The sequence below is a fragment of the Streptomyces sp. NPDC037273 genome, from assembly GCF_055603625.1.
In genome coordinates this window covers 523,355-567,023 of sequence record NZ_JBVJVO010000005.1, presented here as the reverse complement: position 1 = coordinate 567,023, position 43,669 = coordinate 523,355, and the positions used below count along the sequence as shown (strand labels likewise).

The window sequence follows — 43,669 nt, the reverse complement described above, 5'->3', positions numbered from 1 at the left end:
ACAACGCTCCGCGTTGCCTCCCTCCTCCGCCTTGCGATGCACGGCACCAGACGCCGCTCCCTGATCCGGCCTGATCGACAAGACACCCCCTAGGCCACGCCCCTGACCTCGCGCCAAGCCGGCGCGGTCAGCGCGGGCGCGGCCCGTGCGTCTGCAGGAACACCACCGGGCCGCCGTCGAGGCGGCCGGCCGCCTCCAGGTCCAGCAGGGCCGCGAACGCCTTGGCGGTGTACGTGCGCTCCAGGGCCAGGCCCGCCTGGGAGGCGGCGCGGGCCAGGGCCGCGTCACCGGCGGGGGTCGGGTGCGCGTACCCCTCGCCCAGCCAGGCCGTCTCGGTGCGAATGGCGTCCGGGGCGAGTACGGCACCGCGCGGATCGGCACCCCGGGCGCGCAGAAGGCCGGCGGAACGGCCCGCCAGACCGAGAAGGGCGGCGGAGTCGAGCCGCAGGGTGTCGTTGACGACGACCCCGAGCACGCGGGTGCGCAGCCCCGCGAGCCGCAGCCCGAGGGCGAGACCCGCGGCGGTGCCGCCGGAGCCCACGGCCGTGACGAGCCAGGCCGGCTCCGGCAGCACCCCGTCCTCGACCTGCGCCGCGAGCTCAAGGGCCGTCTCGACGGCGCCGAGCGTCCCGAGCGGCGAGGAACCCCCCGCCGGAAGGAAGTACGGCAGCCTGCCGCCGTGCGTGTGCCGGGCGAAGAGCCACGGGGCGGCCAGGATCAGCCGCGACTTGGAGCGCAGGAAGTGCAGCGTCGCGCCCGAGGCCCGGAGCCGCTCCAACCGCTCCCGCACCTGCGCGTCGACCGGCTGGTCGATGAGCCCGAGCGCCACGCCGATCCCCAGCTCCCGCGCGTACGTGGCCGCCGCGAGCCCCCAGTTCGTCCCGAGCCCACCGACGGTGAGCAGGGTCCGCGCGCCGCGCCGCCGGGCCTCCGGGAGCAGCCACTCCAGCTTGCGGACCTTGTTGCCGCCCCAGCCGCCGTCTCCGTAACCGCTCTCGTCCTTGATCCACAGCTCGGAGCGCTCGCCGAAGCCGGGCAGCGGCCGCACCGGCGTGGGCGCCTCGCCGAGCCGCAGGAAGGGCAGCGTGCCGGTCAGCTCGGGGCAGCGCCGGTGCAGCAGCGGGGAGGGCATGGGGAGAAAAGTAGGGCATCCACCGCGCGGCGGCGAGGGGCGCGTTGAAGCCGTTGAACGGATTGGGGGCCGGCCGGTCGCGGTGCTTCGGTGGGGCCGAACACCACACGGGGCGCAGCGGGCCCCTGTGAGGACCGCGCCCCCTCCCCGACGCGATCGGTGATGCGATGCCTCCTGCCCTGCGCTCCACCCTCCTCGCCGTCGACGGCGGCACCCCCGTGCGTACGGTGCCATGGCCCACGTACGAGACCGGCGACACGTTCATCTCCACCGATGACGAGGAAGCGGCGGTGGCGGCCCTGCGCGAGCGCCGCTTCTTCCGCTACGACGACCGCCCGTTCGACGACACCCACAACGGCCGCCTCGAACGCCGGATCACCGAGGCGCTCGGCAGCGCGCACGCCCTCGCCTGCACCAGCGGAACGGCCGCGATCGCCCTGGCCCTGCTCGCCCTCGACCTGCCGGCCGGCTCCCCGGTCGCCTGCGCCGCCTTCACGTTCTCGGCCACGCCCAGCGCGGTCCTCCTGGCGGGCCACCGTCCGCTCCTCGTCGGCGTCGACGACGATCTGCACCCCGCCACTTCCCCGACACCCCGCCTCCCGTCAGCGACCGCGAGCACCCGCACTTCGCCTGGCGCATGGACGAGATCAGGGCCGCGCTCGCCCGGTCCATGTTCGACCGCCTCCACGAGCGGCTGAGCCGTCACCGGCACACGTACGACGCCCTCGCCGGGGAGCTCGACTCCCTCGACGGCCTCCGCCTGCGGACCCCCGTGGCCCCCGGCGCCTACACCGGACAGTTCCTCACCGCGCGCGTCGTCGGGGCGAGCGCCGCCGACGCCGAGTGGTACGCCGCGGCCCTCCGCGCCGAAGGCATCAAGGCCACCGCGCTCGGCAGCGCCGACCGGCCCAACGCCCGCGCCTTCTGGAACTGGGCCTACCTCCTCGGCCCCGACCAGGCCGCCGCCCGCGCCACCCTGCCGCTGACCGCCCGCCGCATCGGCGAGACCATCGACATCCCGCTCTCCGCCCACCTCACCTCCGACGACCGCGAGGACCTCCTCCAGGCCCTCCACAAGGTCCACGAGGCGTGGACGAACGACCGCGGGGACAGAACGTCAGGGTCAGGGCGTCACTGGTAGGCGGCGACGCCCCACGTCGCCTTGTAGTGCTTGCTGTTCTCGCTCCAGCGGTACGCGGTGCTGTCGGCGGTCGCGCTGGCGATCTCGATCCAGCTGGTGGTGTAACCGAGGCTGCCGTCGGGATTGACGTTCCCCAGGCCGCAGTCCTTGGAGCAGGTCGTGGCCACGCGCTGGGTCACCGGGTCGTTCCCGACGCTGTTGAGCATGGTCCGGGAGTTGGCGAGGGGGTTGGCGAGGTCGGCGCACCAGTGGTTGACGCCGTTCGGGACCTCCTCGACCTGGGGGAGGGCCGGCCACTTGGCCGGGTCGTCCTTGGTGTGGCAGTTCACGGCGCCGCTCTTCGAGAACTGGGCCACGCCGGCGTTGGCGCCCACCCAGAAGCGGTCCGGGTTGCCGTAGACCGGGGTCAGGTCGTGCCCCCAGGCGTTCTCGCCCTTCGGGTTCTTGGGCAGGGGGAACCGGGTGGGATTCCCGAGCCGCTTCGTGGCGGTGTCGTACGGGAACCTGAGCAGTTCCAGGCCGCCGAGGGCCCAGACGTAGCCGCCACCGCTCGGGACGGGTTCGTACAGGACCTCGTGAGCGGAGGTCAGCGGGATCGACTGCACCGGTGCGCCGCTCCAGCTGCCGGGCTTGCCCTGCTCCCTGCTGTAGAGCTCGATCTTGCCCGAGACGGTCGGTGTCCCGGCGAAGGCGGCGACGACCCCGCCGTCCGGGAGGAGTTCGACGCCGTGCAGGTCGCCGGGTTCGCCGGCGCCCTTGACGTTGACGGCCCAGTGGTAGCCGGACAGGGCCGGGTAGGGGATGACGCCGACGAAGCCGCTGGAGCCGTCACCGGTGACCAGGACCTGTTTTCCGTAGACGCCGCCGGGGCGCAGCTTGTGGGAGGTCCCGCCCTTCCAGTCGGCGCCCTTGAGGGTGGCGTCCTCGACGGAGTGGTAGGCGTCGGGAAGCCAGCGCTGGTACGGCTTGGAGTCGGGCCAGACCGCGGGGTTGGCGGAGTCCAGGAACTCCAGGGCCTCCGTGGCGACGGGGTAGCCGCCGGCGTACGGGGGACCGTACTCGTTGCCCGTGATGAGCGGTGTGGCACCGGAGTTGAACTCGACTTCGAGGGTGGGGGCGAAGTACGACTTCGTGCACGCCCGGTCCTGCGTCGGGCCCGTCGGGTTCATGGAGCAGAAGTCGTGGTAGCCGGTGACGCCGGTCGACGGGTTGGGCGCGCCTTCGCTGCCGCTCAGCCGGATGCCGTAGTTGGGCGTGGTGGTGCCGGGCCGGGTCCACGCGCGGACCATCTCGGTGACGTCGACGCGCAGGATGCCCTTGGAGTCGTCGGGCAGGTACGTGCTCGGCTGGTCCTCGCAGCCCGTCGAGGGGTGCCCCACGCCGAAGTTGACGCCGACGCCCTCGCCGACCGTGGGCTGGTTCGCCCAGGTGATGGTGGACTGGCTCCAGGGTTCGGCCACCCGGTACACGCCGAACCAGGGGTTCTTGCCGCAGTCCGCCGCCGGGACGAAGGAGTTGTACAGCCGTACGTACGCCTTGCCGATGTCGGCGCCTGTCAGCCGGGAGACGTCGAACTGGAGGAAGCCGCGGAACTTCGTCGCGCCGCCGTCCGGGGTGCCGACGTGCAGTAGGTGTCCCTGTGAGTGATCGGCGTTGTCGGTGCTGCTGATGTACGTGTCCTGGAGCCGCTTGATCAGGTTGCGCGGGCCGCTCTGCGCGTACGGGGAGACGGCTCCCGTTCCCGTCGCGGTGGCGGCGACGGGGGCGGCCCGGGGCTCGGTCGCGACCGGCTGCGCCGAAGGGGCCTGGGTGGTTAAGAGGGACACCGCGAGCGCCAGGCCACTGGACGCGATGAGGCTTTTCCTTCGGAAGATCTTCAGGTGACGCAGTGACACTTCTGTGTCCACTCCTCGCTGTTCTCGGTTCGTGGTGCGGTGCGGGCTCAGCCGGCCGTGTGCTCGTGGGCGGAGGCGGCGGCCCGTTCGGCGGCCTCGGTGATCTCGGCGGCGGCGCGGGCCGCGCGGCCGTCCGCGAGCCACTCCTCGACGAGCCGGCCGGTGGGGCCGGGCGTGAGGACGCCGAGCTGCCCGAGCAGGGTGACGTCGTCGCGGACGGCTTCGTGGCGGACGACCTTGCCGTCCTTCAGGTGCAGCAGGTGGACCTGCTCGGAGTCGATCAGGGCCCCGGTGGGCGGGATCGCCTGGTCGAGGACGCCGTCGCGGTAGCGGACGAAGGGGCCGGCGTGACGGCCCGTCATGTGGAGTCGTATCCACACCTGTTCGCCGTCCTGGACCAGGTCGGTCACGGGGAAGCTCAGATCGGCGAAGGCGGAGCGCAGCCACGCGCCCGACGCCAGGGCGCCGGCGGGTCCGGGGAGGGAGCAGGCGGCGGGGGAGACGACGGCCTCCCGGTTGGTGAACTCCTCGTGCACGGCCGCCGCGGCCAGTGTCGCGTCGCCGGTCGCCAGGACCGTGAAGAGCCCGATGGCCGCTTCCTCGGCTGACATCGCCATAAGGGTCGGTTCCTCTCACGCGCAGGGCGGGGCATCGCCCTGACGGAGATTGAGGTTACACAGCACCTATTGAATAGGTCGAGCGCTTTCTCGACTAAGCTGTCCCCATGCCGACCAAGCGCAAGTACGTCTCCCCCCTGCGCGAGCAAGCCGCCGCCCGGACAAGGGAATCGATCCTCCAGTCGGCGACCCGGCTGTTCGCCGAGCGCGGCTACGGGCGCGTCACCGTCGCGGAGATCGCCGCCGAGGCGGGCGTCTCCTCCAAGGCCGTCTTCGCCAGCGCCGGCAGCAAGAGCGACATCCTCAACGAGATCGTCGACACGGCGGTCCGCGCCACGGGCTCGGGGCGGACGATCACCGGCCTCCTCGCCGAACGTGACCCCGAGGCCGTCCTCAACGCCCTCGCCCACGGCACCCGCACCGGCAACGAGGGCATGTTCAGCGTCCACGAGGCCATCCACAAGGCCCTGCCCTCGCACGAGGACGGCGAGGCCTTCTGGCAGCGCGCCACCGCCGACTACCGCGCCGCGCTCCGGACGGCCGCCCGCCACCTGCACACCCTGGCGCCCTACCCTCGCGCGGAGGAGGAGACGGCCGACCTCCTCTGGTTCTGGTTCGGCCCCACCACCTGGCGCACCCTCGTGGTCGAGAACGGCTGGTCCTGGGACCGCGCGGAAGCCTTCCTGTTCCACACGGCGCTCGCCACCCTGCGGGCGGAATGAGCGCGCCGGTCCGGCCGCGACGCCTCGTGCGCGCGGTCCGGACCGGCGGTCGGCTCAGGCGGCGGTCAGGCCCAGAGCCGCGGCCAGGCGGGTGCGGTGCCAGGCGGGGGAGCCGAGGAGCCGGGAGGAGCCGTGGGCGCGTTTGAAGTAGCGGTGGGCGTCGTGCTCCCAGGTGATGCCGATGCCGCCGTGGAGCTGGATCATCTCGCCCGCGAGGGCGGAGAAGGCTTCGGAGCAGGCCGACTTGGCGGCCGAGGTGAGACGGGAGAAGTCGTCGGCGCCGTCGGCGGCCGCGAAGGCGGCGCCCAGGGCGGCCGAGCGGGCCGACTCGACCAGGACGTACGCGTCCGCGAGGCGATGCTTGACCGCCTGGAAGGAACCGATGGGGCGGCCGAACTGGACGCGCTCACCTGCATAGGCCAGCGTGACCTCCAGGCAGCGCGCCGCGCCGCCGACCTGTTCGGCGGCGAGGGCCGTACAGGCCAGGTCGAGGACGTGCGACAGCACACGGTCGCCCTCGCCCTCGACGCCGACGAGCCGGGCCTCCACCCCCGCCAGGGTGACGCGGGCCTGCGCCCGGGTGGAGTCCATCGTCACGTACGCCTCGCGGGCCACGCCCGTACCCTCGGCGGGCACTTCGAAGAGCGAGACCCCGGCGGCGGAACGCGCCGCCACGAGCAGCACGCCCGCCTCCGCGCCGTCGAGGACGTGCTCCTTGGTGCCGGTGATCCGCCAGGTCCCGCCGGGCCCGGGGACGGCCTCGGACCGTACCGCGCCCGGCTCCCACGAGCCGCGCTCGGCCCACGCCAGGGCGCCGACCAGGTCGCCCGAGGCCAGGTCCGGCAGCAGGCGGGCTCGGGCCTCCTCGTCGCCGGAGGCGAGCAGCGCCTGGACCGTGAGGACCGCGGAGCCGAGGTACGGGACGGGGCTGAGCTCGCGCCCCAGCTCCTCCATCACCACGGCGACCTCGACGGGCCCGCAGCCGGCGCCGCCGTACTCCTCGGGGACGGCGAGCCCCGCGACACCGATCTGCCGGGTCAGCGGCCGCCAGGCCGCCTCGCCCGCGTGGCGCCCGAGCACGGCCCGCACGGCGGACCTCAGTTCTTCCTGTTCCTCCGTCAGCCTCACGCTTCCGCTCCTCTCGATGTCGTACGGGTACGGGCCTCGCGTCCCGGCCCGGCCGGGTCCTCCTGCGACAGGTCACGCCCCCGGGTCTCGGCCGTGCGCCAGACGGCCAGCGCGGTCACGAGTCCGCAGACGACGGCGAGCACCGCGAGGGGCGCGCTGCGGGCGTCGTCCGCGGCGGAGAGCAGGGTGCCCGCGAGCAGCGGGGTGAACCCGCCGCCGATCAGCGCGGCGAGCTGGTAGCCGAGCGAGGCGCCCGTGTAGCGGACGCGGGTGCCGAACATCTCGGAGAGCAGCGGCCCGAGCGGCGCGTACATCGCGGCCTGCACCACCTGGCCGAGCATCATGCCGAGCACGAGCAGCACGGGCGAGCGTGCGTCGACCAGGGCGTACACCGGGAAGGCGAGCAGCACCACGCCCGCCGCGCCGCCGAGCACGACGCCCCGGCGGCCGACGCGGTCGGAGAGCGCGGAGAAGAGCGGGATGGCCACCAGGCCCGTGACCGAGGTGAAGAGCAGACCGGTCATCACCTCGGAGGTGGCGTACCCGATCGAGGTGGCGTACGTCAGCATGTACGTGCTGATCAGCGCCGTCAGCGCGAACGGGCCGATGCCCACGGCACACGCGAGGACGAGGTTGCGGGGGCTGCGCAGCACCCGCGCCAGCGGGACGCCGTCCGTCCCGGCGCCCCGGGCCTCCGCCGCCCGCTGGAACAGCGGGCTCTCGCTGAGGGAGATCCGCACGTACAGGCCGACGCACAGCAGCACCGCGCTGAACAGGAAAGGGACGCGCCACCCCCAGGCGAGGAAGGACTCGCGGGGGAGCCGCGAGACGAGGGTGACCGCGACGGTGGAGAGCAGGAAGCCGATCGGCGAACCCATCTGCATCACACCGCTCCACAGACCGCGCCGGCGGGGGTCGGCGTGCTCGACGACCATGAGCGTCGCTCCGGCCCACTCGCCGCCGATCGCGACGCCCTGGACGACGCGGAACAGCACGAGCAGCACGGGCGCGGCCACGCCGATCGTCCCGTACGTGGGCAGGACACCGATGAGGATGCTCGCCACGCCCATCAGGACCATGGTGAGCACGAGCATGGACTTGCGGCCGAGCCGGTCTCCGAAGTGACCGAAGACCGCGCCGCCGAGCGGGCGTGCCACGTAACCGGCGGCGAGCGTGCCGAACGCGGCGATGGTGCCGGTGGCGGAGTCGGACGCGGGGAAGAACAGCTCGCCGAAGACGAGCGCGGCCATCGTGCCGTAGAGCAGGAAGTCGTAGTACTCGATGACGGTGCCGAGCAGGCTCGACAGCGCCACCCTGCGCAGCAGCGCGGGGTCGGAGGATCTCGCGGGGACGTGCGGGGACGGGGCGGGGGACACGGCTGACTGACTCCGGGTGCGGTAGGGGTGCCGGGCCCGCTCCCCCGGGCGGGGGAGCGGGCGCCGTTCAGGAGGCGAGGACGCGGGCGCGGCAGGCCGCGGGGGTGCCCCAGGCGTCGCGGAGGGGGCGGGCCTTGCGGATCCAGAGCGCGAGGTCGAGTTCCTCGGTGTAGCCGACGGCCCCGTGCAGCTGGAGGGCGGTGCGGGCGGCGGCGTACGCGGCCTCGCCGGCCGTGACCTTCGCCGCGGCGACCTCGGCGGAGCCGTGGGGGGCGCCTTCGGCCAGGGCCAGGGCGGCGGAGTGCAGCAGCGGCTGGGCGAACTCCAGGGCGATGAGGGTGTCGGCGAGACGGTGCTTGAGCGCCTGGAAGGAGCCGATGGGGACGCCGAACTGGGAGCGCTGCTTCACGTACGCGACCGTGCGGTCGAGGAGGGCGCGGCCCAGGCCGAGGGACTGCGCGGCGGCGGCCAGGGCGGCGACGTCGGCGGCGTGCGCGGCCGCCGCGGCGACCTCGGGACCCCGCGCCAGGACGGTGCCGCCGAGCGGGCGGGCGAGGCGGCGGGCGGGGTCGGCGGAGGTCTGGACGGGGCCGGTGGTGTCCGCCAGGCGTACGGTGTCGCCCTCGACGACGAGTACGGCGTCGGCGGCGTCCGCGTCCAGGGCGTAGGGGCCGCCGAGCGCCGGCACGCAGAGCGAGACGATCGCCTTGCCGGAGGCGATCCGCGGCAGCCAGGCGGCGGCCGCCTTCCCGGCGGTGCCGGCGTCGCCGAGCCGGTCGAGGAGCGTGGCCGCGGCGACCGTCTCGACCAGCGGCCCCGGCACGGCGTGCCGGCCCGACTCGGTGAGGGCGACGGTCAGTTCGACCGGCAGCGGGCCCATGCCCTCGTGCCGCTCCGGTACGGCGAGGGCGAAGACGCCCGATTCGGCGAGCCGGGTCCAGAGGGCGCGGCCGGGCGCGGTGTCGCTGGCGGCCCAGGAGCGTACGGCCCCGGGGGTGTCGGCCGCCGTGAGCATGGCGTCGAGGGAGCGGGCGAACTCCCGCTGTTCGTCGTCGAGGAGGAACCGCATCACCGGCGTCCCTTCGGGAGGCCGAGCAGCCGCTCGGCGATGATGTCGCGCTGGATCTCGTTGGTGCCGGCGTAGACGGGGCCGGCGAGCGAGAAGGTGTGGCCTTCGGCCCAGGCGCCGTGCGCGGGCGCGTCGGCGGCCTCGTCGGACAGTTCGCCGTACGGGCCGAGGAGGTCGAGGGCGGTCTCGTGGAGCGCGATGTCGAGCTCGGACCAGAAGACCTTGTTGAGGCTGGACTCGGCGCCGATGGACCCTCCGGCGGCGAGTCTCGACGCGTTGGCGTAGGTGAAGAGCCGGTAGGCGCGGGCGCCGATGACCGCGTCGGCGACCCGGTCGCGCAGGGCGGTGTCGGAGGGCTCGGCGCTCTCCCGCCACAGGGCCGTCAGACGGTCGGCGGCGGCCAGGAAGCGGCCGGGGCTGCGCAGGGTCAGGCCCCGCTCGTTGCCCGCCGTGCTCATCGCGACCCGCCAGCCCTCGCCGGGCGCGCCGATGACGTCCTCGTCCGGGACGAAGACGTCGTCGAGGAAGAGTTCGGCGAAGGCGGGCTTGCCGTCGATGCGCCCGATGGGCCGTACGGTCACGCCGTCGGCGTCCAGCGGGAACATCAGGTACGTCAGGCCCTGGTGGGGCCTCGGCGTGTCGGGTTCGCTGCGGAACAGACCGAAGGCGCGGTCGGCGAACGCGGCCCGGGACGACCAGGTCTTCTGGCCGTTCAGGAGCCAGCCGCCGTCGGTGCGGCGGGCGGTGGAGCGCAGCGAGGCGAGGTCCGAGCCGGACTCCGGCTCGGACCAGGCCTGGGCCCAGATCGTCGCGCCGCTCGCCATGGAGGGCAGCACGCGGGCGCGCTGTGCCGCGGTGCCGTGCTCGAAGAGGGTGGGGGCCAGGAGGTTGATGCCGTTCTGGCTGACCCTGCCGGGGGCGCCGGCCGCGTAGTACTCCTCCTCGAAGATCAGCCAGCGGAGGATGGACGCGCCCCGGCCGCCGTACTCCTCGGGCCAGGAGACGACCGACCAGCGGTCCGCGGACAGGGTCCGTTCCCATTCCCGGTGGGCGGCGAAGCCTTCCTCCGTCTCCAGGGAGGGCAGCGGGGTTTCGGGCACGTGGGCGGTGAGCCAGGCGCGGGCCTCGGCCCGGAAGGCGTCCTCCGCCACGGTGAAGTCGAGGTCCATCAGGCTCCCGCCGCCTTCATCGAGCGTATGTCCATGCCGCCCAGGGGGTCCGGGGCGGTCTCGGCGTTGTGCGCGTGCGCGAGGTGGTGCAGGCCGAAGACGGAGTCCATGCCGGTGTGCAGGCCCTGGAGGTCCTCGGCCTGGTTGACGGCGCGCTTGGTCAGGGCCAGGCCCATGCGGGGCATCTCGGCGATCCGGTGGGCGAGCTCCATCGTCCGCTCGGTGAGTTCCCCGGCCGGGACGACCCGGTTGACCATGCCGACCTCGTAGGCGCGCCGGGCGCCCATGCGGTCACCGGTGAAGAGGAACTCCTTGGCGACGCGCGGCGGCATGACCCAGGGGTGGGCGAAGTACTCGACGCCGGGGATGCCCATGCGGACGACCGGGTCGGCGAAGAACGCGTCCTCGGAGGCGACGATGAGGTCGCACACCCAGGCCAGCATGAGACCGCCGGCGACGCAGGCGCCCTGGACGGAGGCGACCATCGGCTTGGGCAGTTCGCGCCAGCGCCGGCACATGCCCAGGTAGACCTCGGACTCGCGGGCGAAGCGGCTCTCCGCGCCCTTCTTGTCCGAGTGGTCCCACCAGAGTCCGGCCTTGCGGTCGTACGGCAGGTGGGCGTCGCGCTCGGGGGTGCCGATGTCGTGGCCGGCGGAGAAGTGCTTCCCCGCTCCGGCGAGCACGACGACCTTGACCTCGTCGTCGTCGGCCGCGCGGTAGAAGGCGCGGTCGAGGGCGTACGTCATCGCGGAGTTCTGGGCGTTGCGGTAATCGGGCCGGTCCATGGTGACCACGGCCACCGGGCCCTGGCGTTCGTAGCGGACCGGCTCCGTGGTTGCGGTGCGGGCAGCGGACATCCGCCCTCCTTCCCTAACAAGTGTTTGGTAGGTTAACGTACGGCCATGAGCAACGTCGAGGAGTTCCGCAGAGAGGTCCGCAGCTGGCTGCGCTCCCACCTCACGGGCGAGTTCGCCGCCCTGCGCGGCCGCGGCGGCCCCGGACGCGAACACGAGGCACACGCCGAACGCCTCGCCTGGGAGCGGCACATGGCCGCCGAAGGATGGACCTGCGTCGGCTGGCCCAAGGAGTACGGCGGACGGGGCGCGAGCCTCGAACAACAGGTCGCCTTCCACGAGGAGTACGCCCTCGCCGACGCCCCCGCCCGCGTCAACCACATCGGCGAACAGCTCCTGGGACCCACCCTCATCGCCTTCGGCACACCCGAACAGCGCGAGCGGTTCCTCCCGCCGATCGTCGCCGCCGAGGAACTGTGGTGCCAGGGCTACTCGGAGCCGGACGCCGGCTCCGACCTCGCCAACGTCCGCACCCGCGCCGAACTCGACGGCGACCGGTGGACGGTCACCGGGCAGAAGGTGTGGACCTCACTCGCCCACGAAGCCGACTGGTGCTTCGTCGTCGCCCGCACCGAACCCGGATCGACCCGCCACCACGGCCTCTCCTACCTCCTGGTCCCGCTCGACCAGCCCGGCGTCGAGATCAGGCCCATCGTCCAGCTCACCGGCACCTCGGAGTTCAACGAGGTCTTCTTCGACGGCGCCCGCACCCACGCCTCCCACATCGTCGGCGCCCCCGGCGACGGCTGGAAGGTCGCCATGGCCACCCTCGGCTTCGAGCGGGGCGTGTCCACCCTCGGCCAGCAGGTCGGCTTCCGCCGCGAACTGGAGGCCGTCATCGAGCTCGCCCGCCGCAACGGCGCCGCCGACGACCCGCTGATCCGCGACCGGATCGCCCGCGCCTGGATCGGCCTGGAGACCATCCGGTTCAACGCCCTGCGCATGCTCGGCGGAGCCGCCGCCGGCGCCCCCGGCCCCGAGGCCTCCATCGGGAAGATCTTCTGGGCCACCTGGCACCGGGAACTCGGCGAACTCGCCATGGACGTCTGCGGCGCGGACGGCATGCACGCCGCCGGCGAACCCTACGACCTCACCGACTGGCAGCGGCTGTTCCTCTTCTCCCGCTCCGACACCATCTACGCCGGCTCCAACGAGATCCAGCGGAACATCATCGCCGAGCGCGTCCTCGGCCTGCCCAAGGAGGTCCGCCCATGACCGCCGCCCCACCCCCCTACGTACCCGGCCACGGCCTGCTCGCCGGCCGCACCGCCGTCGTCACCGCCGCCGCCGGCGCCGGCATCGGCGGCGCGACCGCCCGGCGGCTCCTGGAGGAAGGAGCGAGCGTCGTCCTCTCCGACGCCCACGCCCGCCGGCTCAAGGAGTCCGAGGCCGAGCTCGCCGCGGAGTTCGGCGCCGGCCGGGTCGCCGCCCTGCCCTGCGACGTCACAGACGAGACCCAGGTCGGCGCCCTGTTCGACCTCGCCGAGGAACGCCACGGACGCCTCGACATCGTCGTCAACAACGCGGGCCTCGGCGGCACCGCCGACCTCGTCGACATGACCGACGAACAATGGGACAAGGTCCTCGACGTCACCCTCAACGGCACCTTCCGCTGCACCCGCGCCGCCCTCCGCCGCATGAAGGCCGCGGCCGCCGGCGGCGTCGTCGTCAACAACGCCTCCGTCGTCGGCTGGCGGGCCCAGCGGGGCCAGGCCCACTACGCCGCCGCCAAAGCCGGCGTGATGGCCCTCACCCGCTGCGCCGCCCTCGAAGCCGCCGACTACGGCGTCCGGGTCAACGCCGTCTCCCCGAGCCTCGCCATGCACCCGCACCTGGTGAAGGTCACCACCCCCGAACTCCTCGAAGAACTCACCTCCCGCGAGGCGTTCGGACGGTACGCGGAGCCCTGGGAGGTGGCCAACGTGATCGTCTTCCTCGCCAGCGGCTACTCCTCCTACCTGACGGGCGAAGTCCTCTCCGTCAGCAGCCAGCACCCGTGAGACCGGCGCCCGAGCGGCGCCGCGAGATCCTGGACACGGCCGCCGAGGTGTTCGCCGCCCAGGGGTACGACGCCACCACGGTCCGCCGCATCGCCGACGCGGCCGGCCTGCTCGCCGGCAGCCTCTACTACCACTTCGACTCCAAGGAGTCGATGCTCGACGAGATCCTCCGCGCCTTCCTCGACGAGCTGTGGGAACGGTACGACGCCGTGCTCGCCGCCCTGCTCGGCCCCCGGGAGACGCTCGAAGCCCTCGTCACCGAATCCTTCCGGGAGATCGACCGGCACCGCGCCGCCGTCGCCATCTACCAGAAGGAATCCAGGCACCTGCGGGAACAGCCGCGCTTCGGCTACCTCGCCGGCTCGCAGCGGCGCTTCGAGGAAGCCTGGCTCAGGACCCTGGAACGCGGCGTCGCCGCCGGGGTCTTCCGCACCGACCTCGACGTCCGGCTCACCTACCGCTTCGTGCGCGACACCGTCTGGGTCGCCGCGTCCTGGTACCGGCCGGGCGGACAGCACAGCCCGGAGGAGATCGCCCGCCAGTACCTGTCCATGGTGCTGGAAGGCGTCGCCCTCCGAGACGGACATCGCACGCACGCATCCCGTACGAAGAAGGAGTGACCATGGCCGAGGCCTACATCGTCGAAGCGGTACGGACCCCGGTCGGCCGGCGGAACGGCGGCCTGTCCGCCGTCCACCCGGCCGACCTCGGCGCCCACATCCTCAAGGCGCTCATGGAACGCTCGGGGGCCGACCCGGCCGCCGTCGAGGACGTCGTCTTCGGCTGCCTCGACACCGTCGGCCCGCAGGCCGGCGACATAGCCCGCACCTGCTGGCTCGCCGCCGGACTCCCCGAGGAAGTCCCCGGCACCACCGTCGACCGCCAGTGCGGCTCCTCCCAGCAGGCCCTGCACTTCGCCGCCCAGGGCGTCCTCTCCGGCACCCAGGACCTCGTCGTCGCCGGCGGCGTACAGAACATGTCGATGATCCCCATCGCCTTCGCCAGCCGCCAGGCCGCCGACCCGCTCGGCCTCACCGAAGGCCCGTACGCCGGCTCCGTCGGCTGGCGCGCCCGCTACGGCGACCAGCCCGTCAACCAGTTCCACGGTGCCGAACTCATCGCGACCAAGTGGGACATCACCCGCCGCGACATGGAGGAGTTCGCCCTCCGCTCGCACCAGCGGGCCGCCCGCGCCATCGACGAGGGCCGCTTCGACCGCGAGATCGTCCCCTTCGGCGACGTCACCACCGACGAAGGCCCGCGCCGCGACACCACCCTGGAGAAGATGGCCGGCCTCAAGCCCGTCGTCGAGGGCGGCCGGATCACCGCCGCCGTCTCCTCCCAGGTCTCCGACGGCGCCTCCGCGATGCTGATCGCCTCGGAACGCGCCGTACGGGAACACGGCCTGACCCCGCGCGCCCGCGTCCACCATCTGTCCGTACGCGGCGAAGACCCCATCCGCATGCTCTCCGCGCCCATCCCCGCCACCGCCTACGCCCTCAAGAAGGCCGGGATGACCCTCGACGAGATCGACCTCGTCGAGATCAACGAGGCCTTCGCCCCCGTCGTCCTCGCCTGGCTCAAGGACACCGGCGCCGACCCCGACAAGGTCAACGTCAACGGCGGCGCCATCGCCCTCGGCCACCCCCTCGGCGCCACCGGCACCAGGCTCACCACCACCCTCCTCCACGAACTGGAGCGCACCGGCGGCCGTTACGGCCTCCAGACCATGTGCGAAGGCGGCGGCCAGGCGAACGTGACGATCATCGAGCGTCTGTGAGGGTCACCGGGCGTCTGTGACGTTTCCGGGTGTCGCGCCGAAGAGTCGCTGCCAGACGGTGTGATCGGTGCGGGGGCCTCCGGGGGTCTCCGCACCGTACGTGGCGATCTCGGCGTCGATGTCGAGGGGGCGGGTCGGCGAGGTCATCGTGGACAGCTCCGTGACGACGGCGGCGTCGGGGACGAGCCAGCACACCTCGAACTCGATGCCGTCGGGGTCGCGGGCGTACAGGGCCTTGGTCGAGGCGTGGTTGCTCGCCCCCGTCAGGGCGCCCGCCTCGGCCAGCCGGCTCCGCACCCGGCTCAGCTCGGCCAGGGTGTCCACCTCCCACGCCAGGTGGTACAGGCCGACCCGGCCCGTGCGGTGCGCGGAGCCCTGGTCGGCGGACTGGAACAGGCCGAGGTCGTGGTCGTTGGCCGAGCCCGCCGCCTGGAGGAACACCGCCCCCGGGAACGCCTGCGGCAGCGCCCGGAATTCGAGGACGTCGCAGTAGAAGGCGGTGCTGCGCGCCAGGTCGGAGACGAAGAGCACGGCGTGGTTGAGCCGCTGGATGGGCATGTGACGGGTCCGTTCGTGTGCGGTGCGTGGAGATGGGGGGAGGCAGAGGTCCGCCGGGGCGCGCGCCCCGGCGGACTCGTGTCGTGGGGCCTGGTCAGCGCACCAGTCTCGCGCGGAGCTTCGCCAGGGTACGGGCATCGAGGCCGAGGCCCTCGGTCAGGTAGCGCTGGAAGGAGCCGTACTCCGTCCGTATCCGGTCCAGGGCAGCCCCGAGATAGTCGGCCCGGACCTCCTGCAGCGGGACGAGCAGCTCCGGGTCCTCCATCAGCCCCGCCTGCTTCAGGCCCTCGCGGACCCGGCGGTCCGCCTCGGCGCGGAAGTCGTTGGAGCGCAGATAGTCCCGCTCGGCGGTCGCGGCCGGAACACCCACGGCCCGCAGGATCACATAACTCGTCCACCCCGTGCGGTCCTTCCCCGAGGAGCAGTGGAACAGCAGCGGGTCCCCCTCGGGCCGGGCCAGGTCCCTGATCGTCGCGGCGAACCGGCTCCGGCTCTCCGGGTCGTCCACATAACTGCGGTACATGTCCCGCATCAGCCGCTCCGCCTTGCCGTCCCCGAGCAGCTCGCGCTGCCGCTGAGGATCCCTGGAGCCGATGGCCGCGTTCGTCGTCGCGTACAGACCGAGGTCGTCCACGGAACGCGCCGTCACCGCGAGGCCGCCCGGCAGACGGTCGGCGCCGTCCCGCGCCACCTCCTGCGGGGTACGGAAGTCCACCACGGCGCCCAGGCCGAGCCCGCCCAGCGTCGCCACGTCGGCCTCGCTCAGCCGCCCCAGGGCATCGCCCCGGAACACCTGGCCGTAGCGGACCCGCCGACCCTGCTCGGTGCGATAACCGCCCAGGTCACGGACGTTGACCGCGCCCTGGAGCGAGACCTGGCGGACGGCGCCGCCGGACCCGGTGTGACGCGTGGCCGAGGCCGCCGCGCCCGCCGGGGCGTCATCGGCCACCGCCAGAGCGGGCAGTCCGCTCAGGACGACGGTGGCGGTGACGACGGCGGTGGCACGTCTGAGGGGGAGAGCACGCATGAGTCGACTCCAAAGGGTGTGAAGGGGATTCCCGTGGGGTGGGTGGGTGGGTGGGTGGGTGGAGTGGAGTGGGGTGGGGTGGGGTGGGGTGGGGTGGGTGGCGTGGGCATGGAGCGCACGGCGGAGAGGCACCGGGGACTGGCCCGTGCCCGGATCCGGGCGCGGTCGATCCGCGCCGGGCGGGGCCCGGAGGCCGGCCCGAGCCGGAGGTGAGCTGCGGTCGGTCTGTGCCGGGCGGAGCCCGGAGGGTGGCCACCGGGCCGGGGGTGAGTCGCGGTCAGTGGGGGCCGGGCGGAGCCCGGAGCGTGGCCCGGGCCGGAGGTGAGCCGCGGTCAGGCAGGGCCGGGCGGAGCCCGGAGGCCGCCCCCGGCCATGGGCGAGCCGCGGTCGGCCTGCCCATGGCAAGGCCAGGAGGCCGGCCCTGGCCACCGGCGAGCCGCGTTCGGCCCGCGCCTGGCAGGGCCCGGAGGATGGTCCGGGCCGGGGCCAGGGCCAGGGTGTGGTTAGTCCCTGCCCGGCAGGGCGTCGAGGGTGGCGTGGGCCTCGGTCATGAGGCGATCGATGAGTTCGGCGCAGGACGGGAGGTCCTCGATGACGCCCGCGACCTGGCCGGAGGCCATGACGCCGAGATCGGTGCGGCCGTCCACCATGGAGGCTTTGAGGAGCATGGGGGTGTTGGCGGCCAGGAGGATCTGGCTCCAGGTCAGGTCCTTGCCGTGTTTCATGGCCAGGCCGTCGCGGATCATGTCGGGCCAGCTCATGCCGGAGACGCGCCGGAAGGCGGAGGCGTGCCGGACGGCGCGGAGGAGGGAGGCGGCACGGCCGGAGCGTTCCAGGGCGTCGACGAGGTCGGTGCGCAGCATCCGGTGGGGGAGGCCGTCGACCTTGGTGGTGACGGTGATGTCTTTGACGGCGGCGGCGAGGTAGCGGGCTTTCACCGCGTCGGGGACGGTGCTGTCGGAGGTGAGCAGGAAGCGGGTGCCCATGGCGATGCCGGCCGCGCCGTAGGCGAGCGCGGCGACGAGGCCGCGGCCGTCGTGGAATCCGCCGGCGGCGACGACGGGGATGTCCACGGCGTCGACGACCTGGGGGAGCAGGACGGTGGTGGCGACGCTGCCGGTGTGGCCGCCGCCCTCTCCGCCTTGCACGATCACCGCGTCGGCGCCCCAGGCGGCGACTTTCTCGGCGTGTCGTTTGGCTCCGATGGACGGGATGACGACGACGCCGGCGTCCTTGAGCCGTGCGATGAGTTCACGGGACGGGGCGAGGGCGAAGGAGGCGACCTTGACGCCCTCGTCGATGATGAGGCGGACGCGTTCGGCCGCGTCCCCGGCGTCCGCCCGCAGGTTGACGCCGAAGGGAGCGTCCGTGCGGGACTTGACCTCGCGGACCGCGGAGCGGAGCTGGTCGACGCTCATCGTCGCGGAGGCGAGGATGCCGAGGGCGCCCGCGTCGGCGGTCGCCGAGACCAGGCGGGGACCGGCCACCCATCCCATCCCGGTCTGCACGACCGGGTGCCGCACCCCGACGAGCTCGGTGAGCGGCGTGGCGATCGTGACGTCGCTCATGACGGGACCTCGCGGTCGCGCAGCCCCGTGGGGTCGATCTCCTCGCGGATGAGGCGCAGTTCCTCGGCGGTGGGTTCGCGGGTGTACGGCACGTCGTCGGGCACGGTCAGGGCGAAGCCGGTGGCATCCTTGACCTGTTCGACGGTGACGCCGGGGTGCAGCGAGCGGAGCCGCATCGTGCGGTCGGGGGTCTCGAAGTCGAAGACGCCGAGGTCGCTGACGACTCCGGCGATCCGGTGGTAGCGGGTCGCGGTGGGGCCGGCCGCCGCGGCGCGGTCGTAGCCGACGCCCGAGACCATGTCGACGCGCTCGACGAAGACTCGGGGCGAGTGCTTGGGGACCCAGTAACTCGTGGGGTTGTTGAGGGTGTTGACGGGTGCGCCGCGCACGCCGAGGAGTTGGCGCTTGGGGCGCTGCCAGTCGCCGATGCAGCTGATGTTCTGGTTGCCGTGCCGGTCGATCTGGCTCGCGCCCATCATCACGTGCCGTCGCCCGGTGGTGACGAGGGCCAGGTGCTGGCGGTAGGGCAGCCAGCCCTCCACGACGCGGGGTGCGCCGCCGATGGCGGGCACGTCGGCGATGAGCAGGGCCTCGCCGTCGGTGAGGAGCAGTTCGGGGGAGAAGGTGAGCTTGGCGAGGCGCGCGCCGATCATGGGGACGGTGCCCATCGGGCTGGCCAGGATCTCGCCCGCGCCCCGCCAGGCCTCGGCGCAGGCGATGACGCAGTACTCGGCCCGGGTCGCCGTGGTGGTGCTGTCGGTGCCGCTCATGCTTCCTCCTCGTGGAAGGCCGCGACCGCGGCCTGGTAGGCGTCCTCGTCGCCGGACAGGAACCGGTCGGTGAAGGCCTGCCACGTCTCCGGGTCCTTGGCCGCCTTCGCGTACGCCCGCTGGAAGGCCTCGTCCCGTTCGTAGTCGGGGGCGCAGGAGGTGAAGTGCGCGCCGTTCGGGGTCTCGACGACGCCGTCGACGAACGCGCGCTTGAGCAGCAGCGACTGCGGCCCCGCGTCCTTGAGGAGCTCCGTGGTCTCCACGATCCGCTCGCAGGAGACGTACGCGGTGTCGGCGGCCTCGCAGAACAGGTCGTCGAAGTACGGGTCGGGGCCGAGGTATTGGCCGTTGCCGTGCGCGTCGGCCCGGTTGAGGTGCACGAGCGCGGCGTCCAGGCGCAGTGCGGGCACGGCGACCAGCTCCTCGCGGTCGCCGTACGGGGAGGTCACGGTCCGCAGGGACGGGTTGACGGTCATGACGTCGGAGGCGAGCCCGGCCCTGATCGGCATGAACGGCAGCCGGTGCACGGCCGCGGTCAGGCCCCACATCACCATGGCCTCGTCCAGCTCCACCAGCTCGAAGTCCCCCCGCTGCCGGGCGGCGACGAAGTGCGGCTCCAGGGGCACCGAGTCGAGCGTCGCGAAGGCCGCGATCACCTTGCGGACCTTGCCCGCGGCGGCGAGCAGCCCGACGTCGGCGCCGCCGTACGACACCAGGGTCAGGTCGGTGAGGTCGGACCTCAGCAGCGCCCGTACCAGCGCCATCGGCTTGCGCCGGGAGCCCCAGCCGCCGATGCCGATCGTCATCCCGCTGCGGAGCCGGCCCACGACCTCCTCGGCGGTCATCGTCTTGTCCCTGCTCACGACTGCTCCTCCTGGTCCGTGCCGGTGGCGGCGGTCTTGCCGAACGTGTCGCGGACCCGGTCGGCGACGCCGCTGAGGTTGGCCTCGAAGGTGAAGCCCTGCTCGAAGCGGTAGCTCCGGTGTACGTCCACGGGGTCGATGCCGTTGATCGCGGCCTTGGCGAGCCGGATCAGCTGCCCGTCCTTGGCGGCGATCTCCCGGGCGAGTTCGAGTGCCGCGTCGAGCAGTCCCGCGCGCGGGACGACCCGCCACACCGAGCCGTGCCGGTGCAGCTCCTCGGCCGTGACCGTGCGCGAGGTGTAGTACAGGGCCCGCATCAGCTGCTGGGGGACCAGCCGGGCCAGGTGTGTGGCCGCGCCGAGCGCGCCCCGGTCGAGTTCGGGCAGGCCGAAGGTGGCGTCGTCGGACGCGACGATCGCGTCGGCGTTGCCGACCAGGCCGATGCCGCCGCCGAGGCAGAAGCCGTGGACGGCGGCGACCACCGGCACCTCGCAGTCGTACACGGCGGCGAAGGCCTCGTAGCAGCCGCGGTTGGCGCCGATGAGGGCCTCGTGCCCGGCCGTGCGCTGGATCTCCTTGATGTCGACGCCGGCGTTGAAGCCGCGGCCCGCGGCGGTGAGCACGACGCAGCGCACCTTGGGATCGGCTCCGGCGGCGCGCACGGCGGCGGCGAGGTCGTACCAGCCCTGCACGGGCAGGGCGTTGACGGGTGGGAAGTCGACGGTGACGACGGCGATGCCCTCGTCCGGGGCGGAGGTGGAGACACCCATGAGCAGATCAGCTACCTTTCCACCAAACGTTTGTTAGGCGGAAGATAGCAGCGGTTCGCCCGCTGCGGGAGGTGTGCATTGGCAGTCACCATCGATCTGTCGGGATCCGTCGCCGTCGTCACCGGCGGCACCCGGGGCGTCGGCGCCGGGATCACCCGGTCCCTGCTCGAAGCCGGCGCGTCCGTCGTGACCTGCGCGCGAAGGGCCCCCGACCGGCCCATAGAGGCAGCCGGACGCACCGCCCGCTTCCTCCCCGTCGACCTTCGCGACCCGGCCGCCGTCACCGACTTCTTCCACCGGGTACGCGACGACCACGGCCGCCTCGACGTCCTCGTCAACAACGCCGGGGGGACGCCCTTCCGGATGCTCGGCGACGGAGCGGCCGAGCAACAGGCCCGCGTCGTCGAACTGAACCTCGTCGCCCCCCTGACCGCCTCCCTCGCCGCGTACGAGGTCATGCGCGCCCAACCGGGAGGCGGGGCCATCATCATGATCGGCAGCGTCAGCGGCACCCGACCCTCACCGGGCAGCGCCGCCTACGGAGCGGCCAAGGCCGGTCTCGACAACCTCGCCCGCTCCATGGCCGTCGAATGGGCCCCCCGCGTACGGGTCAACACCCTCGTCCTCGGCATGGTCCGCACCGAACTCTCCCACCTCCACTACGGCGACGAGGACGGCATCGCCGCCGTCGGACGCACCGTCCCCCTCGGCCGCCTCGCCGAGCCCTCCGACGTCGGCGACGCCTGCGTCTTCCTCGCCTCCGACCGCGCCGCCTACATCAGCGGCGCCAGCCTCCCCGTCCACGGCGGCGGCGAACGCCCCGCCTTCCTGGACGCGGCCACGGCCGACCACTGACCTCCCGTACCGAACGAAAGGCACCCACCATGACCGCACTCTGCGACGGACGCGTCGTCATCGTCACCGGCGCCGGCCGCGGACTCGGCCGCGCCCACGCCCTCGCCTTCGCCGCCGAAGGCGCCCGGGTCGTCGTCAACGACCTGGGCGTCGGCCTCGACGGCACCGGCGGTGAAACCGGCCCCGCCCAGCGGGTCGTCGACGAGATCACCGCCGCCGGCGGCCAGGCCGTCGCCCACGGCGGCGACATCGCCACCGCCGACGGCGCCGACTCCCTCATCGCCACCGCCCTCGACACCTTCGGCCGCCTCGACACCCTCGTCAACAACGCCGGCTTCCTCCGCGACCGCATGCTCGTCAACCTCGCCGAGGACGACTGGGACGCCGTCATGCGCGTCCACCTCAAGGGCCACTTCCTGCCCTTCCAGCGCGCCGCCGCCCACTGGCGCGCCGAAGCCAAGGCCGGCCGCACGCCCGACGCCCGCGTCATCAACACCAGCTCGGGCGCCGGCCTGCTCGGCAGCGTCGGACAGGGCAACTACGCCGCCGCCAAGGCCGGCATCATCGGTCTCACCCTCGTCGCCGCCGCCGAGTCCGCGCGGTACGGGGTCCAGGTCAACGCCATCGCCCCCGCCGCCCGCACCCGCATGACCGAGCAGACCTTCGCCGACACCATGGCCGCGCCCGACGGCGCCGCCTTCGACGCCATGGCCCCCGAGAACGTCTCCCCCCTCGTCGTCTGGCTCGGCTCCGCCGCCTCCGCCGGCGTCACCGGCCGCGTCTTCGAAGCCGAAGCCGGACGCATCACCGTCATGGACGGCTGGCGCCCCGGCCCCACCGCCGACAACGGCGCCCGCTGGACCCCCGCCGAAGCCGGCGCCGCCACCCTCAAGCTCCTCGCCGCCTCGGAAACACCCCTCCCGGTCTACGGCGCGCGGTAGCACCGCGCTTCACGGCCTCACCAGGGGATCGGCCCGTCCTCGGCGAAGAAGGCGCCGGTCGGGCCGTCCTCGCCCACCGTCGCCAGCTCGACCGCGATGGCCGCGCCCTCCTCCGCCGTGCGCATCCCGGAGTGGCGGTTGAGGTCGGTCGCGCAGTAGCCGGGGCTCACCGCGTTGACCAGGATGCCGTCGGCGCGCAGCTCGTTCGCGTAGAGCACGGTGATCGCGTTCAGCGCGCTCTTCGAGGTGCAGTACGGCAGGAGGACCGAGTAGTAAGGGGCCCACGGGCTTTCCGGGTCGGCCAGGTGCGTCAGGGAGCCCAGCTCGCTGGACATGTTGACGATCCGTGCGGCGGGGGAGCGGCGGAGCAGGGGGATCACGGCGTGGGTCACCGCGACGACGCCGAACACGTTGGTCTCGTAGGCCTCCCGGACCGTGGCGGCCGGGGTCTCGCTCGGCTTCCGGGGCGCGGGGGCGATCGCCGCGTTGTTGACCAGGACGTCGAGGCGGCCGAACGCGGCGTCGATGTGCTTGGCGGCGGCCTCGACCGAGGCCTCGTCGGTGACGTCCAGCGGAACGCACCGGACGTCGACGCCGCCCGCGCGGAGCTCCTCGGCCGCCGCCTCGCCACGCTCGGCGTCGCGCGAGCCGATCAGCACGGTGATGCCGAGGGCCGCGAGCCCGCGCGCCGTCTCCTTGCCGATTCCCTTGTTGGCACCGGTGATCAGAGCGATCTTCTGTGAAGTGGTCATGGCACACAGCCTCCCCTCGCCAACGGGCCGCGGGGAAAGACCGGATGACTCTGGATCTATAGTCCACGGGTATGAGTGAGCTGGAGGTGCGCGAGCTGAGGTACTTCATCGCGGTCGCCGAGGAACTGAACTTCAGCCGGGCCGCGCAACGCCTGGGCATCGCGCAGCCCCCGCTGTCGAAGGCGATCGCCAAGATGGAGTCCCGGCTCGGGGTACGCCTCCTGGAGCGCACCACCCGGCAGGTGAGGCTGACCGACGCCGGCCGGGTGCTGCTCGACCAGGCCCGGATCGCCGTCGACGCGGTGCACGCGGCCGCCCGGCGAGCGTCCCGGGCCGGCCGGCCCACACCCCAGCTCGTCGTGGCGGTCAAACCGGGCGGCGATGCCGGGCTGCTGCGGGAGATCCTCGCCGCCTACCGGGAATCGGGAGCCCATCTGCCGCCGCCCGAGGTCGTCGTCGGCGGCAGCGGGGAGCCGATCGCCATGCTGAGGGACGGCCGCGCCGACGTGGGGCTGCTGCGCGGCCCGTTCGACGGCCGGGGGCTGGATGCCGAGACACTCGTGGTCGAGCCGCGCCTGGCCGTCCTCCCCGCCGCGCACCGCCTGGCCGGACGCCGCCGACTGCGGCCGGCCGACCTCCAGGGCGAACCGGTCCCGCGCTGGAAGGGGGCCGATCCCTCCCACACCGCCTACTACACCGGACGCGACGGAGCGGAAACGGGCGAAGGCCGCACAGGCCCGGCGCCCGCCGACACTCCCGAGGGGCCGCTCGTGGACAGCGTCGAGCAGCTCCTGGAGGTCGTCGCACTGGGACAGGCCGTGGGGTTCCTGGCCCGCTCCACCACAGAGCGGTACCGGCGCCCGGACATCGTCTGCCGGCCGGTCACCGGCCTCAGCCCCAGCGCGGTCATGGTCGCCTGGCCGGAGACCTCCCGATCCGCGGCCGTCGCCGCCTTCGTCCAGGCCGCCCACGACGTCGCCGGCCGGCACCCCGACCACATGGCGGCACTCGCCTGACCGGTGGGCGGGAGCCCGCGCGCGGCCCGCGGCGGAGGGGCGGGGAGGGTTTCCCGCTGACCGGGAAAGCGGGCTCACGGGGGGTGGAAGGGCGGGCCTAGCCTCGGCGGACAGTCAAAGCCGCGCGTGGGAGGGACATCGTGATGCTCACGGACCGCCAGAGGACCGAGGCGGCCGAGCTGCTGCGCTCCGCCGAGATCGGGGTAACGCCGATCGCTCCGCTGACAGAGGTGTTCGAGGGGATCGGGACGGAGGACGCGTACGAGATCCAGCTCGTGAACATCCGGCGCCGCCAAGCCGAGGGCGCCGAGGTGCGCGGGCACAAGGTCGGCCTCTCGTCCCCGGTGATGCAGCGGATGATGGGCGTCGACGAGCCGGACTACGGCCACCTGCTCCATGACATGGAGCTCAGGGAGGACGTCCCGGTCGAGATCGCCCGCTACTGCCGGCCCCGCGTGGAGGTCGAGGTCGGATTCGTCCTCGGCGACGACCTCCCGGGCGAGGGCTGCACCCCCGCCGACGTCCTCGCCGCGACCGAACGCGTCGTGCCCGCCCTGGAGTTGATCGACAGCCGGATCCGCGACTGGCGGATCACCATCGCCGACACCATCGCCGACAACGCCTCCTCCGCCGGATACGTCATCGGCGAGGGCCGGGACCCCCGCGAGCTCGATCTCAAGGCGATCGAGGCCCGGTTGACCAGCGGCGGCGAGCTCCTCGCCGAGGGGCGGAGCGACGCCGTGCTCGGGGATCCGGCGGTGTCGGTGGCGTGGCTGGCGCGGACCGTCGCGCGCTACGGCGTGGCCCTGAAGAAGGGACACGTCGTGCTGCCTGGCTCGTGCACCCGGGCCGTCGACGTCACGGCCGGCGCGACCTACACCGCCGCGTTCAGCGGCCTCGGCTCCGTCTCCCTCTCGTTCATCTGAGGTGATCATGACCATCAAGACCAAGGCGACCGCCGCCATCGTCGGTTCCGGGAACATCGGGACCGACCTCCTGTACAAGCTGCTGCGCTCCGAGCACGTCGAGCCGCGCTGGATGATCGGCGTCGACCCGGAGAGCGAGGGCCTCGCCCGCGCCGCCCGGGCGGGGATCGAAGCCAGCCACGAGGGCGTGGACTGGCTGCTCGCGCGGGACGAGAAGCCGGACATCGTCTTCGAGGCCACCAGCGCCTACGTCCACCGGGCCAACGCACCCCGCTACGCCGAACTGGGCATCAAAGCCGTCGACTTGACCCCGGCGGCCGTCGGGCCCGCCGTCGTGCCGCCCGCCAACCTGCGCGAACACCTCGACCAGCCCAACGTCAACATGATCACCTGTGGCGGGCAGGCCACCATCCCCATGGTGTACGCGGTCTCGCGCGTCGTCCCGGTGGCGTACGCGGAGATCGTCGCCTCGGTGGCGTCCGTGTCGGCCGGCCCCGGAACCCGCGCGAACATCGACGAGTTCACCCGGACGACCTCGCGCGGGATCGAGACGATCGGCGGCGCCGCGCGCGGCAAGGCCATCATCATCCTGAACCCGGCCGAGCCGCCCGTGATCATGCGCGACACGGTCTTCTGCGCCATCCCCGAGGACGCCGACCGCGAGGCCATCGCGCTCTCCGTCAAGGCGGTCGCGGACCAGGTCGCCGCCTACGTGCCCGGCTACCGGCTGCGCGCCGAGCCGCAGTTCGACGACCCCAGTCCCGAGAACGGCGGGATGGCGCGCGTCGCGATCTTCCTGGAGGTGGAGGGCGCGGGCGACTACCTGCCGCCGTACGCCGGAAACCTCGACATCATGACCGCCGCCGCCACCAAGGTCGGCGAGGAGTTCGCCAAGGCGCTCCTCGCCCCGGGCGCGTAAGGAGAACAGCACATGCCCTACTCGGAACTCCTCGACATCCGGATCACCGACTCCTCGCTGCGCGACGGCTCGCACGCCAAGCGCCACCAGTTCACGGCGGACGACGTACGGTCGGTCGTCGCCGCCCTCGACGACGCCGGGGTGCCGGTGATCGAGGTGACGCACGGCGACGGGCTCGGCGGATCGTCGTTCAACTACGGCTTCTCCAGGACACCCGAACAGGACCTGATCAAGGCCGCGGTGGAGACCGCGCGACGGGCCAGGATCGCCTTCCTCATGCTCCCCGGGCTCGGCGTCAAGGACGACATCCGGGCCGCGCACGGCAACGGCGCGAGCATCTGCCGCATCGCCACCCACTGCACCGAGGCCGACATCGCGGACCAGCACTTCGGCCTCGCCCGGGAGATGGGCCTTGAGACCGTCGGCTTCCTGATGATGGCCCACTCCACGACCCCCGAGAAGCTGGCCCGGCAGGGCCGCGTCATGGCCGACGCCGGCTGCCAGTGCGTCTACGTGGTCGACTCGGCCGGCGCCATGGTCATGGACGACGTCACCGACCGGGTCGAGGCACTCGTCGCCGAACTCGGCGACGACGCCCAGGTCGGCTTCCACGGCCACGAGAACCTGGCCCTCGGCACCGGCAACTCCATCGCCGCCGTCAAGGCCGGGGCGCTGCAGATCGACGGCTCGACCCGCCGGCTCGGCGCCGGCGCGGGCAACACCGCCGTCGAGGCCCTGGTCGCCGTCTGCGCCAAGATGGGCATCCGGACCGGCGTCGACGTACTGAAGATCATCGACGCGGCCGAGGACGTCGTCCGCCCCGTCATGGACGACGAGTGCCGGCTCGACCGGCTCGCCCTCCTCATGGGCCACGCCGGCGTCTACTCCAGCTTCCTCAAGCACGCCTACCGGCAGGCCGAGCGCTACGGCGTCTCCGGCGCCGAGATCCTCCTCCGCGCCGGCGAACGCCGTCTGGTCGGCGGCCAGGAGGACCAGCTCATCGACATCGCCGTCGAACTCGCCGCGCGGAACTGAGCCGCCACTCCCGCGTACGGCACCGCACCGCACCGCACCGCACCGCTCCCCACCGCACCGCACTGCTCCGCACCGACAGACACCCAGGAGGGACGAGATGACTGCTCTCAACGACGAGGTCCGGGTCATCGAGACGGGAACGCCGCCGACACGCTTCGCGCGAGGCTGGCACTGCATCGGCCTCGCCGAGGACTTCAAGGACGGGAAGCCCCACGAGGTCGAGGCCTTCGGCACCAAGCTGGTGGTCTTCCAGGGCGAGGACGACGGCGAACTGCACGTCCTCAACGCCTTCTGCCCGCACATGGGCGGCAACCTCGCCCAGGGCACCGTCAAGGGCGACGCCGTCGCCTGCCCCTTCCACGACTGGCGCTGGTCGGGCGACGGCCGCTGCGCCGGCATCCCGTACGCCCGCCGCGTCCCGCCCAGGGCCAGGACCCGCGCCTGGATCTCCCTGGAGCGCAACAAGCAGCTCTTCGTCTGGAACGACCCCGAGGGCAACCCGCCACCCCCCGGGGTCACCGTCCCCGAGATCGCCGGCATCCACGGCCCCGAGGCCGACCAGTGGAGCGACTGGACCTGGAAGACCCTCCGCGTCGAAGGCGCCAACTGCCGCGAGATCGTGGACAACGTCGTCGACATGGCGCACTTCTACTACGTCCACTACGCCTTCCCCGAGTACTTCAAGAACGTCTTCGACGGCCACGTCGCCACGCAGTACATGGAGAGCAGCCCCCGCGGCGACATGGAACTCGGCACCCTCAGCTCCGGCCGACTGCGCTCCGACGCCTCCTACTTCGGCCCCTCCTACATGATCGACCAGCTCTACAGCGACGTCGGCGGCGGCGTCGAGATGGAGATCGTCCTCATCAACTGCCACTACCCGATCGACGCGAACAGCTTCCTCCTCCAGTACGGCGCCATCGTCAAGCGCCTGCCCGGCATGACCGACGAACAGGCCACCGAGGCCGCGCGGCTCACCGCCGAAGGAGCCACCGTCGGCTTCGAGCAGGACGTCGAGATCTGGCGCAACAAGACCCGCATCGACAACCCCCTGCTCACCGAGGAGGACGGCCCCGTCTACCAACTCCGGCGCTGGTACGAGCAGTTCTACGTCGACGTCGCCGACGTCAAGGACGAGATGACCCGCCGCTTCGAGTTCGAGATCGACACCCAGCGCGCCAACACCGCATGGCGCGCGGAGGTCGAGGAGAACCTGGCGCGCCGCGCGGCGGAGACCGGGACCGGAGCCTGACATGCGAGCGGTGGAGTGCGCGGCCTGCGGCAACCAGGTCCTGTGCGAGAAGTTCAGCGTCGCCCACACCTCCGTGCAGTGGACGGCCGACGCGGCCGTCGTCTGCGCGGAGTTCCGCGACCGGGTGGACCAGGGCGGTACGAGTGCCCGGATACGGACCTGCCGGGCGCTGCGGGCCAGCATCGACCGCGCGGTCGAGGACGGCAGGCTCACCATCGGCACCCTGGAGCCGGCCGGCCTGGAGGCCGTGGATGCCTGAGCTCACGACCCCCGTGACGCCGGTGAAGCCCGAGCCTTCCCCGACGGCAGCGCGCACCCACCGGCTGCGTATCGTCGAGGTCATCGCGGAGACGGCCGACGCGCACTCCCTGGTGCTCCAGGCGCCACCGGAGAGCGCCGACCGCTTCGCGTACCGCCCCGGGCAGTTCCTCACCCTGAAGCTGCCCGGCGCGGACGGCCGCCCGGCCGCCCGCTGCTACTCGCTCGCCAGCTCGCCCCACACCGGCGAGCCGCTGAAGATCACCGTCAAGCGGGTCGCGGGCGGGTACGGCTCCAACTGGGTCTGCGACCGGCTCGCGGCCGGCGACGAGCTGGAGGTGCTGCCCCCGGCGGGCACCTTCACCCCGGCCTCCTTCGACGGCGACCTGCTCCTGGTCGCCGGCGGGAGCGGCATCACCCCGGTCCTGTCGATCGCCAAGTCGGCACTGGCCGAGGGCCGGGGCAGGGTGGTGCTCCTCTACGCCAACCGCGACGAGTCCTCGGTCGTATTCCGCGACGAACTGAGGGCGCTCACCCAGGCCCACCCGCACCGGCTGCTCGTCGTCCACTGGCTGGAGTCCCTCCAGGGCCTGCCGTCCGTGGACCGGCTGGCCGCCACGCTCGCGCCGTACGCCGAGCGCGAGGCCTTCGTCTGCGGCCCGCAGCCGCTCATGGACGCCGTCGAACAGGCCCTGCGGACCCTCGGCGCGCCCGGCGACCGCATCCACCGGGAGCGGTTCTTCTCGCTCGGCGCGGACGTCTTCGACGCCCCGGCGGTCCCGGAGGGCGGCGAGGCCGCGGCCGCGGGCACGGCCGTCGTCGAGCTCGACGACGAGACGCACACGGTCGCCTGGCCCGTGACGGCGCCCCTGCTCGACGTCCTCCTGGCCGCGGGCGTGGACGCCCCGTACTCCTGCCGCGAAGGCGCCTGCAGCGCCTGCACCTGCCGGGTCGTGGCGGGCGAGGTCAAGATGCTCCGCAACGACGCCCTGGACGACCAGGACATCGCCGAGGGGTACGTGCTGGCCTGCCAGGCCCTGCCCCTCACCGACCGCGTCGAGATCACCTACTCCTGAGAGGGGGGACCGTCATGTCCCGCACCTGTCTGGTCACCGGAGCGGCCTCCGGCATCGGCAAGGCCACCGCGACCCTCCTGGCGCGGCGGGGTCACACCGTCATCGGCGCCGACCTCGCCGACGCCGACATCCATGCCGACCTGTCGACGGCCGCGGGCCGGGCCGCGCTCGTCGCGCGCGCCCACGAGCTGTCCGGCGGCCGGCTCGACGCCGTCGTGGCCTGCGCCGGCGTCGCCCACTTCGATCCCCGCACGGTCAGGATCAACCACTTCGGTGCCGTGGCCACGCTCGACGGCCTGCGCCCGCTGCTCGCCGCCGGCACCGACCCGAGGGCGGTGGTCGTCGGTTCCGTCGACTCCGTCCACCCGACCGACCCGGCGATCGTCGACGCGGCGCTCGCCGGCGACGAGACGGCGGCCGTGGCCGCCGCGCGCGCCGCCGTCGACCGCGGCGAGGGCCACCTCGTCTACTCCTCCTCCAAGGCGTCGATCTCCCGCTGGGTCCGCCGCGCCGCCGCCACCGACGACTGGGCGGGCGCGGGCGTCCCGCTCAACGCCGTCGCCCCCGGTGTCGTCGTCACCCCGCTCACCCGGCCGCTGCTCGACGACCCCGACATGCGGGTCCTGGTCGAGCGCAGCGTCCCGATGCCGCTGCACGGCCACGCCCGCCCCGAGCAGATCGCCCCGCTGATCGCCTGGCTCGTCTCGCCCGAGAACACCCACGTCACCGGCCAGACCGTCTTCGCCGACGGCGGCGCCGACGCGGTCCTGCGCGGCGACAGCACCTGGTGAGCACCGCACGAGCGAGCCGCGGCCGTCACCCGGCGGCCGCGGCTTCAGCGGACCCCCGTACCCCCACCCGTACCGAGGAGACCACCATGAAGCCCCGCACGCTCGTGCGCTCCGCCGTCCTCGCGGCCACCCCCGACGCCGTGTGGGCGGTCGTCGGGGACTTCGGCGCACTCGCCGACTGGCACCCGCACGTGCCGCCGTCGACCCTCGAAGAGGGCGACGACCCCGAAGCCCCCGGAGTCGTCCGGGTGTTCGCGGTCGACGGCAGGACCGTCGCGCGGGAGCGGCTGCTCGACAGGGACGCGGAAGGCCGCTCGTACCGCTACGCCCTGCTCGAACCCGTCGCCCTCCCCGTCCACGACTACGTGGGGACGCTGGCCGTGCGGCCGCATCCCGAGGGGGCCGAGGTGACGTGGTCGGCCTCGTACCGGAGCGCGGACGAGGTGGTGCCGCGGGTGGAGGCCGTCTTCGGGGACGGCACCTACGGCACCGGGCTCGCGGCCCTCGGGGAGCGGCTCACATCCAGTCGCTGAAGCGCAGCCAGGACATCATGTTGTCCATCGAGGGCTGGGGGAGGCCCGAGGTGGAGCCGGCACCGGCCGGCTGGGCACGCTTCTCCTGCTGCCGTCCCGGCCCGAACATCGACTGCCACACCGAGCGCGCGCAGCCGCGGACGGCCGGGGCGAGGCGTTCCATCTCCCGGTGGACGCCGTGGCCGCTGACGGAGACCGCGGCGATGGCGCGGCCGGCGCCGCGGAGCGGGGCGGCCACGCAGAAGACGCCGCGGTACCCCTCCTCGTGGTCGAAGGCCACGCCGCGCTCCCGGGTCATCGCCAGTTCGCGGCGGAAGGAGTCGGGGCGGGTGATGGTGCGGGGGGTGCGGGCCCTCAGGCCGTCCCGGATGACCTGGGCGACCGGGGCGTCGTCGCCGAAGGCGAGGATGGCCTTGCCGGAGGCGGTGCAGTACGCGGGCTGGCGGCCGCCCATGCGGGAGGGGACGACGGAGTCGTCCGAGCCGCCGATCCGCTCCAGGTAGACCACCTCGGAGCCGTCAAGGACGGTCAGGTGCACCAGATGGCCGGTGGACTCGTGGAGGGCGTGGAGGTGCGGCAGCGCGGCCCGGCGCAGCCGGTTGTGGTGCGAGGCCATGGCGCCGAGCTCCAGCATGCCCATGCCCAGGCGGTAGTCGCGGCCCTCGCGCTCGAGCCAGCGCAGCTGCACCAGCTGATCGAGGATGCGGTGCGCGGAGGAGCGGCGGATGCCCGAGCGCTGCACGACCTCGGTGAGGGTGAGCCGGGGGCCGGCGCTCTCGAAGGCGCTGAGCACCTTCGCCGCCTTCTCAAGGAGGGACAGCGGCGCCATCCCGGCCTCGGAAGCCTCGACAGCATGGGTCGTCATCGACACCTCCCACACGGACAGCACAGCCGATCGACCTTTGGCCAGGTCCGTAATCTCCGGTATTGCGTGGAGATTGCCAGAGGATGACGGCGCTGTGAAGGGGGAGTTCCGTCTCGGAACAGTAACGCGTAGGTTTCCTGTCGTCACGGGACGACGAGGCCTGATTCCGAGAGGGGGCACCCATGCGTGACGAGGACGTTCTCGCGGCGGTCCGCGCTCTCGCCCCCGCCCTGCGCGAGCGCGCGGCCGAGGCGGAAGCACTGCGCAGGCTGCCCGACGCCTCCGTCGAGGCGCTGGCGGACGCGGGCTTCTTCCGGCTCCTCCTGCCCACGGCGTACGGCGGACTCGCCGCCGACCCCGCCGTCTTCTACGCCGCCGTGCACGAGATCGCCAAGGCGTGCGGATCGACCGGCTGGGCGGCCTCGGTCCTCGGCGTCCACCCCTGGTACGTCGCCCAGTACGACCCCCGGGCCCAGGAAGAGGTCTGGGGCGCCGACGGCTCCACCCGGATCTGCTCCTCCCACGCCCCCACCGGCGAGGTCACCGCCGTCGACGGCGGCTACCTGCTGTCCGGCCGCTGGCACTTCGCCGCCGGCTGCGACCACGCCCGCTGGGCGCTCCTCGGCGGCGTCGTCGACGACGCGGACGGCCGGCCGGTGGACGTGCTGACCTTCCTGGTGCCGCGCTCCGACTACCGCGTCGACGACGTGTGGGAGACGGTCGGCCTGCGCGGCAGCGGCAGCAACGACATCGTCGTCGACGAGGCCTTCGTCCCCGCCCACCGGACCCTCGGCTACGGCCCCGTGACCTCCCTGCGCTGCCCCGGGCAGGAGATCCATCCCGAACCCCTGTACCGGCTCCCGTACGCCTCCCTCTTCACGACCGCCATCTCCACCGCCATGGTCGGCATCGCCGAAGGCGCCCACGAGGACCAGGTCGGCGCCGCCCGCGCCCGCCTCGCCGCCCCACCCGGCAGCCGCGCCGCCGAGGACCCCTTCGCGCAGGTACGGATCGCCCGCGCCGCCGGAGAAATCGACGCCGCCCGGCTGCAGCTCGCCCGCAACATCGCCGAGCTGTACGCGGCCGCCCGCGGCGGAGCCGAGATCCCCAGGGAACTGCGCGCCCGCACCCGCAGGGACCAGGCCCTCGCCACCGAACGCGCCCTCACCGCCGTCGACCTCCTCATGGAGAACGCCGGCCGCGGACCGCTGCGCGTCGGCGACGACGTCCTCCAGCGCGCCTGGCGCGACCTGCACACCGGCCGGGGCCAGGCCGCCAACGACATCGAACGGGCCCTCGTCCTCTACGCCCAGGACGCCCTCGGCATGGACGTCCACGACCCCATGCTCTGAGCCGCGAAACCCCTTCCCAGGAAGGGGTTCACGCCCCGACGGGCCCTTCCCCGGCGGCGGTTCCCGCTCAGTGGGAGCAGCGCATTTCGCGGCCGGACGGCTCGCCGTACGGTCCTGGCATTCCCCCACCACGACCCGAAAGGGGATGCCCCATGGCCGATGACGTCCTGGCAGCGATCCGTGACCTCGCCCCCGCCCTGCGCGAGCGCGCGGCCGAGGCGGAGTCGCTGCGCCGGGTGCCCGACACCTCCGTCAAGGAGCTCGAGGACACCGGCTTCTTCCAGCTCCTCCAGCCGAAGGCCTTCGGCGGCCGCGCCGCCGACCCGGTGGTCTTCTACTCGGCGGTCAAGGAGATCGCCAAGGCGTGCGGATCGACCGGCTGGGTCGCTTCCGTGGTCGGCGTCCACCCCTGGCACGTCGCCCTGTTCGACCCCCGCGCCCAGCAGGAGGTGTGGGGCGAGGACCACAAGACCCGCATCGCCTCCTCGTACGCCCCCACCGGCAAGGCCTCCGCGGTCGACGGCGGCTTCCGGCTCTCGGGCCGGTGGCACTTCTCCTCCGGCTGCGACCACGCCCGCTGGGCACTCCTCGGCTGCCTCGTCACCGACGGCGAGGGCAACCCGGTCGACATGCGCACCTTCCTCGTCCCCCGCGCCGAGTACCGCGTCGACGACGTGTGGGACACCGTCGGCCTGCGCGGCACCGGCAGCAACGACGTGGTCGTCGAGGACGTCTTCGTCCCCGAGCACCGCGCCCTGAGCTTCGGCCCGGTCACCGCCCTGAAGGTGCCCGGCCACGAGATCAACCCCGAGCCCCTGTACCGGCTGCCCTACGCCGGCGTGTTCACCACCACCATCTCCACCCCGATCGTCGGCATCGCCGAAGGCGCCTTCGACGCGTACACCGAGGCCACCCGCAAGCGGTTCCGCGTCTCGTACGGACAGCAGGTCGCCGAAGACCCCTTCGCCCAGGTCCGCATCGCCCGCGCCGCGAGCGACATCGACGCGAGCTGGCTCCAACTGACCCGCAACATCGGCGAGATGTACGCCCTCGCCGAGCGCGGCGAGGAGATCCCGATGGAGGTGCGCACCCGCACCCGCCGCGACCAGGTGCTCGCCACCGAACGCGCGGTCGCCGCCATCGACCTGCTGATGGAGAACGCCGGCGGCAGCGCCATGCGGACCGGCCCCGGCGCCGTCCAGCGCGCCTGGCGCGACGCCCACACCGGCCGCGGCCACGCCGCCAACGACCCCGAGCGGGCCCTGGTCATGTACGGGCAGTGCGCGCTCGGCATCGACATCCAAGACACCATGGCCTGAGAGGCGCCTCAGATGACAGAGCTCACCTACGCGTCGACCTCCCGCACCGCCAAGGCCGCGGGACTCACCCTCCACTACCACGAGGCCGGCCCCGCCGACCGGGAGACCACGGAGACATCGGCGGCCGGCGCCCCCGTCGTCATCCTGCTCCACGGCGGCGGGCCCGGGGCCTCCGGCTGGAGCAACTTCGGCCGCAACCTGCCCGTCCTCGCCGGGCACTTCCGCACCCTCCTCGTCGACCAGCCCTGCTTCGGACGCTCCGACAAGCCGGAACTCGACAAGGACTACTTCAGCTTCAGCGCCGACGCCGTCGCCGCCCTCATGGACGAACTCGGCATCGAGCGGGCCCACTTCATCGGAAACTCGCTCGGCGGCGGCACCGCCGTGCGGATGGCCCTCGACCACCCGGAGAAGGTCGGCAAGCTCCTCCTGATGGGACCCGGCGGAGTCTCCGTCAACCTCTTCGCGCCCGACCCCACCGAGGGCATCAAGCGCCTCTTCGAGTTCAGCGCCGCACCCGAACCGACCAAGGAACACCTGCGCGCCTTCCTCGGCGTCATGGCGTACGACCAGTCGATCGTCACCGACGAACTCGTCGAGGAGCGCTGGGCCTCCGCCACCGACCCCGAGACCCGGCTCGGCAACGCCCGCATGGGAGCCTCGTTCGCCAACCCGGCCTGGGCCGAGGACACGATGCTCTGGCGCGAGGCCCACCGGATCACCCAGCCGGTCCTGCTCACCTGGGGCCGCGAGGACCGCGTCAACCCGCTCGACGGCGCCCTCGTCGCCCTCAAGACCATCCCCGACGCGCGGCTGCACGTCTTCCCGCACTGCGGCCACTGGGCCCAGACCGAGCGGGCCGACGAGTTCAACCGCCTCGCCGTCGACTTCTTCACCCACTGAACCTCGCGCAACCCACCGAACCTCACGAACCTTCCACCGAAGAGGTGCACACCATGGACATCCGTGCTCTCGGCTACCTCCGCCTGGAGACCACCACCCTGGACGAGTGGCGCCGCTACGCCCTCGACGTCCTCGGCATGGTCGAGGCGACCGGCACCACCGAGGACACCCTCTGCCTCCGCCTGGACGACCGCGCGTACCGCATCGTCATCCAGGCCGGCGAGAGCGACCGGCTCCTCGCCGCCGGCTGGGAGGTGGCGAACGCCGCCGCGCTCGCCCGCGCCACCGAGGAACTGGAGGCCGCCGGCATCGCCGTCAAGGCCGCCGACTCCGCCGAACTCGCCGAGCGCCGCGTCCAGGGCCTGATCCACATCACGGACCCCGGCGGCAACCCCCTGGAGATCTACTGGGGCCAGGCCCAGGACCACACCGCGCTCGGCACCCCCTACGGCAACCGCTTCGTCACCGGGGACCTGGGCCTCGGCCACGTCGTGCTCCCGGTGCCGGACATCGAGGCCGCCCTCGACTTCTACGAGAACCTGCTCGGCTTCCAGCTGCGCGACTCGATGAAGCTGCCGCCGCAGGCCGTCCCGACCGCCACCGAGCAGCGGGACTTCCACTGGATGCACTTCCTCAGCCCCAACCGCCGCCACCACAGCCTCGGCCTCTACCCCGGCGCGCTGCCCCCCGGCATCGTGCACTTCATGGTCGAGCTGGAGACCCTCGACGACGTCGGCCGCGGCCTCGACCGCATGCAGGCGGCGGGCATCCCGATCGCCTCCAGCCTCGGCCGCCACACCAACGACCGCATGGTGTCCTTCTACGCCATGGCGCCCGGCGGCTTCCAGGTCGAGTACGGCTGGGACGGCCTCGTCGTCGACCCCGCCACCTGGGTCGCGAAGGAGATCACCGCCGACAGCTTCTGGGGTCACCAGTGGAACGGCTGATCCCGCCCTCCGAGTTCCGTGACGTCCTCGGACGCTTCGCCAGCGGCATCACGGTGGTGGCGAGCCTCGACGCCGACGGCGCCGAGCCCGTCGGCTTCGCCTGCCAGTCCTTCGCCTCGCTCTCCCTCGACCCCCCGCTGGTCATGCTGGCCGTCGGCCGGAACTCGACCAGCTGGCCGAGGATCGAACGGTCCGGCCGCTTCTGCGTCAACATCCTCGCCGAGGACCAGCAGGGCACCTGCGCCGCCCTCGGACGCAGCGGCCCCGACAAGTTCGACGGGGTGCCCTGGACCGTCGGCGAGCACGGCACCGTCCGCGTCGACGGGGCCCTGGCCTACGTCGAGTGCGAACTGGACGCCGTGTACGAGGCAGGCGACCACTACCTCGTCACCGCGCAGGTCGTCGCCCTGGACGCCGGCGAGGACGGCCGCCCGCTGCTGTTCTTCCGCAGCCGCTACGCCGTGGGCGCCTTCTGATGCCCATCGACGTCACCAAGGCGCTCTCCGCGCCGCCGGTGCGCACCGACGTCAGGTGGGACGAGCGCGACGTACGGCTCTACCACCTGGCGCTCGGCGCCGGCGCCCGCGAGACCGACCCGCGCGAACTGCGGTACGTCTACGAGGGACACGAGCGGGGCCTGCGGGTCCTGCCCACCTTCGGCGTCGTCGCGGGCGGCACCGGCGGCGTCGGCTTCCAGGTCTTCGACCTCCCCGGCGTCGACATCGACCTGGCACACGTGTTGCACGGCGGCCAGGAGATCACCGTGCACCGCCCGCTGCCCGCCACCGCCCGGGCGGCCACCGCCGTCACCCGCGCGGCGGCCGTCCACGACAAGGGCAAGGCCGCCGTCATCGTCCAGGAATCCACCCTCCTCGGCGACGACGGCGAGCCGCTCCTCACCCAGTGCAACCAGATCTTCGTCCACGGCGAGGGCGGCTTCGGCGGCGACCGGGGCCCCTCCGAGCGCCTCCCCGCCCCCGACCGCGAGCCCGACCTGACGACCGAGATCCCGACCCTCCGCCAGCAGGCCCTGCTCTACCGGCTCACCGGGGACTGGAACCCGCTCCACGCCGACCCCGCCACCGCCCGCAGGGCGGGCCACGACCGGCCCATCCTGCACGGCCTCTGCACCTTCGGGATGGCGGTCAAGGCGGTCACCGACCGCTTCCTCGACGGCGACGCGAACGCCGTCACCGGCTGCCGGACCCGCTTCGCCGGCGTCTTCTTCCCCGGCGAGACCCTGCGGCTCCGCGTCTGGGCCGCCCCCGACGGCTACCGCCTCACGGCCACCGCGGCGGACCGCGGGGACGCCCAGGTCCTCACCGACGCGCGGATCACCGCGCGCTGAGCCCCGGCGGCCCGGGCGGTGGACGGTCCGCCCCGGCCGCCGGCCCCACCCCGGCTTTTCCGACCCGACCAGGGAGAACGCGATGAACGACACGTGGGACCACACGTACGACGTGGTGGTCGTCGGCTCCGGCGCCGCCGGCATGGCCGCGGCCCTCACCGCCCGGCTGCGCGGACTGAGCGCCCTCGTGGTGGAGAAGACCGACGTCTACGGCGGCTCCACCGCCCTGTCCGGCGGCGCGATCTGGGTCCCGGACAACTTCCACCTCGACGCCGCCGGACTCGGCGACACCCCCGAGAAGGCCCGCGCCTATCTCGACGCCACGGTCGGCGACCGGGTCCCGGCCGACCGCAAGGACGCCTACGTCACCCACGGACCCCGGATGGTCCGCGAATTCCACGACCGCACGGACGTGCGCTTCGTCTACACGCCCGGCTACTCCGACTACTACCCCGAGCGCCTCGGCGGCTACCCGCAGGGACGCTCCATCGAGCCGCAGGTCTTCGACTTCAAGAAGCTCGGCCCCGAGCAGCGCGCCACCATGCGCCGCGCCGGGCTGCCCACGTACGGGCTCACCATCACCTCCAAGGACTTCCGGCAGCTCAACATGGTCGGACGGACCTGGTCCGGCCGCCGTACCGCCGTGAAGGTCGGCGTCCAGGCGGCCAAGGCCCGGCTCTCCGGACAGGCACTCCTCTCCCTCGGCGAGGCGCTGATCGCCCGGATGCGGCACTCGCTCGACGCGCTCGGCGGCGAACTGTGGCTCTCCGCCCCGCTCACCGGCCTCGTCGAGGAGAACGGCCGCGTCACCGGCGTCCGGGTCACCAGGGACGGCCGCGAGCTCACCGTCCGCGCCAGGGGCGGTGTCGTCCTCGCCTCCGGCGGCTTCTCCCACGACCAGCGGCTCCGCGAGAAGCACCTGCCCGCGCCGACCTCCACCGAGTGGAGCTCCGCATCCGAGGGACAGACCGGCGACGCCCTGGAACCGGCCGTGGCCCTCGGTGCCGCCACCGACCTGATGGACAAGGTGTGGGGCGCGCCTTCGGTGGTGCCTCCCGACGGCAGGCCGTTCTTCCTGGTCGCCGACCGAGGCATCCCCGGCATGATGATCGTGAACGAGGCGGGCGAGCGGTACGCCAACGAGGCCGCCCCGTACCACGAGTTCGTCGACGCCATGTACGCCCACGACAAGCCCGGGGCGTCCACCGTGCCGTCCTGGCTGATCCTCGACGCCACCTCGAAGGCCCGCTACATCTTCATGGGCCTCTTCCCGGGCCAGGCGTTCCCCAAGGCCTGGCTGGAGAGCGGCTTCGTGAAGAAGGCCCCGACCGTCGACGGGCTGGCCACGGCCATCGGGGTCGCCCCGAAGCGGCTGCGCGCCACCGTCGACCGCTTCAACGGCTTCGCCCGCGCCGGCCGCGACGAGGACTTCCACCGCGGCGACAGCGTCTACGACCGCTACTACGGCGACCCGACGCTGCCCAACCCCAACCTGGCCCCGCTCGACAAGGGCCCGTACTACGCCATCCCCGTCCACCCGGGCGACATCGGCACCAAGGGCGGCCTGGTCACCGACCCCACCGCCCGCGTCCTGCGGGAGGACGGCAGCGTCATCGACGGCCTGTACGCCTCCGGCAACGTCTCCTCCGCCGTCATGGGCGAGACCTACCCGGGCCCCGGCGCGACCATCGGCCCCGCCATGACCTTCAGCTGGCTCGCGGTCGGCCACATCGCCCGTACGCGCTCCGCCGAGCAGCGATGACCCGGCAGGCGGACAGCGTCGCCCCCGGTCCCGTGGCGGACCTGCGCGGCCGCACGGTCATCGTCACCGGCGGCGCGCGCGGGATCGGCGAGGAGACCGCCCGGGTGGCGGTCGAGGCGGGCGCGCTGGTGGTGCTCACCGACGTACGGGAGGAGGAAGGGCGGGACGCGGCCGAGCGGCTCGGCGCCGCCGCCCGCTTCTTCCGGCACGACGTCACCTCGGAGTCCGGCTGGCGGGAGGCCGTCGCCTTCGCCGCCGAGACCTTCGGTCGGGTGGACGGACTGGTCAACAACGCGGGGATCTCCGGCGGTTCGCACCTCCTGGAGGAGCAGTCCGCGGAGGCCTTCCGCCGCGTCCTCGACATCAACCTGACCGGTGTGTTCCTCGGCATGCGGGCCGTGATCCCGGCGATGCGGGCGAGCGGCGGCGGCTCCATCGTCAACATCTCCTCCGCCGCCGGCCTCATGGGCCTGGCGAGGACAGCCGGGTACGGCGCCGCCAAATGGGGCGTGCGCGGGCTCACCAAGCTGGGCGCGGTGGAGCTCGGAGCCGAGCGGATCCGCGTCAACTCCGTTCACCCGGGCATGATTCACACGCCGATGACCGCCCACGTGGGCATCGAACGCGGCGAGGGAAAGTATCCGGACACCCCGATGGGAAGGGTCGGCGAGCCCCTGGAGATCGCTCGGGCGGTCGCCTTCCTCCTCTCGGACGCCGCCTCGTACGTCACCGGCGCCGAACTGGCCGTCGACGGCGGCTGGACCACAGGACCGACCCTCCGACCGACCCTGCGACCGACCGAAGACCTGACCGAGAACCCGACCGAAGACCCGACTGTGGATCCGACGGAGGAGAACCGCTGATGCCCGTGGACCTGACCGGAAAGGTCGCGCTGGTCACCGGCGCGGCACGCGGCATGGGCGAGGCCGAGGCCCGCCTCTTCGCCGCCCTCGGGGCGAAGGTCGTCGTCACCGACGTCCTGGAGGCGGAGGGCGCCGCGACGGCCGCGTCCCTCGGCGCCGCCGCCCGCTTCGTACGCCACGACGTCACCGACGAGCGGTCCTGGGACGCCGCCGTGGCCACCGCCCTCGACGCCTTCGGACGGCTCGACGTCCTCGTCAACAACGCGGCCGTCTACTCCACTTCACCCATCACCGAGGAGGACCCGGCACGCCTTGAGGCGATCCTCCGGGTCAACCTGATGGGACCGTTCCTCGGCGTCCGCGCCGTCGCCGGGGCGATGCGGGCGGGCGGCGGAGGTTCCATCGTCAACATCTCCTCGCAGGCCGGACTCCAGGGCATCTGGGGGCACGGCGCGTACGGCGCCGCGAAGTGGGGGCTGCGCGGCCTGACCAGGACGGCGGCGCTCGAACTCGGCCCGGACGGCATCCGGGTCAACTCCGTCCACCCGGGCGCCATCGCCACGGCGATGACCGCCCATCTGGGCACCAAGGAGCATCCCGGCGCGCCGCTCGGACGGGTGGGGGAGCCCGAGGAAGTGGCCCGGCTCGTCGCCTTCCTCGCCTCCGACGACTCCTCGTATCTCTCCGGCGCCGAACTCGCCGTGGACGGCGGCGCGTCGGCGGGCCGGATGCCGCTCCTCACCGAGAAGGGAACCGACGAGTGAACCGACCCGATCCCGAGGTCCAGGCGGTCATCGACCTGGCCACCGCGGGCTTCCCGCCGCTGGCCACCGAGATGACGGACATCGCCGAGGTGCGGGCCTTCTTCGCCGCCCGCCCCAAGCCGGCCGTCCCCCCGCCGCCGGTCGCCCGTGTCACGGACGAGGACGCCGACGGCGTGCCCGTACGCGTCTACGACCCCGGTGTCCACGAGGCCGCCCCCGTGATCGTGTTCTGTCACGGGGGCGGCTTCGTCCTCTGCGACCTCGACAGCCACGACCACTTCTGCCGCTCCCTCGCCCTGGCCACCGAGGCCACCGTCGTCTCCGTCGACTACCGGCGCGCCCCCGAGCACCCCTTCCCCGCCGCCCCCGAGGACGCCTATACGGCCCTGCTGTGGGCGGCGTCGGCCTTCCCGGGCCGCCGGCTCGCCGTCGCCGGGGACAGCGCGGGCGCCAACCTCGCCACCGTCCTCACCCTGCTCGCCCGCGACCGGGGCGGCCCGGAGATCGTCTGCCAGGCGCTCTACTACCCGATGCTCGACCCCACCCGGGCGCGTGCCTCGCACCGGGAGAACGCCCGGGGTTACTTCCTGACCGCCGACCATCTGCGCTGGTACTGGGACTGCTATCTGCCCAGGCCGGTGGACCGCACCAGCCCCTACGCGGCCCCGCTCGCGGGCGCCGACCTCTCCGGGCTGCCGCCCGCCCAGGTCGTCACCGCCGGCTTCGATCCGCTGCGGGACGACGGCCTGGCCTACGCGGACGCCCTCGTGGCCGCGGGCGTTCCGGTGGAGGCCCAGCACCATCCGGGGATGTTCCACGGCTTCCTGTCCATGGCGGGCGCGCTCCCGGCGGCCGCCGAGGCCCGGGAGACCGCCTTCGCCGCGCTGCGGAAGGCACTCGGCGAGGGCTGACCGCGACTGACCCCGCGGTACGCGTGCGCGTGCGCCCCGCCCCTCACCCGGTCGGTGAGGGGCGGGGCGCTTTCCGTGGGCGCGGCCGGGCTCAGTCCCGTATCAGCGTGAACCCCTCGTAGCCCGAGGCGGCCACGTCCGCGATGATCTCCCCGTACACCCCGAAGCCGCCGATGAACGGCATGAACACCCGCGGTTTGCCGGGGATGTTGGCCCCCAGGTACCAGGAGTTCGCCGCCGGGAACAGGGTGGCCGCCGCCCGGTCGCGGCACTGCGCGACCCACCCGTCGACGGCCTCCTCGCTCGCCTCGATCGCGCGGTAGCCGTGCTCGTCGAGATGGCTCAGGCAGTCGGCGAGCCAGTCGCCGTGCTGCTCGGCGCAGAGCACCACGTTGGCCATCACGGAGGGACTGCCGGCACCGGTGAGGTTGAAGAGGTTCGGGAAGCCGTCGACGCCCAGGCCCAGATAGGTGCGGGGGCCGGCGCTCCAGGCGTCCTTCAAGGTCCGCCCGCCGCGCCCCCTGACCTCCACGCGGTCGATCGCCCCCGTCATGGCGTCGAAACCGGTCGCGAACACGATCGCGTCCAGCTCCACGCGCGTGCCGTCGGCCAGCACGATCCCGGTCTTCTCGATCCGTTCGATCGCGTTGTCCCGCAGGCTCACGAGGCTCACGTCGGGGCGGTTGAACGTCTCGTAGTAGTGGGAGTCGGTGACGATCCGCTTGGTGCCGATGGGGTGGTCCGTGGGGACGAGGAGGTCGGCGGCGGCCGGGTCCTCGATGAGGGCCCGTACTTTCTCCTCCCAGAACGCGCGGGCGGCGTCGTTCGCCGCGGGGTCGGTGAGCTGGTCCGGGAACGTCTTGGAGTACAGGACGCCGCCGAGCTCCCAGCGCTCCTCGAACGCGGCCCGCCGCTCCTCGGGCGACACGTCGAACGTCGCCGACGGGTGCGCCGCGTGCGGCGACCCGCCGCCGCTGAGCCGGGAGAGACGCCGCCGTTCGGCGTAACCGGCCTTCTGGCGGCGGCGCGTCTCGTCGTCCAGCGGCTTGTTGCCCGCGGGGATGCTGAAGTTGGCGCTGCGCTGGAAGACGGTCAGGTGCGCGGCCTGCTCGGCGATCAGCGGGATGGCCTGGATGCCGGAGGAGCCGGTGCCGATCACGCCGACGCGCAGACCGCCGAAGTCCACGCCCTCGTGCGGCCAGGCACCGGTGTGGTAGGTGGCGCCGGCGAACTCCCCGGCCCCCGCGATGTCCGGCACGTGGGTGCTGGAGAGGCAGCCGACGGCGAACACGCAGAACCGGGCCGACACCACCTCGCCGCCGTCCGTACGGACCGTCCAGCGCATCGTCTCCTCGTCCAGCTCGGCCGTCACCACCGACGTCGAGAAGGTGTAGCCGCTGCGCAGGTCGTGGCGGTCGGCGACGTGCCGGAGATAGCGGATGATCTCCGGCTGGGTGGCGTACTTCTCGCTCCAGTCCCACTCCTCCTGGAGCTCCTCGTCGAAGGAGTACGAGTAGTCCACGGACTCCACGTCGCAGCGGGCGCCCGGGTAGCGGTTCCAGTACCAGACGCCGCCCACGTCGGCGCCCCGCTCGAAGCCGCGCACGCGGTGGCCGAGGCCGCGCAGCCGGTGCACGGCGTACAGGCCGGTGACGCCCGCGCCGACGACCACGACATCGACCGCGTCGACGGCGGCGGACTCGGTGTTGCTGTCGTTCACGTTGTTGCTCTCCTCATCCGATGGTGGTGGTGGTGTGCCCGGCGGGCCGCCGCAGCGCGTTCTTGTCGACCTTGCCCGCCGCGTTGTGCGGCAGGGCGGGCACGGACCGGAAGGCGCGCGGG

Annotated in this window: 46 protein-coding genes (1 of these 46 only partly in view); 28 read left to right on the top strand and 18 right to left on the bottom strand. The window is 73.0% G+C overall.

Translation table 11 applies throughout. From position 1 onward, the window contains the following. Positions 1-127: 127 nt before the first annotated feature. Complete coding sequence (locus tag ACZ7G1_RS17470) at positions 128-1,132, bottom strand: 1-aminocyclopropane-1-carboxylate deaminase/D-cysteine desulfhydrase (protein WP_470877131.1); 1,005 nt, start codon at positions 1,130-1,132, stop codon at positions 128-130. A gap of 167 nt (positions 1,133-1,299) precedes the next feature. Between ACZ7G1_RS17470 and ACZ7G1_RS17465 the strand changes: the two genes are divergently transcribed. Both ACZ7G1_RS17465 and ACZ7G1_RS17460 read left to right on the top strand, forming a co-directional pair. After that, positions 1,300-1,830: a DegT/DnrJ/EryC1/StrS family aminotransferase gene (locus ACZ7G1_RS17465; protein ID WP_470877132.1), complete on the top strand. Its 531-nt coding sequence runs from the start codon at positions 1,300-1,302 to the stop codon at positions 1,828-1,830. Beyond that, positions 1,770-2,273: a DegT/DnrJ/EryC1/StrS family aminotransferase gene (locus tag ACZ7G1_RS17460; protein WP_470877133.1), complete on the top strand. Its 504-nt coding sequence runs from the start codon at positions 1,770-1,772 to the stop codon at positions 2,271-2,273. The genes ACZ7G1_RS17465 and ACZ7G1_RS17460 overlap by 61 nt, the downstream gene beginning before the upstream one ends. Here ACZ7G1_RS17460 and ACZ7G1_RS17455 read toward each other — a convergent pair. Further along, a complete protein-coding gene (locus ACZ7G1_RS17455; protein ID WP_470877134.1) occupies positions 2,264-4,168 on the bottom strand; it encodes a DUF6528 family protein in 1,905 nt (634 codons plus the stop codon). The two genes, ACZ7G1_RS17460 and ACZ7G1_RS17455, sit on opposite strands and share 10 nt — an antisense overlap. Positions 4,169-4,215: 47 nt before the next feature. Continuing rightward, on the bottom strand, positions 4,216-4,779 hold the full coding sequence (locus ACZ7G1_RS17450) for an ester cyclase (RefSeq protein WP_470877135.1): 564 nt from the start codon (positions 4,777-4,779) through the stop codon (positions 4,216-4,218). Between the two features lie 113 nt (positions 4,780-4,892). On the opposite strand from ACZ7G1_RS17450, the gene ACZ7G1_RS17445 reads away from it, so the two are divergent. Beyond that, positions 4,893-5,507, top strand: a complete 615-nt coding sequence (locus ACZ7G1_RS17445) for a TetR/AcrR family transcriptional regulator (protein WP_470877136.1) — start codon at positions 4,893-4,895, stop codon at positions 5,505-5,507. 54 nt (positions 5,508-5,561) lie between these two features. Here the strand turns inward: ACZ7G1_RS17445 and ACZ7G1_RS17440 are convergent, their stop codons facing one another. The 5 genes from ACZ7G1_RS17440 to ACZ7G1_RS17420 form a co-directional block, all read right to left on the bottom strand. Beyond that, the gene (locus tag ACZ7G1_RS17440) at positions 5,562-6,635 is read right to left on the bottom strand and encodes an acyl-CoA dehydrogenase family protein (protein WP_470877137.1); all 1,074 of its coding nucleotides are present in this window, start codon (positions 6,633-6,635) and stop codon (positions 5,562-5,564) included. Further along, positions 6,632-8,011, bottom strand: coding sequence for an MFS transporter (locus ACZ7G1_RS17435; protein WP_470877138.1), 1,380 nt, complete (start codon positions 8,009-8,011; stop codon positions 6,632-6,634). The genes ACZ7G1_RS17440 and ACZ7G1_RS17435 overlap by 4 nt, the downstream gene beginning before the upstream one ends. 67 nt (positions 8,012-8,078) lie before the next feature. Continuing rightward, positions 8,079-9,080, bottom strand: coding sequence for an acyl-CoA dehydrogenase family protein (locus ACZ7G1_RS17430; RefSeq protein ID WP_470877321.1), 1,002 nt, complete (start codon positions 9,078-9,080; stop codon positions 8,079-8,081). Then, a complete protein-coding gene (locus tag ACZ7G1_RS17425; protein WP_470877139.1) occupies positions 9,080-10,249 on the bottom strand; it encodes an acyl-CoA dehydrogenase family protein in 1,170 nt (389 codons plus the stop codon). The genes ACZ7G1_RS17430 and ACZ7G1_RS17425 overlap by 1 nt, the downstream gene beginning before the upstream one ends. Next, positions 10,249-11,106: an enoyl-CoA hydratase gene (locus tag ACZ7G1_RS17420; protein ID WP_470877140.1), complete on the bottom strand. Its 858-nt coding sequence runs from the start codon at positions 11,104-11,106 to the stop codon at positions 10,249-10,251. Before ACZ7G1_RS17420 ends, ACZ7G1_RS17425 begins: the two co-directional genes overlap by 1 nt. Before the next feature lie 45 nt (positions 11,107-11,151). Here ACZ7G1_RS17420 and ACZ7G1_RS17415 point away from each other — a divergent pair, with 45 nt between their 5' ends. The 4 genes from ACZ7G1_RS17415 to ACZ7G1_RS17400 are packed head-to-tail and all read left to right on the top strand — an operon-like array spanning position 11,152 to position 14,883. Further along, the gene (locus tag ACZ7G1_RS17415; RefSeq protein WP_470877141.1) at positions 11,152-12,318 is read left to right on the top strand and encodes an acyl-CoA dehydrogenase family protein; all 1,167 of its coding nucleotides are present in this window, start codon (positions 11,152-11,154) and stop codon (positions 12,316-12,318) included. Next, positions 12,315-13,103, top strand: coding sequence for an SDR family oxidoreductase (locus ACZ7G1_RS17410; protein ID WP_470877142.1), 789 nt, complete (start codon positions 12,315-12,317; stop codon positions 13,101-13,103). Before ACZ7G1_RS17415 ends, ACZ7G1_RS17410 begins: the two co-directional genes overlap by 4 nt. Next, complete coding sequence (locus ACZ7G1_RS17405) at positions 13,100-13,723, top strand: TetR/AcrR family transcriptional regulator (RefSeq protein ID WP_470877143.1); 624 nt, start codon at positions 13,100-13,102, stop codon at positions 13,721-13,723. Before ACZ7G1_RS17410 ends, ACZ7G1_RS17405 begins: the two co-directional genes overlap by 4 nt. A gap of 2 nt (positions 13,724-13,725) precedes the next feature. Beyond that, positions 13,726-14,883 (top strand): acetyl-CoA C-acetyltransferase, encoded by a 1,158-nt coding sequence (locus ACZ7G1_RS17400; protein ID WP_470877144.1) that lies wholly within the window; start codon positions 13,726-13,728, stop codon positions 14,881-14,883. Positions 14,884-14,886: 3 nt separating this feature from the next. On the opposite strand, the gene ACZ7G1_RS17395 is transcribed toward ACZ7G1_RS17400, so the two are convergent. From ACZ7G1_RS17395 to ACZ7G1_RS17370, 6 genes are all read right to left on the bottom strand, one after another. Continuing rightward, positions 14,887-15,441, bottom strand: a complete 555-nt coding sequence (locus ACZ7G1_RS17395) for a VOC family protein (protein ID WP_470877145.1) — start codon at positions 15,439-15,441, stop codon at positions 14,887-14,889. 94 nt (positions 15,442-15,535) lie between these two features. Further along, entirely contained in the window at positions 15,536-16,468 is a 933-nt protein-coding gene (locus ACZ7G1_RS17390; protein WP_470877146.1) for a tyrosine-protein phosphatase, read from the bottom strand. A 503-nt stretch (positions 16,469-16,971) separates the two neighbouring features. Further along, positions 16,972-18,036, bottom strand: coding sequence for an NAD(P)H-dependent flavin oxidoreductase (locus ACZ7G1_RS17385; RefSeq protein ID WP_470877147.1), 1,065 nt, complete (start codon positions 18,034-18,036; stop codon positions 16,972-16,974). Beyond that, entirely contained in the window at positions 18,033-18,806 is a 774-nt protein-coding gene (locus tag ACZ7G1_RS17380; protein WP_470877148.1) for a CoA-transferase subunit beta, read from the bottom strand. Before ACZ7G1_RS17380 ends, ACZ7G1_RS17385 begins: the two co-directional genes overlap by 4 nt. After that, the gene (locus ACZ7G1_RS17375) at positions 18,803-19,651 is read right to left on the bottom strand and encodes a CoA transferase subunit A (protein WP_470877322.1); all 849 of its coding nucleotides are present in this window, start codon (positions 19,649-19,651) and stop codon (positions 18,803-18,805) included. Before ACZ7G1_RS17375 ends, ACZ7G1_RS17380 begins: the two co-directional genes overlap by 4 nt. A 14-nt stretch (positions 19,652-19,665) precedes the next feature. Then, the gene (locus ACZ7G1_RS17370; RefSeq protein ID WP_470877149.1) at positions 19,666-20,439 is read right to left on the bottom strand and encodes an enoyl-CoA hydratase family protein; all 774 of its coding nucleotides are present in this window, start codon (positions 20,437-20,439) and stop codon (positions 19,666-19,668) included. A gap of 78 nt (positions 20,440-20,517) precedes the next feature. Between ACZ7G1_RS17370 and ACZ7G1_RS17365 the strand changes: the two genes are divergently transcribed. Both ACZ7G1_RS17365 and ACZ7G1_RS17360 read left to right on the top strand, forming a co-directional pair. After that, positions 20,518-21,294, top strand: coding sequence for an SDR family oxidoreductase (locus ACZ7G1_RS17365; protein ID WP_470877150.1), 777 nt, complete (start codon positions 20,518-20,520; stop codon positions 21,292-21,294). Between the two features lie 29 nt (positions 21,295-21,323). After that, positions 21,324-22,235, top strand: coding sequence for an SDR family oxidoreductase (locus ACZ7G1_RS17360; protein ID WP_470877151.1), 912 nt, complete (start codon positions 21,324-21,326; stop codon positions 22,233-22,235). A gap of 17 nt (positions 22,236-22,252) precedes the next feature. Here the strand turns inward: ACZ7G1_RS17360 and ACZ7G1_RS17355 are convergent, their stop codons facing one another. Then, the gene (locus tag ACZ7G1_RS17355) at positions 22,253-22,987 is read right to left on the bottom strand and encodes an SDR family oxidoreductase (protein WP_470877152.1); all 735 of its coding nucleotides are present in this window, start codon (positions 22,985-22,987) and stop codon (positions 22,253-22,255) included. Positions 22,988-23,058: 71 nt separating this feature from the next. Between ACZ7G1_RS17355 and ACZ7G1_RS17350 the strand changes: the two genes are divergently transcribed. The 9 genes from ACZ7G1_RS17350 to ACZ7G1_RS17310 all read left to right on the top strand — a co-directional run bounded on the left by ACZ7G1_RS17350 (position 23,059) and on the right by ACZ7G1_RS17310 (position 30,793). Next, positions 23,059-24,003: a LysR family transcriptional regulator gene (locus tag ACZ7G1_RS17350; RefSeq protein ID WP_470877153.1), complete on the top strand. Its 945-nt coding sequence runs from the start codon at positions 23,059-23,061 to the stop codon at positions 24,001-24,003. A gap of 143 nt (positions 24,004-24,146) precedes the next feature. After that, positions 24,147-24,929 carry a 2-keto-4-pentenoate hydratase gene (locus ACZ7G1_RS17345; RefSeq protein WP_470877323.1) on the top strand — a complete coding sequence of 261 codons (783 nt, stop codon included), beginning with the start codon at positions 24,147-24,149 and terminating at the stop codon, positions 24,927-24,929. Between the two features lie 7 nt (positions 24,930-24,936). Then, on the top strand, positions 24,937-25,848 hold the full coding sequence (locus tag ACZ7G1_RS17340; RefSeq protein ID WP_470877154.1) for an acetaldehyde dehydrogenase (acetylating): 912 nt from the start codon (positions 24,937-24,939) through the stop codon (positions 25,846-25,848). 12 nt (positions 25,849-25,860) lie between these two features. Continuing rightward, the gene (gene dmpG, locus ACZ7G1_RS17335) at positions 25,861-26,883 is read left to right on the top strand and encodes a 4-hydroxy-2-oxovalerate aldolase (RefSeq protein WP_470877155.1); all 1,023 of its coding nucleotides are present in this window, start codon (positions 25,861-25,863) and stop codon (positions 26,881-26,883) included. A 97-nt stretch (positions 26,884-26,980) separates the two neighbouring features. Then, entirely contained in the window at positions 26,981-28,135 is a 1,155-nt protein-coding gene (locus tag ACZ7G1_RS17330; protein WP_470877156.1) for a Rieske 2Fe-2S domain-containing protein, read from the top strand. 1 nt (position 28,136) lies between these two features. Continuing rightward, the gene (locus ACZ7G1_RS17325; protein WP_470877157.1) at positions 28,137-28,394 is read left to right on the top strand and encodes a hypothetical protein; all 258 of its coding nucleotides are present in this window, start codon (positions 28,137-28,139) and stop codon (positions 28,392-28,394) included. Further along, a complete protein-coding gene (locus tag ACZ7G1_RS17320) occupies positions 28,387-29,469 on the top strand; it encodes a 2Fe-2S iron-sulfur cluster-binding protein (RefSeq protein WP_470877158.1) in 1,083 nt (360 codons plus the stop codon). Before ACZ7G1_RS17325 ends, ACZ7G1_RS17320 begins: the two co-directional genes overlap by 8 nt. Before the next feature lie 14 nt (positions 29,470-29,483). After that, a complete protein-coding gene (locus ACZ7G1_RS17315) occupies positions 29,484-30,260 on the top strand; it encodes an SDR family oxidoreductase (RefSeq protein WP_470877159.1) in 777 nt (258 codons plus the stop codon). An 86-nt stretch (positions 30,261-30,346) separates the two neighbouring features. After that, the gene (locus ACZ7G1_RS17310; RefSeq protein WP_470877160.1) at positions 30,347-30,793 is read left to right on the top strand and encodes an SRPBCC family protein; all 447 of its coding nucleotides are present in this window, start codon (positions 30,347-30,349) and stop codon (positions 30,791-30,793) included. On the opposite strand, the gene ACZ7G1_RS17305 is transcribed toward ACZ7G1_RS17310, so the two are convergent. Further along, complete coding sequence (locus tag ACZ7G1_RS17305; protein WP_470877161.1) at positions 30,777-31,658, bottom strand: IclR family transcriptional regulator; 882 nt, start codon at positions 31,656-31,658, stop codon at positions 30,777-30,779. The genes ACZ7G1_RS17310 and ACZ7G1_RS17305 overlap by 17 nt on opposite strands. A 182-nt stretch (positions 31,659-31,840) precedes the next feature. On the opposite strand from ACZ7G1_RS17305, the gene hsaA (ACZ7G1_RS17300) reads away from it, so the two are divergent. The 10 genes from hsaA (ACZ7G1_RS17300) (at position 31,841) to ACZ7G1_RS17255 (ending at position 41,827) form a co-directional block, all read left to right on the top strand. Next, on the top strand, positions 31,841-33,010 hold the full coding sequence (gene hsaA, locus ACZ7G1_RS17300; RefSeq protein ID WP_470877162.1) for a 3-hydroxy-9,10-secoandrosta-1,3,5(10)-triene-9,17-dione monooxygenase oxygenase subunit: 1,170 nt from the start codon (positions 31,841-31,843) through the stop codon (positions 33,008-33,010). Between the two features lie 152 nt (positions 33,011-33,162). After that, positions 33,163-34,329 (top strand): 3-hydroxy-9,10-secoandrosta-1,3,5(10)-triene-9,17-dione monooxygenase oxygenase subunit, encoded by a 1,167-nt coding sequence (gene hsaA / locus ACZ7G1_RS17295; protein ID WP_470877163.1) that lies wholly within the window; start codon positions 33,163-33,165, stop codon positions 34,327-34,329. Between the two features lie 12 nt (positions 34,330-34,341). Continuing rightward, on the top strand, positions 34,342-35,232 hold the full coding sequence (gene hsaD / locus ACZ7G1_RS17290; protein WP_470877164.1) for a 4,5:9,10-diseco-3-hydroxy-5,9,17-trioxoandrosta-1(10),2-diene-4-oate hydrolase: 891 nt from the start codon (positions 34,342-34,344) through the stop codon (positions 35,230-35,232). A gap of 53 nt (positions 35,233-35,285) precedes the next feature. Beyond that, a complete protein-coding gene (locus ACZ7G1_RS17285) occupies positions 35,286-36,179 on the top strand; it encodes a VOC family protein (RefSeq protein ID WP_470877165.1) in 894 nt (297 codons plus the stop codon). Continuing rightward, the gene (locus tag ACZ7G1_RS17280) at positions 36,167-36,655 is read left to right on the top strand and encodes a flavin reductase family protein (protein ID WP_470877166.1); all 489 of its coding nucleotides are present in this window, start codon (positions 36,167-36,169) and stop codon (positions 36,653-36,655) included. Before ACZ7G1_RS17285 ends, ACZ7G1_RS17280 begins: the two co-directional genes overlap by 13 nt. Next, positions 36,655-37,527, top strand: coding sequence for a MaoC/PaaZ C-terminal domain-containing protein (locus tag ACZ7G1_RS17275; protein WP_470877167.1), 873 nt, complete (start codon positions 36,655-36,657; stop codon positions 37,525-37,527). Before ACZ7G1_RS17280 ends, ACZ7G1_RS17275 begins: the two co-directional genes overlap by 1 nt. 82 nt (positions 37,528-37,609) lie before the next feature. Further along, a complete protein-coding gene (locus ACZ7G1_RS17270) occupies positions 37,610-39,289 on the top strand; it encodes an FAD-dependent oxidoreductase (protein WP_470877168.1) in 1,680 nt (559 codons plus the stop codon). Beyond that, positions 39,286-40,152 (top strand): glucose 1-dehydrogenase, encoded by an 867-nt coding sequence (locus ACZ7G1_RS17265; RefSeq protein WP_470877169.1) that lies wholly within the window; start codon positions 39,286-39,288, stop codon positions 40,150-40,152. Before ACZ7G1_RS17270 ends, ACZ7G1_RS17265 begins: the two co-directional genes overlap by 4 nt. Next, positions 40,152-40,916 carry a glucose 1-dehydrogenase gene (locus ACZ7G1_RS17260; protein WP_470877170.1) on the top strand — a complete coding sequence of 255 codons (765 nt, stop codon included), beginning with the start codon at positions 40,152-40,154 and terminating at the stop codon, positions 40,914-40,916. The genes ACZ7G1_RS17265 and ACZ7G1_RS17260 overlap by 1 nt, the downstream gene beginning before the upstream one ends. Then, positions 40,913-41,827, top strand: a complete 915-nt coding sequence (locus ACZ7G1_RS17255; protein ID WP_470877171.1) for an alpha/beta hydrolase — start codon at positions 40,913-40,915, stop codon at positions 41,825-41,827. Before ACZ7G1_RS17260 ends, ACZ7G1_RS17255 begins: the two co-directional genes overlap by 4 nt. Before the next feature lie 91 nt (positions 41,828-41,918). On the opposite strand, the gene ACZ7G1_RS17250 is transcribed toward ACZ7G1_RS17255, so the two are convergent. Beyond that, the gene (locus ACZ7G1_RS17250; RefSeq protein WP_470877172.1) at positions 41,919-43,547 is read right to left on the bottom strand and encodes a flavin-containing monooxygenase; all 1,629 of its coding nucleotides are present in this window, start codon (positions 43,545-43,547) and stop codon (positions 41,919-41,921) included. A gap of 13 nt (positions 43,548-43,560) precedes the next feature. Next, a protein-coding gene (locus tag ACZ7G1_RS17245) for a FadD3 family acyl-CoA ligase (protein ID WP_470877173.1) crosses the window boundary here: on the bottom strand, positions 43,561-43,669 show its final stretch. 1,445 nt of this gene lie beyond the right edge of the window; 109 of the gene's 1,554 nt are visible here — the last part of the coding sequence; its start codon lies beyond the right edge, outside the window; its stop codon occupies positions 43,561-43,563.

Coding starts and splice junctions, on each gene's coding strand:
- ACZ7G1_RS17310 (WP_470877160.1), top strand. CDS start 30,347: ATGAAGCCCCGCACGCTCGTGCGCTCCGCCGTCCTCGCGGCCACCCCC.
- ACZ7G1_RS17390 (WP_470877146.1), bottom strand. CDS start 16,468: ATGCGTGCTCTCCCCCTCAGACGTGCCACCGCCGTCGTCACCGCCACC.
- ACZ7G1_RS17430 (WP_470877321.1), bottom strand. CDS start 9,080: ATGCGGTTCCTCCTCGACGACGAACAGCGGGAGTTCGCCCGCTCCCTC.
- ACZ7G1_RS17360 (WP_470877151.1), top strand. CDS start 21,324: ATGACCGCACTCTGCGACGGACGCGTCGTCATCGTCACCGGCGCCGGC.
- ACZ7G1_RS17315 (WP_470877159.1), top strand. CDS start 29,484: ATGTCCCGCACCTGTCTGGTCACCGGAGCGGCCTCCGGCATCGGCAAG.
- hsaD (WP_470877164.1), top strand. CDS start 34,342: ATGACAGAGCTCACCTACGCGTCGACCTCCCGCACCGCCAAGGCCGCG.
- ACZ7G1_RS17320 (WP_470877158.1), top strand. CDS start 28,387: ATGCCTGAGCTCACGACCCCCGTGACGCCGGTGAAGCCCGAGCCTTCC.
- ACZ7G1_RS17450 (WP_470877135.1), bottom strand. CDS start 4,779: ATGTCAGCCGAGGAAGCGGCCATCGGGCTCTTCACGGTCCTGGCGACC.
- ACZ7G1_RS17345 (WP_470877323.1), top strand. CDS start 24,147: ATGCTCACGGACCGCCAGAGGACCGAGGCGGCCGAGCTGCTGCGCTCC.
- ACZ7G1_RS17445 (WP_470877136.1), top strand. CDS start 4,893: ATGCCGACCAAGCGCAAGTACGTCTCCCCCCTGCGCGAGCAAGCCGCC.
- ACZ7G1_RS17265 (WP_470877169.1), top strand. CDS start 39,286: ATGACCCGGCAGGCGGACAGCGTCGCCCCCGGTCCCGTGGCGGACCTG.
- ACZ7G1_RS17370 (WP_470877149.1), bottom strand. CDS start 20,439: ATGGGTGTCTCCACCTCCGCCCCGGACGAGGGCATCGCCGTCGTCACC.
- ACZ7G1_RS17305 (WP_470877161.1), bottom strand. CDS start 31,658: ATGACGACCCATGCTGTCGAGGCTTCCGAGGCCGGGATGGCGCCGCTG.
- ACZ7G1_RS17465 (WP_470877132.1), top strand. CDS start 1,300: ATGCCTCCTGCCCTGCGCTCCACCCTCCTCGCCGTCGACGGCGGCACC.
- ACZ7G1_RS17355 (WP_470877152.1), bottom strand. CDS start 22,987: ATGACCACTTCACAGAAGATCGCTCTGATCACCGGTGCCAACAAGGGA.
- ACZ7G1_RS17425 (WP_470877139.1), bottom strand. CDS start 10,249: ATGGACCTCGACTTCACCGTGGCGGAGGACGCCTTCCGGGCCGAGGCC.
- ACZ7G1_RS17350 (WP_470877153.1), top strand. CDS start 23,059: ATGAGTGAGCTGGAGGTGCGCGAGCTGAGGTACTTCATCGCGGTCGCC.
- ACZ7G1_RS17395 (WP_470877145.1), bottom strand. CDS start 15,441: ATGCCCATCCAGCGGCTCAACCACGCCGTGCTCTTCGTCTCCGACCTG.
- ACZ7G1_RS17385 (WP_470877147.1), bottom strand. CDS start 18,036: ATGAGCGACGTCACGATCGCCACGCCGCTCACCGAGCTCGTCGGGGTG.
- ACZ7G1_RS17285 (WP_470877165.1), top strand. CDS start 35,286: ATGGACATCCGTGCTCTCGGCTACCTCCGCCTGGAGACCACCACCCTG.
- ACZ7G1_RS17260 (WP_470877170.1), top strand. CDS start 40,152: ATGCCCGTGGACCTGACCGGAAAGGTCGCGCTGGTCACCGGCGCGGCA.
- ACZ7G1_RS17380 (WP_470877148.1), bottom strand. CDS start 18,806: ATGAGCGGCACCGACAGCACCACCACGGCGACCCGGGCCGAGTACTGC.
- ACZ7G1_RS17415 (WP_470877141.1), top strand. CDS start 11,152: ATGAGCAACGTCGAGGAGTTCCGCAGAGAGGTCCGCAGCTGGCTGCGC.
- hsaA (WP_470877163.1), top strand. CDS start 33,163: ATGGCCGATGACGTCCTGGCAGCGATCCGTGACCTCGCCCCCGCCCTG.
- ACZ7G1_RS17330 (WP_470877156.1), top strand. CDS start 26,981: ATGACTGCTCTCAACGACGAGGTCCGGGTCATCGAGACGGGAACGCCG.
- ACZ7G1_RS17470 (WP_470877131.1), bottom strand. CDS start 1,132: ATGCCCTCCCCGCTGCTGCACCGGCGCTGCCCCGAGCTGACCGGCACG.
- ACZ7G1_RS17420 (WP_470877140.1), bottom strand. CDS start 11,106: ATGTCCGCTGCCCGCACCGCAACCACGGAGCCGGTCCGCTACGAACGC.
- ACZ7G1_RS17275 (WP_470877167.1), top strand. CDS start 36,655: ATGCCCATCGACGTCACCAAGGCGCTCTCCGCGCCGCCGGTGCGCACC.
- ACZ7G1_RS17340 (WP_470877154.1), top strand. CDS start 24,937: ATGACCATCAAGACCAAGGCGACCGCCGCCATCGTCGGTTCCGGGAAC.
- ACZ7G1_RS17400 (WP_470877144.1), top strand. CDS start 13,726: ATGGCCGAGGCCTACATCGTCGAAGCGGTACGGACCCCGGTCGGCCGG.
- ACZ7G1_RS17460 (WP_470877133.1), top strand. CDS start 1,770: ATGGACGAGATCAGGGCCGCGCTCGCCCGGTCCATGTTCGACCGCCTC.
- ACZ7G1_RS17270 (WP_470877168.1), top strand. CDS start 37,610: ATGAACGACACGTGGGACCACACGTACGACGTGGTGGTCGTCGGCTCC.
- hsaA (WP_470877162.1), top strand. CDS start 31,841: ATGCGTGACGAGGACGTTCTCGCGGCGGTCCGCGCTCTCGCCCCCGCC.
- ACZ7G1_RS17325 (WP_470877157.1), top strand. CDS start 28,137: ATGCGAGCGGTGGAGTGCGCGGCCTGCGGCAACCAGGTCCTGTGCGAG.
- ACZ7G1_RS17375 (WP_470877322.1), bottom strand. CDS start 19,651: ATGACCGCCGAGGAGGTCGTGGGCCGGCTCCGCAGCGGGATGACGATC.
- dmpG (WP_470877155.1), top strand. CDS start 25,861: ATGCCCTACTCGGAACTCCTCGACATCCGGATCACCGACTCCTCGCTG.
- ACZ7G1_RS17410 (WP_470877142.1), top strand. CDS start 12,315: ATGACCGCCGCCCCACCCCCCTACGTACCCGGCCACGGCCTGCTCGCC.